This is a genomic window from Georgenia halophila, from assembly GCF_039541595.1.
Map to the genome: position 1 here is coordinate 115,344 of NZ_BAABGN010000006.1, position 56,092 is coordinate 171,435.

General features: G+C 69.8%; 55 protein-coding genes, 1 tRNA gene and 1 pseudogene (2 of these 57 only partly in view). 22 read left to right on the top strand and 35 right to left on the bottom strand.

Annotation, left to right across the window (positions count from 1 at the left end; genetic code table 11):
• The 3 genes from ABD907_RS07715 to ABD907_RS07725 form a co-directional block, all read left to right on the top strand.
• Positions 1-370, top strand: partial view of an ATP-binding cassette domain-containing protein gene (locus ABD907_RS07715; protein ID WP_345215667.1) — the 3' portion only. 1,871 nt of this gene lie to the left of the window's left edge; the window shows 370 of its 2,241 coding nt (coding positions 1,872-2,241); its start codon lies beyond the left edge, outside the window; its stop codon occupies positions 368-370.
• A gap of 132 nt (positions 371-502) precedes the next feature.
• Positions 503-1,714: a N(5)-(carboxyethyl)ornithine synthase gene (locus tag ABD907_RS07720; RefSeq protein ID WP_425555721.1), complete on the top strand. Its 1,212-nt coding sequence runs from the start codon at positions 503-505 to the stop codon at positions 1,712-1,714.
• Between the two features lie 107 nt (positions 1,715-1,821).
• A complete protein-coding gene (locus ABD907_RS07725; RefSeq protein ID WP_345215668.1) occupies positions 1,822-2,379 on the top strand; it encodes a dihydrofolate reductase family protein in 558 nt (185 codons plus the stop codon).
• Positions 2,380-2,545: 166 nt separating this feature from the next.
• On the opposite strand, the gene ABD907_RS07730 is transcribed toward ABD907_RS07725, so the two are convergent.
• The 4 genes from ABD907_RS07730 to ABD907_RS07745 all read right to left on the bottom strand — a co-directional run bounded on the left by ABD907_RS07730 (position 2,546) and on the right by ABD907_RS07745 (position 6,044).
• Positions 2,546-4,033: an ApeA N-terminal domain 1-containing protein gene (locus ABD907_RS07730; RefSeq protein ID WP_345215669.1), complete on the bottom strand. Its 1,488-nt coding sequence runs from the start codon at positions 4,031-4,033 to the stop codon at positions 2,546-2,548.
• 163 nt (positions 4,034-4,196) lie between these two features.
• Positions 4,197-5,474, bottom strand: coding sequence for an AlbA family DNA-binding domain-containing protein (locus tag ABD907_RS07735; protein WP_345215670.1), 1,278 nt, complete (start codon positions 5,472-5,474; stop codon positions 4,197-4,199).
• Positions 5,464-5,760, bottom strand: a complete 297-nt coding sequence (locus ABD907_RS07740) for a hypothetical protein (RefSeq protein ID WP_345215671.1) — start codon at positions 5,758-5,760, stop codon at positions 5,464-5,466. Before ABD907_RS07740 ends, ABD907_RS07735 begins: the two co-directional genes overlap by 11 nt.
• Positions 5,757-6,044, bottom strand: a complete 288-nt coding sequence (locus ABD907_RS07745) for a helix-turn-helix domain-containing protein (protein ID WP_345215672.1) — start codon at positions 6,042-6,044, stop codon at positions 5,757-5,759. Before ABD907_RS07745 ends, ABD907_RS07740 begins: the two co-directional genes overlap by 4 nt.
• A gap of 401 nt (positions 6,045-6,445) precedes the next feature.
• Between ABD907_RS07745 and ABD907_RS07750 the strand changes: the two genes are divergently transcribed.
• Positions 6,446-7,273, top strand: coding sequence for a serine/threonine-protein kinase (locus ABD907_RS07750; protein WP_345215673.1), 828 nt, complete (start codon positions 6,446-6,448; stop codon positions 7,271-7,273).
• Positions 7,270-8,433, top strand: a complete 1,164-nt coding sequence (locus tag ABD907_RS07755; protein ID WP_345215674.1) for a hypothetical protein — start codon at positions 7,270-7,272, stop codon at positions 8,431-8,433. The genes ABD907_RS07750 and ABD907_RS07755 overlap by 4 nt, the downstream gene beginning before the upstream one ends.
• Here the strand turns inward: ABD907_RS07755 and ABD907_RS07760 are convergent.
• The 3 genes from ABD907_RS07760 to ychF form a co-directional block, all read right to left on the bottom strand.
• Complete coding sequence (locus ABD907_RS07760) at positions 8,416-9,162, bottom strand: hypothetical protein (RefSeq protein ID WP_345215675.1); 747 nt, start codon at positions 9,160-9,162, stop codon at positions 8,416-8,418. The two genes, ABD907_RS07755 and ABD907_RS07760, sit on opposite strands and share 18 nt — an antisense overlap.
• A 211-nt stretch (positions 9,163-9,373) precedes the next feature.
• The gene (locus ABD907_RS07765; protein WP_345215676.1) at positions 9,374-10,177 is read right to left on the bottom strand and encodes a hypothetical protein; all 804 of its coding nucleotides are present in this window, start codon (positions 10,175-10,177) and stop codon (positions 9,374-9,376) included.
• Between the two features lie 47 nt (positions 10,178-10,224).
• Positions 10,225-11,328, bottom strand: coding sequence for a redox-regulated ATPase YchF (ychF, locus tag ABD907_RS07770; RefSeq protein ID WP_345215677.1), 1,104 nt, complete (start codon positions 11,326-11,328; stop codon positions 10,225-10,227).
• A gap of 199 nt (positions 11,329-11,527) precedes the next feature.
• Here ychF and ABD907_RS07775 point away from each other — a divergent pair, with 199 nt between their 5' ends.
• The 3 genes from ABD907_RS07775 to ABD907_RS07785 all read left to right on the top strand — a co-directional run bounded on the left by ABD907_RS07775 (position 11,528) and on the right by ABD907_RS07785 (position 14,828).
• Entirely contained in the window at positions 11,528-12,727 is a 1,200-nt protein-coding gene (locus ABD907_RS07775) for a DNA recombination protein RmuC (protein ID WP_345215678.1), read from the top strand.
• 141 nt (positions 12,728-12,868) lie between these two features.
• The gene (locus tag ABD907_RS07780) at positions 12,869-13,033 is read left to right on the top strand and encodes a hypothetical protein (protein WP_345215679.1); all 165 of its coding nucleotides are present in this window, start codon (positions 12,869-12,871) and stop codon (positions 13,031-13,033) included.
• A 103-nt stretch (positions 13,034-13,136) separates the two neighbouring features.
• Positions 13,137-14,828 carry a DUF885 domain-containing protein gene (locus ABD907_RS07785; RefSeq protein WP_345215680.1) on the top strand — a complete coding sequence of 564 codons (1,692 nt, stop codon included), beginning with the start codon at positions 13,137-13,139 and terminating at the stop codon, positions 14,826-14,828.
• A gap of 59 nt (positions 14,829-14,887) precedes the next feature.
• Here ABD907_RS07785 and ABD907_RS07790 read toward each other — a convergent pair whose 3' ends face one another.
• Entirely contained in the window at positions 14,888-15,985 is a 1,098-nt protein-coding gene (locus ABD907_RS07790) for a 4-hydroxy-3-methylbut-2-enyl diphosphate reductase (protein WP_425555723.1), read from the bottom strand.
• A 76-nt stretch (positions 15,986-16,061) separates the two neighbouring features.
• Here ABD907_RS07790 and ABD907_RS07795 point away from each other — a divergent pair, with 76 nt between their 5' ends.
• The 4 genes from ABD907_RS07795 (at position 16,062) to ABD907_RS07810 (ending at position 19,370) form a co-directional block, all read left to right on the top strand.
• A complete protein-coding gene (locus ABD907_RS07795) occupies positions 16,062-16,478 on the top strand; it encodes a DUF3151 domain-containing protein (protein WP_345215681.1) in 417 nt (138 codons plus the stop codon).
• 2 nt (positions 16,479-16,480) lie between these two features.
• The gene (gene xseA, locus ABD907_RS07800) at positions 16,481-17,737 is read left to right on the top strand and encodes an exodeoxyribonuclease VII large subunit (protein WP_345215682.1); all 1,257 of its coding nucleotides are present in this window, start codon (positions 16,481-16,483) and stop codon (positions 17,735-17,737) included.
• 206 nt (positions 17,738-17,943) lie between these two features.
• Positions 17,944-18,240, top strand: coding sequence for an exodeoxyribonuclease VII small subunit (locus tag ABD907_RS07805; RefSeq protein ID WP_425555724.1), 297 nt, complete (start codon positions 17,944-17,946; stop codon positions 18,238-18,240).
• On the top strand, positions 18,237-19,370 hold the full coding sequence (locus ABD907_RS07810) for a carbohydrate kinase family protein (protein WP_345215683.1): 1,134 nt from the start codon (positions 18,237-18,239) through the stop codon (positions 19,368-19,370). The genes ABD907_RS07805 and ABD907_RS07810 overlap by 4 nt, the downstream gene beginning before the upstream one ends.
• 84 nt (positions 19,371-19,454) lie before the next feature.
• Here ABD907_RS07810 and ABD907_RS07815 read toward each other — a convergent pair whose 3' ends face one another.
• From ABD907_RS07815 to ABD907_RS07830, 4 genes are read right to left on the bottom strand one after another with little or no spacing between them, the layout of a single operon-like run.
• Positions 19,455-20,720, bottom strand: coding sequence for an ABC transporter ATP-binding protein (locus ABD907_RS07815; protein WP_345215684.1), 1,266 nt, complete (start codon positions 20,718-20,720; stop codon positions 19,455-19,457).
• A gap of 27 nt (positions 20,721-20,747) precedes the next feature.
• On the bottom strand, positions 20,748-21,587 hold the full coding sequence (locus ABD907_RS07820; protein WP_425555726.1) for a carbohydrate ABC transporter permease: 840 nt from the start codon (positions 21,585-21,587) through the stop codon (positions 20,748-20,750).
• Between the two features lie 12 nt (positions 21,588-21,599).
• A complete protein-coding gene (locus tag ABD907_RS07825) occupies positions 21,600-22,568 on the bottom strand; it encodes a carbohydrate ABC transporter permease (RefSeq protein ID WP_345215686.1) in 969 nt (322 codons plus the stop codon).
• Positions 22,565-23,821, bottom strand: a complete 1,257-nt coding sequence (locus ABD907_RS07830; RefSeq protein ID WP_345215687.1) for an extracellular solute-binding protein — start codon at positions 23,819-23,821, stop codon at positions 22,565-22,567. The genes ABD907_RS07825 and ABD907_RS07830 overlap by 4 nt, the downstream gene beginning before the upstream one ends.
• Positions 23,822-23,972: 151 nt before the next feature.
• On the opposite strand from ABD907_RS07830, the gene ABD907_RS07835 reads away from it, so the two are divergent.
• On the top strand, positions 23,973-24,668 hold the full coding sequence (locus ABD907_RS07835) for a carbonic anhydrase (protein WP_345215736.1): 696 nt from the start codon (positions 23,973-23,975) through the stop codon (positions 24,666-24,668).
• A 25-nt stretch (positions 24,669-24,693) separates the two neighbouring features.
• On the opposite strand, the gene ABD907_RS07840 is transcribed toward ABD907_RS07835, so the two are convergent.
• From ABD907_RS07840 to ABD907_RS07850, 3 genes are all read right to left on the bottom strand, one after another.
• The gene (locus ABD907_RS07840; protein ID WP_345215688.1) at positions 24,694-25,488 is read right to left on the bottom strand and encodes a sulfite exporter TauE/SafE family protein; all 795 of its coding nucleotides are present in this window, start codon (positions 25,486-25,488) and stop codon (positions 24,694-24,696) included.
• A gap of 53 nt (positions 25,489-25,541) precedes the next feature.
• Positions 25,542-26,795, bottom strand: a complete 1,254-nt coding sequence (gene phoH2 / locus ABD907_RS07845; protein ID WP_425555727.1) for an RNA 5'-3' helicase PhoH2 — start codon at positions 26,793-26,795, stop codon at positions 25,542-25,544.
• A 472-nt stretch (positions 26,796-27,267) separates the two neighbouring features.
• Complete coding sequence (locus ABD907_RS07850; RefSeq protein WP_345215689.1) at positions 27,268-28,029, bottom strand: isoprenyl transferase; 762 nt, start codon at positions 28,027-28,029, stop codon at positions 27,268-27,270.
• 210 nt (positions 28,030-28,239) lie between these two features.
• Here ABD907_RS07850 and trhA point away from each other — a divergent pair, with 210 nt between their 5' ends.
• Positions 28,240-28,941 carry a PAQR family membrane homeostasis protein TrhA gene (gene trhA, locus ABD907_RS07855; protein ID WP_486334059.1) on the top strand — a complete coding sequence of 234 codons (702 nt, stop codon included), beginning with the start codon at positions 28,240-28,242 and terminating at the stop codon, positions 28,939-28,941.
• Between the two features lie 61 nt (positions 28,942-29,002).
• A pseudogene (locus ABD907_RS07860) lies at positions 29,003-29,860 on the top strand (PPK2 family polyphosphate kinase); the annotation flags it as partial.
• Between the two features lie 389 nt (positions 29,861-30,249).
• Here the strand turns inward: ABD907_RS07860 and ABD907_RS07865 are convergent.
• Both ABD907_RS07865 and mca read right to left on the bottom strand, forming a co-directional pair.
• Complete coding sequence (locus ABD907_RS07865; protein ID WP_345215691.1) at positions 30,250-30,597, bottom strand: hypothetical protein; 348 nt, start codon at positions 30,595-30,597, stop codon at positions 30,250-30,252.
• Positions 30,594-31,469 (bottom strand): mycothiol conjugate amidase Mca, encoded by an 876-nt coding sequence (gene mca, locus ABD907_RS07870; RefSeq protein WP_486334060.1) that lies wholly within the window; start codon positions 31,467-31,469, stop codon positions 30,594-30,596. The genes ABD907_RS07865 and mca overlap by 4 nt, the downstream gene beginning before the upstream one ends.
• 141 nt (positions 31,470-31,610) lie before the next feature.
• On the opposite strand from mca, the gene ABD907_RS07875 reads away from it, so the two are divergent.
• Both ABD907_RS07875 and greA read left to right on the top strand, forming a co-directional pair.
• Positions 31,611-32,102 carry a DUF4307 domain-containing protein gene (locus ABD907_RS07875; protein WP_345215693.1) on the top strand — a complete coding sequence of 164 codons (492 nt, stop codon included), beginning with the start codon at positions 31,611-31,613 and terminating at the stop codon, positions 32,100-32,102.
• A 137-nt stretch (positions 32,103-32,239) separates the two neighbouring features.
• A complete protein-coding gene (greA, locus tag ABD907_RS07880; protein WP_345215694.1) occupies positions 32,240-32,728 on the top strand; it encodes a transcription elongation factor GreA in 489 nt (162 codons plus the stop codon).
• Positions 32,729-32,812: 84 nt separating this feature from the next.
• On the opposite strand, the gene ilvA is transcribed toward greA, so the two are convergent.
• A complete protein-coding gene (gene ilvA / locus ABD907_RS07885) occupies positions 32,813-34,024 on the bottom strand; it encodes a threonine ammonia-lyase (RefSeq protein WP_345215695.1) in 1,212 nt (403 codons plus the stop codon).
• The gene (locus ABD907_RS07890; protein ID WP_345215696.1) at positions 34,021-35,418 is read right to left on the bottom strand and encodes an AI-2E family transporter; all 1,398 of its coding nucleotides are present in this window, start codon (positions 35,416-35,418) and stop codon (positions 34,021-34,023) included. Before ABD907_RS07890 ends, ilvA begins: the two co-directional genes overlap by 4 nt.
• 216 nt (positions 35,419-35,634) lie before the next feature.
• Between ABD907_RS07890 and msrA the strand changes: the two genes are divergently transcribed.
• Positions 35,635-36,336, top strand: coding sequence for a peptide-methionine (S)-S-oxide reductase MsrA (gene msrA / locus ABD907_RS07895; protein WP_345215697.1), 702 nt, complete (start codon positions 35,635-35,637; stop codon positions 36,334-36,336).
• A 142-nt stretch (positions 36,337-36,478) separates the two neighbouring features.
• On the opposite strand, the gene ABD907_RS07900 is transcribed toward msrA, so the two are convergent.
• A complete protein-coding gene (locus ABD907_RS07900; RefSeq protein WP_345215698.1) occupies positions 36,479-36,937 on the bottom strand; it encodes an SRPBCC family protein in 459 nt (152 codons plus the stop codon).
• A gap of 221 nt (positions 36,938-37,158) precedes the next feature.
• Between ABD907_RS07900 and ABD907_RS07905 the strand changes: the two genes are divergently transcribed.
• Positions 37,159-37,560, top strand: coding sequence for an FKBP-type peptidyl-prolyl cis-trans isomerase (locus ABD907_RS07905; protein ID WP_345215699.1), 402 nt, complete (start codon positions 37,159-37,161; stop codon positions 37,558-37,560).
• 200 nt (positions 37,561-37,760) lie between these two features.
• Here ABD907_RS07905 and ABD907_RS07910 read toward each other — a convergent pair whose 3' ends face one another.
• Positions 37,761-38,693 carry a Bax inhibitor-1/YccA family protein gene (locus tag ABD907_RS07910; protein ID WP_345215700.1) on the bottom strand — a complete coding sequence of 311 codons (933 nt, stop codon included), beginning with the start codon at positions 38,691-38,693 and terminating at the stop codon, positions 37,761-37,763.
• A 288-nt stretch (positions 38,694-38,981) separates the two neighbouring features.
• Here ABD907_RS07910 and ABD907_RS07915 point away from each other — a divergent pair, with 288 nt between their 5' ends.
• Together ABD907_RS07915 and ABD907_RS07920 are read left to right on the top strand one after the other, a co-directional pair.
• The gene (locus ABD907_RS07915; protein WP_345215701.1) at positions 38,982-39,914 is read left to right on the top strand and encodes an ABC transporter ATP-binding protein; all 933 of its coding nucleotides are present in this window, start codon (positions 38,982-38,984) and stop codon (positions 39,912-39,914) included.
• Positions 39,911-40,762, top strand: coding sequence for an ABC transporter permease subunit (locus ABD907_RS07920; protein WP_345215702.1), 852 nt, complete (start codon positions 39,911-39,913; stop codon positions 40,760-40,762). Before ABD907_RS07915 ends, ABD907_RS07920 begins: the two co-directional genes overlap by 4 nt.
• 115 nt (positions 40,763-40,877) lie before the next feature.
• Here the strand turns inward: ABD907_RS07920 and ABD907_RS07925 are convergent, their stop codons facing one another.
• From ABD907_RS07925 to ABD907_RS07940, 4 genes are all read right to left on the bottom strand, one after another.
• Entirely contained in the window at positions 40,878-42,479 is a 1,602-nt protein-coding gene (locus ABD907_RS07925; RefSeq protein WP_345215703.1) for an NAD(P)/FAD-dependent oxidoreductase, read from the bottom strand.
• Positions 42,480-42,584: 105 nt separating this feature from the next.
• Positions 42,585-43,100 carry a hypothetical protein gene (locus tag ABD907_RS07930; RefSeq protein WP_345215704.1) on the bottom strand — a complete coding sequence of 172 codons (516 nt, stop codon included), beginning with the start codon at positions 43,098-43,100 and terminating at the stop codon, positions 42,585-42,587.
• A gap of 135 nt (positions 43,101-43,235) precedes the next feature.
• A tRNA-Leu gene (locus ABD907_RS07935) sits at positions 43,236-43,309 on the bottom strand.
• Positions 43,310-43,342: 33 nt separating this feature from the next.
• Positions 43,343-44,338: a Ppx/GppA phosphatase family protein gene (locus ABD907_RS07940; RefSeq protein WP_345215705.1), complete on the bottom strand. Its 996-nt coding sequence runs from the start codon at positions 44,336-44,338 to the stop codon at positions 43,343-43,345.
• Between the two features lie 61 nt (positions 44,339-44,399).
• Between ABD907_RS07940 and ABD907_RS07945 the strand changes: the two genes are divergently transcribed.
• Complete coding sequence (locus tag ABD907_RS07945; RefSeq protein ID WP_345215706.1) at positions 44,400-44,861, top strand: aminoacyl-tRNA deacylase; 462 nt, start codon at positions 44,400-44,402, stop codon at positions 44,859-44,861.
• A gap of 55 nt (positions 44,862-44,916) precedes the next feature.
• Here ABD907_RS07945 and nhaA read toward each other — a convergent pair whose 3' ends face one another.
• The 10 genes from nhaA to mfd form a co-directional block, all read right to left on the bottom strand.
• Positions 44,917-46,233 carry a Na+/H+ antiporter NhaA gene (nhaA, locus tag ABD907_RS07950; protein WP_486334061.1) on the bottom strand — a complete coding sequence of 439 codons (1,317 nt, stop codon included), beginning with the start codon at positions 46,231-46,233 and terminating at the stop codon, positions 44,917-44,919.
• A gap of 137 nt (positions 46,234-46,370) precedes the next feature.
• The gene (locus tag ABD907_RS07955) at positions 46,371-46,850 is read right to left on the bottom strand and encodes a DUF501 domain-containing protein (RefSeq protein ID WP_345215739.1); all 480 of its coding nucleotides are present in this window, start codon (positions 46,848-46,850) and stop codon (positions 46,371-46,373) included.
• Between the two features lie 127 nt (positions 46,851-46,977).
• Entirely contained in the window at positions 46,978-47,718 is a 741-nt protein-coding gene (locus ABD907_RS07960) for an FtsB family cell division protein (protein ID WP_345215708.1), read from the bottom strand.
• Between the two features lie 145 nt (positions 47,719-47,863).
• Positions 47,864-49,150, bottom strand: a complete 1,287-nt coding sequence (gene eno, locus ABD907_RS07965; RefSeq protein WP_345215709.1) for a phosphopyruvate hydratase — start codon at positions 49,148-49,150, stop codon at positions 47,864-47,866.
• 148 nt (positions 49,151-49,298) lie between these two features.
• On the bottom strand, positions 49,299-49,853 hold the full coding sequence (locus tag ABD907_RS07970; protein WP_345215710.1) for a SurA N-terminal domain-containing protein: 555 nt from the start codon (positions 49,851-49,853) through the stop codon (positions 49,299-49,301).
• Between the two features lie 135 nt (positions 49,854-49,988).
• Positions 49,989-51,794 carry an ABC transporter ATP-binding protein gene (locus ABD907_RS07975; RefSeq protein WP_345215711.1) on the bottom strand — a complete coding sequence of 602 codons (1,806 nt, stop codon included), beginning with the start codon at positions 51,792-51,794 and terminating at the stop codon, positions 49,989-49,991.
• Positions 51,782-52,570: an energy-coupling factor transporter transmembrane component T gene (locus tag ABD907_RS07980; RefSeq protein WP_345215712.1), complete on the bottom strand. Its 789-nt coding sequence runs from the start codon at positions 52,568-52,570 to the stop codon at positions 51,782-51,784. Before ABD907_RS07980 ends, ABD907_RS07975 begins: the two co-directional genes overlap by 13 nt.
• Before the next feature lie 16 nt (positions 52,571-52,586).
• Positions 52,587-53,222 (bottom strand): hypothetical protein, encoded by a 636-nt coding sequence (locus ABD907_RS07985; protein WP_345215713.1) that lies wholly within the window; start codon positions 53,220-53,222, stop codon positions 52,587-52,589.
• 340 nt (positions 53,223-53,562) lie between these two features.
• On the bottom strand, positions 53,563-54,360 hold the full coding sequence (locus ABD907_RS07990; RefSeq protein ID WP_345215714.1) for a SurA N-terminal domain-containing protein: 798 nt from the start codon (positions 54,358-54,360) through the stop codon (positions 53,563-53,565).
• 389 nt (positions 54,361-54,749) lie between these two features.
• A protein-coding gene (gene mfd, locus ABD907_RS07995) for a transcription-repair coupling factor (protein WP_345215715.1) crosses the window boundary here: on the bottom strand, positions 54,750-56,092 show its 3' portion. Its footprint extends 2,296 nt past the window's final position; only the last 1,343 of its 3,639 coding nucleotides appear in the window; its start codon lies off the right edge, out of view; the stop codon is at positions 54,750-54,752.

Consider the following 56,092-nt stretch of genomic DNA (forward strand, 5'->3'; position numbering starts at 1 on the left):
GGGGCTCGGATATCTCCGCCTCGGGCAGCCTCTGAACACCCTCTCCGGTGGCGAAGCCCAGCGAGTGAAGATTGCCAAGGAGCTGCGAGACGCCGACGAGCCGAGCATCTACGTGCTCGACGAACCCACGACGGGGCTGCATCTGCGTGACATCGACACGCTCCTTGCTGTGATCGACGACCTCATCGACCACGGACACAGCGTCGTCGTGATCGAGCACAACCTCGACGTGATCCGACGCGCAGACTGGATCGTCGACATGGGCCCCGGTCCCGGTCGCCACGGCGGCATGATCCTCTACACCGGCCCCGTCGAGGAGCTCACGGCTACGACCGCGACGGGGAGAGCGCTCGCAACGATGCGGGAATGACCGCCGCGACCCATGTCAGGCACCGATCGAGCGGGAGGATGCGCGCAGCGACGAGGCCCTCGGTCATGTCTCGCGGGAGAGCAGCGTACAGTCGCGGCAGGAGCTGACCATGGTTCCCCGAAGGGAATCTGGATGTCCGACGCCACTCACATCACCGCTGCTGTCCCGACCGTGCCGCCGAACGGCTCCTTGCCGAGCGCCGATCTACTCTCCCTCGGGCTGCTTGCCGGCTCTTCGATGGAGAACGAACGGCGACTTCCGATACATCCTCGTCACCTGGATCGGATCGACCCCGATGTGCGCGCACGGATGATCATCGAGCGTGGTTATGGCCGTGACTTCCAGCTGGAACCTGGTTACCTCGAATCGCGCGTGGGTCGGGTCGCGGAACGCTCCGAGGTGCTCGAAGCCGCCGACGTGCTGCTGCTACCCAAGCCGCAGGCGGCTGACGTGGCAGCGATTCCCGAGGGCCGCGTGCTGTGGGGGTGGCCGCACTGCGTGCAGGACGCGGCAATGACGCAGACGGCGATCGACAGTCGGCTCACGCTGATCGCCTTCGAGGCGATGAACCACTGGACCCAGCGCGGAGACTTCAGCCTGCACGTGTTCCACAAGAACAACGAGCTGGCCGGCTACTCCTCCGTACTGCACGCATTGCGCCTGGTCGGCTCGACCGGTGACTACGGGCCACGACTCAGCGCGGTCGTCATCGGCTTCGGCGCGACGGCGCGGGGTGCCGTGACCGCCCTCAAGGCGCTCGGGATCCACGACATCCAGGTCCTCACGCAACGTGGTGTCGCGGCAGTCGGCTCGCCGATCCACACCGCACACATCACCCAGCTCGACACCGTCGAGGGCGCGGCCCACCTCAGCAAGGTCCCCACCCCGGCCGGCGACGTACTGCTCCCCGAGTTCCTGGCATCGCACGACATCGTCGTCAACTGCACGCTTCAGGACGTGGCCGCACCGTTGACTTACCTGCGGACCGAGGATCTGGACCGTTTCGCTCCCGGGAGCCTGATCATCGACGTCTCGTGCGACCAGGGGATGGGCTTCGAATGGGCGAGGCCCACCACGTTCGACGAGCCCATGTTCACGGTCGGTCAAGGGGTGGACTACTACGCCGTCGGCCACAGCCCGTCGTACCTGTGGAACTCGGCAACGTGGGAGATCAGCCAGGCACTCCTGCCGTTCCTGCGCACGGTCATGGAAGGACCGGCCGCGTGGGCGAAGGATCTCACCCTCTCCCGCGCGATCGAGATCGACGACGGCGTGATCCAGAACCAGAGCATTTTGAGCTTCCAAGACCGCGAGCCGGCCCATCCGCACGCGCGGACTGCCTGAGGCGTCGCCTGCTCGGTGCGGGCCTGCCCATCGAGGCCATCCGGGAACGTGCTGGAGCGTATGAGAAATCCTGATGCAGGACCTGCTCGGGACCGTACGCTCACCGTATGGGGCTCTTGACTTTTAGCATCAACCTCACCTTGGACGGCTGCGTCGATCACGAGGAGGGAATCGCCGATGATGAGACGCACGCTTCCTTCACCCGGCTCATAGACGCGTGCGGGGCGATGCTGTGGGGCCGTCTCACCTACGAGATGATGGAGAGTTACTGGCCCGCCGTTGCCAGCGGCGAGCAGGCCGCACCGCCGTCGATGCGCGAGTGGGCAACCAAGTTGGAGGTGAAGCCGAAGTACGTCGTGTCGTCCACGCGTAAGGACTTCCCGTGGACCAACAGTCACCATCTCGCGGGCGACCTACGCACCAGCGTGCAGCGCCTGAAGGACGCGACACCGGAAGGCGTGCTTCTCGGCAGCGGCAACCTCGCGGTTGAGCTGGATCGTCTGGACCTGATCGACGAATACAAGCTCCTGGTCCACCCGAGGATCGCCGGGCACGGCCCGACGCTGTACCAGAAGGGGTTGCCCAGCACGCGACGGCTCGAGCTGGTCTCCGCAGAACCGCTGAACAACGGCGCAGTCGCCATGCATTACCGGCGCGCACACTGATCCAGTGCGGCAGTGCCAGGCTGGTGATCTCTGGGATCACACATTGAATCTGAAATCCACCGTTTGCCCAGGTTGTCAGCATGTCAACAAGGTTTTCCTCGCGTTCGAGCGTTTCGGCAGGCCAGCGGTGAGTTCTTCGAAAGGTTGAACCGGAACTCGAGTACGCTCAAGGACCTATATCGGGGGCCACCAGCCACTCGTGGGCCGTCCGTGCCGTCGTTCTGAGCTGCGGGTGCTCCTGCACGATCTCTCGCTGCCGCTCAGCCGGCAGGCCGAGCTCGTGCAGCACGTTGAGGATCACGACTGCCGTGGTCACCTCGACGATGGCAATTAGCTCCTCGAAGGAATGGTTCGGTGTCCTGCCCTCGTGCGCAAGGTCGTTGCGGGCCTTCGTCGCCCTGCTCGCCCAGTGGCCCACGTTGGGCATGACCAGCGCGATCGCTTCCTGGTCGGGGCGCGCGGCGAGGGCGTGGAGGCGGTCTCGGAGCGTCGGGTCGTTGCGAATCTCCCTCTTGAAGCGGTCTCGGTGCTCCTCGGGGACTTGCGCGAGCATCGCTTCACGCATCGCCTTGAACTTCGCCTTGGGGAACGGCTTCGCGTCGATTCCAAGGCCGCGGTGCAGCACTTCGGCAGCGCCCACCGCCGTCAGCAGATTGTTCTCGACGAAGCGCGCCGGCGCGTAGCGCAGGCCGAGGATCATGTTGGTCGCTGCCTGCATGCGGTCGTGCGCCTCGCACCAACGGGGCACGACTTCCTCAAACGGTAGTGAGTCGCAGGTGAAGAACATGCGGTGGTGGTCGACGGCCTTCGCGTCGGGCTTGCCGCGCGCGGCGGGCGAGTAGAGCACGTCGGCGCGCCGGCGCGGCCGGGGTTGACCATTCGGCAGGAGCGACTCGGTTCCGGCCACCTCCAACCGGAGCCAGATCACGCCTGCCGCGCGGTGCGTCGCCAGTGCGATTAGGTCCTGCATCAGGCTCGCCGCCTTCAGCGCGGCGCTCAGAGCGAACGGTTCGGGCGGGGCGACTCGGATGGAGACCGTATCCCTCATGCGTCCAGCGGTCCCGCCCTTGCGGCGATCAAAGAACGGCAGCGTGTGCGTGTGCGCGAGGCGGTACTCGGTGCCATCGGCCACGACCGACTGCGCCTCGACCGGCTTCACCGAGATGTGCCCGGTCCCGTCGAACTTTCCGTCCTTAGCGCCGAGCAAGCCTTCGAACACGGAAGATGCCGCCCAGAACCCGAGGTCCTCGACCGAGACCTCGGCCGCGGAGAACGCCGCGTCCTCCTCCCCGCTGACGTGCGCGCCAATGATCGCGGTCGTCGCCGCCACGATCTGCTTGTCTGGGCTCTTCACCCGCGCACCGCGTGTCCTCTTGCTGCTTTTCGGGATGCAGCCGAGCAGAGTGATCTCGCGCCGCTCGGCTGCCCCATGGATCACATCCCATTCACGACTCCCCTCGTGGAACGCGGTCACGCCAGGCGCGGGGTGGGACGTGATGCGGTCTTCGAACGCGCCGATCAATGAGAGCGAGAGGCCACCCTCCGGGTCGTATCGGAGGACTCCCGGGACGTGCTCGTCAGGGTCATCCGGCAGCCACCACAGGCCAGCCCATTCGCCAACCTCATCGAGGATCAGCGGGTCATTCGTCACCATGCCTGCGCTCCTTCGTCCCGGTCTCACACAAGGATCCGGATCTTCCTGCCGCGCCCGACGAGCTTCCGGACGATCGTGATTCGCCCGGCGGACGCGAGGGGCTTGAACAGCGTCTCGTCGCGGCACGATACCCGTTGATCGAGGGCCACCCCTGGGTGGCTAGCTAGCTCCGGAATACGTCGTTCTGTACCCCATGGATGAGATCGGTTGTCACGCCCATCCAGCCGAACCGGAGAAGCAGATCGCGCGAGGCTTCCGCCGCTAGGTTCTTTATATCGTCGTCGATCAAGTCTGGCGCAAGCGCGATTTGCCGCGCCCACCTACGCCCACTCATCCGATAAGAGTCATGGAAGCCACTCCGCCGTTGATCCGCCACAACCAGCTCCCACCCCTGGGCTCCCTCGACGGCGAACTCCACCACGAGCGACTCGGTCCCCGTCGTGGCCTTCTGCAACCGAGCAGCGAACACCATCGCCTCAAGTATGAACATGACCGGGAACCACACGGGCAGGTACGGTCCTCCTGAATCCGTGTTTGCGAACCCGTCCCAATCGGGACCATAGCCACTCGGGAATGGGCGGATGTCGATGAACTGCCCCGACTGATACAGCCCCCACGCCTCGGCATGCGTTCCCGTCTGCGCCTCGCCCACCCAGCGATCACCGAACACCACTCTTTGAACGAACGGGAACGGCCAGCCCCGAAGCCGCACCGCGTTGCTCCCCACGAGACTAGGCAGACCTTCGTATTCCAATCGGTCGGCCTGATAGAACTCTGGATGAATCGCCACCAATATCCGAGGCTGGCCCGCGACGGCCGACGTGACGGGCTCTTGTAGGAAGGCCGTACGCTCAGCACTGAATTGGTCTTTGTCATTCTGTCCGAGGGCCTCCACCGCCAACCCTGCGTGGCGGGCGGTTCTGAGGAACGCCTGGAGCTGCTTTTCTGCGGCAATTGCTAGCACTTCGCGTAACTCGTTCTGGGTATTGCTGGCCGAGCTCTCCGGCTTCGCCATGGAACGCGTATAGAGCTGCCCGCGCACGATCTTGCCGCTGAAATCCTTGGCGCTCAGAATCGGGATCTCAGCGAACTCCGCAACCTCGATCACGACCGCTGGCAGTTCGTTCGGAAGGTGCCGTTGAGCGAGCTGAAGCTGAAGCGGCGGATCCGCGTACTTGTTCACCTTCGCGACCACAGTGTCGTGGTCTAGCCATTCAGCCACCTGAGCCGCGTTGAGCCCGCCCCGCGCTCCGCCGGGATCGTCGTCCACTACTCCGATGACAAGGTGACCACCATCCCGCTGGTTGGCCAGTGCTATGCACGCTCTGGCTACTAGCGCGACGAACTCGGACGAAGAAGTAGAGCCCGGGCCCTTGAACTCGATACTTCGCGACTCCACACCGACTTCGATGAGCGCGGCGAGCTCGTCGTCATTCAGCATGGGAACAGACTCCTATACCTTCTCCACGGCGAGACCTCTTCCCTACTTCTCGAACCGGCAAGAGGCTGATTTCCACCTCCCTCGCGAAGGCTCTGACGAGCCCAGGCTGGTGCTCCGAGCCGGACACCAGGAGAAGCACGGGGTCGATGCTCATGCCGCCATCGGCGAGGTAGCCAGGCTCGTAGAGGAACGTCGTGGAGATTTCGCTGCGCGTCCGGGTGAAGTGCGACTGACCGACCAGACGAGCAGAGCCCGCCTCGTCGACGAAGACCTCGACGGCGGTCATCGCGCGCGCTTTTTCGTGAGGCTGCCGGCACGCAACCTGCCGATGTCGCTGTTGAGCGGGTCGATCGCGTCGACGGTCTGGTCGAGCACGCCGAGTGCACGGAGCACCTGGGCGACGTTACGGAAGTTAACGCTCGGGGACCCGGTCTCGATCTTGCGCAGGGTGTCGCGCGTAATGTCGGCGCGCTCGGCCACCTGCTGCGCCGTCAAGCCAAGCACCATGCGCCAACCGCGCACGTGCTCGCCGAAGTCCGTGATCTGGCGATCGATCTTGTAGCCGGCCATCGCGCACCTCCTCGGCTCTGGCGATCAGCGTAGCCGCATTGCGCTGGTATGGCGTGTGGATTAGTCACAGGCTGGCGTGGCGAAACTTCCTCGCCCACATGCTTGGCGGCGGCACCTCTCCACAGACTCTCGCAGCCTCCAGAGCTCCCATCCAGTACGCAAGGGATATAGCGCAAACCTCTACTCCACGGTTTTGCCCAAGTGTCACATTACGGCCAAAGAACTCATCGGATACAGGCGTTACCGCAGGTCAGCAAGGAGTTCTACGAAAGGATGAACCGGAACTCCCGTTGATGAAGGGGCACAGCACTCATCCCCAGCGCATCCCGCCTGCAGCCCGTCGACGATGCACATTCACAGAGGTGCCTCGTAAACGAGGGAAACCGTGTCAAGGTTGCTACATGACCGACCTCCCGTATGAAGCCTGCGTTCGCCTCGGCGTCAAGCTCCTGCGCCCCCTCGTAGAGGGCGGACAGAAGCAGGTCCACGTCGTCACGCACCCAGACGGTGCCGAGAGCGTGCTCAAGCTCATCGACCTCGGCCTGGCCGCGGATCCAGCTGCGCTCGAACGGGCGCGCCGGGAAGTGGACCTACTTAAGAGCGTCGAGCACCCCAATGTCGTCTCGGTCAGCTCCGAGTTGGAGCTCTTGGGAGATCCGCCTGCGGCGGTATTCTGGCTCGAAGACTACCTCGACGGGCAGGACCTTCGGTACAGCACTTTCGGCTGGCCCCTCGAGCACCTGCTCGCGCTGGGGACCGACGTTGCCGCAGGACTGGGTGCTCTACACGCGCAAAAGGTCATCCACCGCGACCTCAGCCCTGGAAACGTCCAGCGACTCGCCTCCGGAAAGTTCGTCGTGATGGATCCCGGGTTCGCAAAGCACACCCTCCGGAGCGGCTTGACCATCGGCGGGCAGCCTGGCACGCCGGGATTCATGACCCCTGAGCACGTCCAGGCCTTCTCGGGCGCGCCCACGGCGGCCTCCGACGTATTCGGGTGCTGCGCGCTGGTCTACTTGGCGGCCACCGGGCAGCCACCTATACCCCACAAGGGCGACGACTTCGAGTACTTGAGGCGACTGCGCGCGGCAGAGCACGCCGCTCTGCAGGATGTCCGACCTGATCTCCCGGAGGGATTCGTCGCGGTGGTGGAGCGAGGCCTTCACCCGCAGCCAGCGCGGAGGTATCGCAATGGAAGCGCTCTTCAGCGCGCATTTGAGGGGGCATGATGGGCATCTTCGTGAACGACACGGCGCGCAACACACTGAGTAAGTGGACGAGTACAGCAATCCGGGATGGTTACGCGACTGGCGCGTACCTCTCCCCTTTCACGTCACCATTGCTCGGCAACGGATACAAGCGGTCCGCATTGGACACGTCCAAGCTTATCCGTGAGGCAGGTGGCGAGTTCTGGTTCGATCCGATGACCTATGCGCTCGACATGCCTCGTGCGGGAGACTTTCGCTACTACGACGCCTGGGGACTATGGGACAAGGAACGAGGACGCGGCGATCTCTCCACTCGTGAGGCGATGCGAGCCCATGTCGATCGCGTGTACGAGATCCAGACGAGTCTTTCGAGCCCGCTCCTTGCGCCGACGAAGCTCGTGTCAAACCCCGACTCGATGGCGAGCCAGAGAGCTCTCGAACTTAGCCAGGAGGCAGTCTCGGCGGACTCGTCGACGTGGCTCACGGTGGCGGGTGACCCGCAGTTCTGGAGTTCCGGAGCAGAACTGGACGCGCACATCGGCGCGCTGGACCAGCTCGAGCCCGCCGGCTGGCTCCTGGTCGTCACCCGCCAGGACAACTCGATGCCTCCTACATCGACGCCTGAGGAAGTAGCCGGACTCATGCGGACTACGTTCGCGCTCAGCCAGGACAAGCCTGTGCGAGTGGCATTCGGCGATCTGGCCGCGCTGCCCGCGGTGGCCGCCGGCGCCGAGGCGATCGGCACCGGTTGGGACATGCGTCAGCGGATTTGTGCGTATCAGGACTTCGAGGAGCGCGAAGACACCAGCGAGAACGATGGAGGCGGCTGGTACCAGCGCCCAACGCTCAGGGGTCTCTTGGGCGGGCTTACGCAGAAGCAGCACGGCGTGCTCGCGTCCGAGCGACAATCGCTGGCCTCTCGCCTCACGCCCGGGACTATCGGCTCCAAACCGGAGCATGCGTTCAGGCACCATGCAACGGTGCTGACGTCGCTGGTCACCGAATTGAACCTGCTGTCGGGTGAGGACCGTGTCAAAGTACTCAGAAAACACTATGTCGATGCGGCATCGGAGTGGCCGGAGGTCGCGCAGGTCACCGGAGTGAAGATCGGGCGGAAGCGCTGGATCCGACCTTTCCTTGAAGGGCTCGACCAGTTCGCCGCTTCAGAAGGCTGGCGCTGACGAAACAACGGCAGCAAACGCGTACTCGAAGCCACGAAGTCGTTTGGCCGGTGCTGGCCTGCGCGCGCGCGGGCGCACCACCCAGCCCGAAGCCGAGTAGAGGCCCGCCCCGTCGGAGACCACGCCTTCACGTGCGCGCTTAGCCGCAAGATCGCCCACTTGGCCGAGAATAACAACGTAGTTATTAGCCCAGGTGCGGTAGGCCCGCCCCTGGAGAATCGCCTTCTGCCAGTCCTTCACCTTCGCCTCTAGGGCGATGAGAGACCCGCTGGGAACCATCGCAGAATTAATCCGATGCGCCCCACGGGCGGTGGTCAGTACCGCGTCAACTTTCCCGAGGCGTGCGATCACCACATCGACCTCTGCGCACGTCCATCCGATCCGCTGTGCGATAGTCGCCGAGGAAAAGGGCCGAGCAGCATGCAGTGCGGCCAGCACCGTGCAGTCGGCTTCTGCGAGGATTGGCGGGATCCCCGTCTCGCGCCGTTCCCGCAACCAGGTCTGACCGCCCGCCAGTGCGACGAAGTCAGGTAGCCCGAGAGGACTCGGCATTTCGGGGATAAGGAGGACGTCCTCAGGAACACCGGGCAGCGTCGACGCGGCAAGCTCGGCGAGACCGTGCAGCGAGAGCTCGGCGCGCGGTTCGAATCGTTGACCGGCAAGTGAGGAAACCGGGGACAGAACGCGGACACTACGCACAGGTAGGTGCCGCTGATCTGATCCTGCCATGAGTGTCACTAGAGTCGAGGCCCTTCCGCTCCAACGGGCTCACATCACAAGTCAACTTGACGGCTCGGGGGGCGCGACTCGCCGCAACCTGGCCCCCTCTGCCAATAGCACCATGCTCCACCCGGCCCATACCTTCAACACGCGAACGAGCGATGATCACTTCTGCCGCCTGAGGTCAATTCGCTACGGAATTCGACGACGATGCAGTAGATCATCTGACAGCCTTCTCAATTCGGCCCTGCGCAGAGTCAGGCAACTGAACTCGCATGAACTCATTAAGTGCCGACGGCTCAGGCTCAACACGATCCGCCACAACGCGTTCGTCCCACGTTGCGTAGTCGGATGGTTCCGAAAACACGACTACGCCGATGCCGTGACGGCGCGCCTCATGGATCACCGCTTCAAGCGCAGCTGGTGGGCTCTCGCTGTCGGGAACGTGTAGAAGGACGTATGAATGGGTTGCAGCGCGACGATGGGCAAGCGCTTCGTACACAGCCGTCACGTCAATCATGTCAGCCGGCTTCACTTCGAACGTATGCACTGACAGCGTCTTCACTGGCAAGTAGGTGAACACCTGGACCTCGACGCCCACCAAATCCGGACGGGTCCATTTGCCACCCGTGTGGCGTCTGCCAGCGCGGGACGTGTCTTCAACAGCGAGATATTCGAAGCCTTTGTCGGACTGCCAGTCGCCGACGAGAACCTTGAGAAGCGGCTCGTAGAGGTCTTCTTCGGACTGCCGCCCGAGCTCCTGAGCGTTGTCCCCCGCCCCAGCCTCTGGCAGGTCGGAATCGTCGACAATGACTCTGCCAGTGGAGCCGCCCCGACCACGTCCTCGTACAGCCTTCCCGTCCTCTACGAGCCGGTCGCGTGCCTGCCAGAAGAGTTCCTTGCCTTCATCCCCGATCAGGTCGAGAGTAGCCATCAACTCTTGGTTCGGGCGGGTTTTGCCGTCGTTAGGAAGGAGGCTGAGTATTCTCTCTTCAAGGGGGGCGGGTGCTGTCTGATCGGTCAACGTAGTAGGGCCAACGGAGTCGCCGTCATCAAGAGGACCAAACTCACTCACTTCTTACCCCCTGCGGTTAATCCGCTACGGAACTCGACCACGTCGCCGTCGCGCATGACGTAGTCCTTGCCCTCCATGCGCATCTTGCCCTTGCCGCGGGCCTCCTGGATCGATCCCAGCTCGACCAGGTCGTCGAAGGAGATGATCTCCGCCTTGATGAAGCCCTTCTGGAAGTCCGTGTGGATCACGCCGGCGGCCTGCGGCGCCGTCCAGCCCTGACCGATGGTCCAGGCGCGGGCCTCCTTGGGGCCGGCGGTCAGGAAGGTCTGCAGCCCCAGGGTGCGGAACCCGACCGTGGCGAGCTGGTCGAGGCCGGACTCAGGCTGGCCGGACTCGGCGAGCATCTCGGCGGCCTCGTCCGGCTCGAGCTCGACGAGCTCGGACTCGAACTTCGCGTCGAGGAAGATCGCCTCGGCCGGCGCGACGAGCTCACGCAGCTCGGCCTGCATCGTCTCGTCCGCCAGCCCGGCGTCGTCGACGTTGAAGACGTAGATGAACGGCTTGGACGTCATGAGCTGGAAGGAGGCGACGATCTCCGGGTCGAGCCCGGCCTTCTTGGCTCCGACGGTCAGCAGTGTCCCCTGCTCGAGCACGGCGAGCGCGCCCTTGGCGGTCTCCAGGACCTGCGGCTCCGTCTTCTTGCCCCGCACCTCCTTCTCCAGGCGCGGGATGGCCTTCTCGAGCGTCTGGAGGTCGGCCAGCACGAGCTCGGTGGCGACCGTCTCGATGTCGTCCTTGGGGTCGACGGCGCCGTTGACGTGGACGACGTCGGGGTCGGCGAAGGCGCGCGTGACCTGGCAGATGGCGTCGGCCTCGCGGATGTTGGCGAGGAACTGGTTGCCCAGCCCCTCCCCCTCCGAGGCGCCCTTGACGATGCCGGCGATGTCGACGAACGAGACCGTTGCGGGGATGGTCTTCTCCGCGTCGAACATCTCGGTGAGCGTCCCCAGCCGGGGGTCCGGCAACGGCACGACGCCCACGTTGGGCTCGATCGTCGCGAACGGATAGTTCTCGGCGACGACGGTCGCGCGGGTCAGGGCGTTGAAGAGGGTGGACTTGCCGACGTTGGGCAGGCCGACGATCCCGATAGTAAGTGCCACGTGGGGGGAGTCTACGGCTGTCCGACGGCGAAGTCGGCCTCGCGCCGGCTGTCCGCCGGTCCGGTGAGCTCCATCGGGCGGCGGTGACGTCGCGCTGTGGTTGTTGCTCCCAGGACGCCGACGTGACGCCTCGGCCGACCTGCGGGGTCGTCGCCGTGTCGGAAGGGCGGTGTGGGTGGCCGCTGGCACGGTACGAGGCATGGAGACGACAACAGTCCTGGCCCTCGTGGTGGCCCTGCTCGTGGGGGCAACGCTGGGGTACACCGTCGCGCTCGTGCGCGGAGGCGCCGGCGCCGCCCGGCTGCGGGCGGACGTCGCTGGGGCGCAGGCCCGCGCCGAACGGCTCGCGGAGGAGGTGGACCAGCTCCAGGACCGCGCACGCCAGGACCAGGACGTCCTGCGCGCGCTCGCGCCGGTGCAGGCCGCGCTCAGCCAGGTGGGCGAGCACGTCGCGGAGCTGGAGAAGGAGCGCGGTCAGCAGTTCGCCGTCCTGACGGAGCAGCTCCATCACGCCCGCCGCACGGACGCGGAGCTCCAGCGGGCGACGACGCAGCTGGAGTCGGCGCTGCGGTCGACCTCCGCGAGGGGCCAGTGGGGCGAGGTCGAGCTCCGGCGCGTCCTGGAGGCGTCGGGGATGATGCGGCACATCGACTTCACGGAGCAGCGTTCGCTCGGTGCCGGCGGCTCTGGCGGCACCGGTGGCCGGCCCGACGTCGTCGTCCACCTTCCCGGCGAACGGTTCCTCGCGGTGGACGCGAAGGTGCCGATGGACGCCTACCTCGAGGCCGCCGCGCTCGGTGACCGGGCCGCCGGTGAGGACGCCGAACGTCGTGAGCGGCTGCTCGCCGCCCACGCGAAGGCGCTGCGCGGCCACGTGGACGCGCTCGCGAAACGCTCGTACCACGAGCAGCTGCCGGGCGCGCCGGAGCTCGTCATCATGTTCGTGCCTTCGGAAGGTCTGCTCTCCGCCGCGCTGGAGGCTGACCCGACGCTCCTCGAGCACGCCCTGCGCCAAGGGGTCGCGCCGACCGCGCCGGCCTCTCTGCTCGCGCTGCTGCGCACGGTCGCGTCGGTGTGGTCCACCGACCGGATCACTGCCGAGGCGGACGAGCTCCTCGAGCTCGGGCGCACCCTGCACGACCGGCTCGGCGTGGTCGCAGGCCACCTCGGTTCGCTCGGACGGTCCTTGCGGTCGAGCGTCCAGCATTACAACAAGACGGTGGCCTCGATGGAGCAGCGCCTTCTCGTGACCGCCCGCGATCTGGAGTCGCTCGGCGGGTCCGACATCGCCGTCGAGCCCGTGTCTTCTGACGACGCCCAAGTGCGCACCTTCACGGCGCCCGAGCTCGTCACCAGGGACGGCCCGTCGGACGGGTTGCTGCGCGAACGCGCGGGGTAGGCGGCCGTCACCGGGCCGGGGCCGGCGGCGCGAACGGCGGGTCATATGCCGCTGCGAGCGACCTTCGGGCACCCGTTCTGCGATCGGATGAAACACGCAGGGACCGATGGTCGTTGTCCTGTGTAGACGAAGGGTGGTGGCATGCCGGAGCACGACACGGCGACCTTGTGTGTCGTCGAGAACGAAGCAGTCGCAGACACAACCATGGCCGGGCACCGCACGGCGGAGCGGGCGGCGGCCCGTGAGCTCGTGGAGGCGGAGCGGAAGTACTGGGACCGGCTGGCACGCGCTGACACCGACAACTGAGAGCTGAGCGCAACGGACCGGTCGCGCCCAGCGGTCGCCGGCTGGTGAGTCCCACCGCGGACACCCACCCACAGACAGCGTCTTCCTGCGCGAGCATGGGTGTATGCCCCATGCCTCGACGCCCCGCCAGCTCGCCGACGCCTACGTCCACGACCTCGCCGACCTCGATCCCGGCATCGCCACCGCGCTCGGGCTTCGCCCGCACGACGACCGGATGCCGGACAACTCCCCCGTGGCGCAGCAGGCGCACGACGACCTCGCGCGCCGCGTCCTGACCGATCTCGACGGCCTCGAGGCGGCGGCCGGACCGCAGGGTCTCGACGAGACGGAGCGCCGGTGCGCAGCCCTGCTGCGGGATCGGCTCGGCATCGAGCTCGAGGCATCGGCGGCCGGGGAGCACCTGCGCGCCGTGCGGAACATCGGCTCCCCCGCGCACGGCGCCCGCTCACTGTTCCTCCTCATGCCTACCTCGACCCACGACGACTGGGCCTGCATCGCGCGCCGGATGGCCCGGTTCCCCGACGCGTACACCTCCTACGTCGACTCGCTCGAGGAGGGGCGACGGCGCAGCCTCTTCGCCGCGCCCCGCCAGGTGGAGACCCTCGTCGACCAGCTCGACGAGTGGGTCGACGCCGGAGCGGGCAGCACCTGGTTCCACGACTTCGTCAGCGCCGGTCCTGAGGACCTGCGGGCCGAGCTCACCGACGCCGCCGACACCGCCGCGAGCGCCGTCGCGGACCTTCGGGAGTATCTGCGCGCCACCTACCTGCCGGCCGCCGAGGGCACCCCGGAGGCGGTGGGTGCCGACCGCTACCTCCTCAACGCCCGACGCTGGATGGGTGCCTCGATCGATCCGGAAGAGATCTATGCCTGGGGCTGGGCCGAGTACCGCCGGATCGACGCCGAGATGCGTGGGCTCGCCGAGCAGCTGCTGCCCGGTGCCACCCCGGTCGAGGCGATGCGTCACCTCGACGAGTCGGGCCGTCGCGTCGAGGGCGTGGACGAGGTCCGAGCCTGGCTGCAGGACATGATGGACCGCGCCATCGGTGAGCTCGACGGCACGCATTTCGACATCGCCGAGCCGATCAAGACGGTCGAGGCCATGATCGCCCCACCGGGCAGCGCGGCCGCCCCGTACTACACCCGGCCCTCCATCGACTTCGCCCGGCCCGGCCGCACGTGGCTGCCCACGCTGGGGCGGACCACCTTCCCGGTCTACGACCTCGTCAGCACGTGGTACCACGAGGGTGTCCCGGGTCATCACCTCCAGCTGGCCCAGTGGGTGCACGTCGCCCCGCAGCTCTCGATCTACCAGACGACGATCGGCTCCTCCGCCGGCGCCACCGAGGGGTGGGCCCTGTATGCCGAGCGGTTCATGGACGAGCTCGGGTATCTCGACGCCGAGGAGCGGATGGGCTACCTGGACGGGCAGATGATGCGGGCCGTCCGGGTGGTGATCGATCTCGGCATGCACCTGGGCCTCAGCGTTCCGGACGACTCACCGCTGGCACCGGGCCAGACGTGGACCCCCGAGCTGGCCCTGGAGTTCTTTCGCGCGCATTCCGGGCGCCCACGGGACTTCCTCGAGTCGGAGATCGTGCGCTACCTCGGTTGGCCCGGTCAGGCGATCAGCTACAAGCTCGGCGAGCGGGCGTGGCTCGCCGGCCGCGCAGCGGCCAGGGCCGCGCACGAGGAACGGGGCGAGCCGTTCGACCTCAAGACCTGGCACATGGCCGCCCTGTCGCTGGGCGCGCTGGGGCTCGACGATCTGGAGACCGAGCTGTCCCGGCTCTGACGCCGGCGCCCGAGCTCGGTCCGGCAGACGAGGCTCAGGCCCTGGCGGCCAGCCGAGGCTCAGGCCCTGGCGGCGCGCTGACGACGCGGGTGGTCGACCTGCTGGCCCGCGGCCTTCAGGTCCGCGCGCAGGTTCTTCGGCAGCGAGAACAGGATGTCCTCCGTGGCGGTGCGGACCTCCTCGACGCCGGTGAAGCCGAGCTCTTTGAGCCGGTCGATCACCTCGCGGACCAGGATCTCCGGCACGGAGGCACCGGAGGTGAGACCCACGGTCGTCGCGCCCTCGAGCCAGGCGGGGTCGATCTCGTCGGACGTGTCCACGCGGTACGAGGCCCCGGCACCGGCGTCGAGCGCGACCTCGACCAGTCGGACGGAGTTCGAGGAGTTCGCCGACCCCACCACGATGACGACGTCGGAGTCCGGCGCGAACTCCTTGACGGCGACCTGACGGTTCTGGGTGGCGTAGCAGATGTCGTCGCTGGGCGGGTCCTGCAGGTTCGGGAACCGCTCGCGCAGCCGCCGCACGGTCTGCATGGTCTCGTCCACCGACAGGGTGGTCTGGGAGAGCCAGATGACCTTGTCGGGGTCACGGACCTCGACCTTGTCCACCTCGTGCGGGCCATTGACCACCTGGATGTGGTCCGGCGCCTCGCCGTGGGTGCCCTCGACCTCCTCGTGGCCGTCGTGCCCGATGAGGAGGATGTCGTACTCGTCGCCGGCGAAGCGGACCGCTTCCTTGTGGACCTTGGTGACCAGCGGGCAGGTCGCGTCGATGGTGGCGAGGTTCCGGGCGGCGGCCTGGGCGTGGACGGCCGGCGAGACGCCGTGGGCGGAGAACACGACCCGGGCCCCCTCGGGCACCTCGTCGGCCTCGGAGACGAAGATCGCGCCGCGCTTCGAGAGCGTCTCGACGACGAACTTGTTGTGGACGATCTCCTTGCGGACGTAGACCGGCGCCCCGTACAGCTCGAGCGCCTTCTCGACGGCGTCCACGGCCCGGTCCACGCCGGCGCAGTACCCGCGCGGCGCGGCCAGAAGGATCCGCTTGCCGTCCCGCGACGGCGTGGACTCCACCGCGTCCGGGAACGCGGAGGCGCCTGCCAGCGACACGGGTGCGGCAGCCGTCCCGGTCGTCTCGTTTGCCTGCGTCGATGTCACCCGGCAAGGGTACGTGCGGGCCGCGAACTGGTGCGAGGAGACGTGGCGCGTGGCACATGCGTGCGACGATGCCGACATGACGCGCAACCTGCTCGAGCCCGAACCGACCCTGCTGCCCGCGGAGCTGGACAGTCCCGCCCGCACCGCCCTCGACGACGGCGAGGACCCGCGGGCCGTCGCCGCCCGGAACCCCGCCACCTCGCTCGCGTGGGCCCGGCTCGCCCGCGAGGCGCTCGACGCCGGCGACGCCGTCGCGGCATACGCGTTCGCCCGCACCGGCTACCACCGCGGCCTGGACGCGTTGCGCAAGGCCGGGTGGCGCGGTGCCGGTCCCGTCCCCGCCTCGCACGTGCCCAACCAGGGCTTTCTGCTGTCGGTGCACGCCCTCGCCGAGGCCGCCGCCGCCATCGGCGAGGAGGAGGAGCACGCCCGCTGCCTGGCACTGCTCGACGACTCCGACCCGCAGGCCCGCGAGGTCCTCGGCCTGTCCTAGCCGTGGCGGAGACCCCTCAGCCTCGGCGCCTGGCCGAGCGCGCCCTGGACACGACGGCGGAGAACCCGTGGCCGCTGCGACTGCTGTCGTCGAAGATGAGCCAGTACATCGACCGGATGCCGCCGGTATGGGTCGAGGGCCAGGTCGTCCAGCTCAACCGCCGCCCCGGCGCCGGCCTGGCGTTCCTCACCCTGCGGGACACCGCCGCCGACATGTCGCTGTCGGTGACCGTCCACCCCCGCGTCCTCGCCGCGGTGACCGCGCCGCTCGACGACGGCGCGCACGTCGTCGTGCACGCCAAGCCGACGTTCTGGCCCAAGCGCGGGAGCCTGCAGCTGGAGGCCAACGAGCTGCGCGCGGTGGGTGTGGGCGAGCTGTTGGCCCGGATCGAGCACCTCAAGCGGGTCCTTGCCGCCGAGGGGCTCTTCGACGCCGACCGCAAGGTTCCCCTGCCGTTCCTGCCGGGCACCGTGGGCCTGGTGTGCGGGCGCGAGTCCAAGGCGGAGCACGACGTCGTCGTCAACGCCCGGGCACGCTGGCCGGGGCTGCAGTTCGAGACCCGTGAGGTCGCCGTCCAGGGAGCGCGCGCCGTCGAAGAGGTCAGCGCCGCCGTGTCCGAGCTCGACGCCGATCCCGCGGTCGAGGTCATCGTCGTCGCCCGCGGTGGCGGCGGCGTCGAGGACCTTCTGCCGTTCTCGAACGAGAGCCTCGTGCGGGCGGTGGCAGCGTGCCGCACCCCGCTGGTCTCCGCGATCGGTCACGAGACCGACACGCCCCTGTTCGACCTCGTCGCGGACTACCGAGCCTCCACCCCGACCGACGCGGCCCGGCGCATCGTGCCCGACGTCGCCGAGCAGCGGCGCGGGCTCGCGCAGTCGCGCGACCGCATCCGACAGGCCGTTCGAGCACGACTGCGGCGCGAGGAGGAGACGCTCGCGGCGCTGCGCTCCCGGCCGGTGCTGGCGGACCCGTACGCCGTCGTCTCCCGTCGTGAGGAGGACGTCGCGGCCGCACGGCTGGCCGCGACCCGAACCTTCTCGTGGCGGCTGGAGCGCGCCGCCGGCGACCTCGATGCCCTCCGCGGCCGGCTCCGGGCGCTCTCCCCCGCCGCTACGCTCGCGCGCGGCTACTCCGTGCTGCGGTCGCACGACGGCGACGTGATCCGCACGGCCGGTGACGTGGAGCCCGGGGACCAGCTAGAGGCGCTGCTCGCCGAGGGGCGACTGGTCGTCGAGGTCCAGGGCGACCCGGACGGCTGAGCCCGGCGTCGCACCTTCCCTAGGGGCCGACTGCGCACGGAAGAGGCCGGCTGCACACGGACGTGACGTCTCGCGGGCGTGTTGGTGAGTGGATGGGTGGTGAGCACAGGTGGAGCGGATGGAACACTGTGAGCGTGAGCCCAGACGTGAGCCCAGACGTGAGCCCAGACGTGAGCCCAGACGTGAGCCCAGACGTGAGCCCAGACGTGAGAGCCGACGTGGCAGACCTCAGCTACGAGCAGGCACGTGACGAGCTGATCGAGGTGGTGCGACGGCTGGAGGCCGGCTCCACGTCCCTCGAAGACGCGCTCGCCCTGTGGGAGCGCGGCGAGGCGCTCGCCACGCGCTGCCAGACGTGGCTGGACGGGGCTCGCTCGCGGCTCGACACCGCCCGCGCGGAGAAGACCGGCAGCGCCGAGGACCACCGTTCCGGCACGGCCCGCGAGGCCGCCCTCGACGATGCCGCCGCCGCCCTGGACCCGGAGGAGGACGACGCCCGATGAGCAACATGACGCCGGAAGGCCCGACGCCGCCCGACGGGGCGGAGCCCCCCATGGAGGCCGGCCAGGCACCGGGCGGCAGCGGCGAGCCGGTCGAGCGGTCCGAGAAGGCCCCCGCGGTTCACGACCCGGTGCGCCCGGAGCACGATCCAGAGCTCGACGAGGGGCCCAAGCCACTCACGACACCCGCGTACGGGCACGACGACGGGCCGGACCCCGACTCCGCACTGGTCATCGGAGAGGCGCTCATCGACATCGTCGAACGCGCCGGCGAGGACCCGGTCGAGCACCCGGGCGGCTCCCCCGCCAACGTGGCGCTCGGTCTCGCCCGCCTCGGCCGCGACGTCGAGCTCGTGACCTGGTTCGGCACGGACGCACACGGCGCCACGCTGCGCGGCCACCTCGAGCGCGAGAACATCCGGCTCTCCGCCGCGAGCTCCCGCGCACCGCGCACCTCGACCGCTCGCGCCAACCTCGACGCCTCCGGCGCCGCCACGTACGTTTTCGACCTCGACTGGTCACCACCGGTTCAGGAGCCGGACCGCACGCCGCTGGTGGTGCACACCGGATCGATCGCCGCCGTTCTCGAGCCGGGAGCCGAGGCGGTCACGGAGATGGTCGACCGGCACCGCGGTGGCGCGACGATCACCTACGACCCCAACATCCGGCCGCACATCATGACCGACCACCCGAGGACCTGCGGCGCGGTCGAGCGCCTCGTGGCGCGAGCGGACGTCGTGAAGGTCTCCGACGAGGACCTCGCTTGGCTCTACCCGGACGAGGACCCGCTCGCCACGGCACGGCGATGGGCGGACGACGGGCCCGCGCTCGTGTGCGTGACGCGCGGCGCCGAGGGCTCCTGGGCGCGCACCGCCCAGGGTCTCGAGCTCGTGGCACCGCCCCGGCCCGTCGAGGTCGCCGACACCGTGGGCGCAGGCGACTCGTACATGTCGGCCCTGCTGGACGGACTCTGGTCGGCGAAGCTGCTGGGCGCCAGCCGCCGGATCGCCCTCGCGGCCGCCGACGAGCCCGTCCTGCGGCGGGTGCTCGACCACGCCGCGCACGTCGCCGCGATCACGGTCGCCCGCGCGGGAGCCAACCCTCCGAACCGGGCCGAGCTGACGCTCGACTGAAGAACCCCGCCGGCGCCGCGCGGAAACGACGTCTCACCGCGGCGACGACCCTGTCACCGAGGCGGGTGAGCGGCACGCGAGTCCTCAGCTCTCGGCGGTGGCCGGCGCCTCCTCCCGCTCGGCCCGCTTGCGGGCGCGCTCCATGGCCCGGCGGCGCTGCTCGCGCGCGTCTTCGTCGAGCCGCGCCGCCCGCTCGGCGTCGTGGGTGAGGTTCTCGCCGGTGGCCGGGTCGAAGACGTACAGCGACGACCGCTCGAACGACAGCTCGGCCACCTCCCCCTCGCGCACCGGGGACAGGGCGTCGAGCGCGATGACGATCTGGGTGCGCATGCCCTCCCCGTCGAGCTCGCGGTCGAGCTCGTCGAGCTGCTCCTTGACGGCCTGGTGGGTCTGGAACGGGACGTAGGCGTAGAGCACCTCGCCCATCCACTCGGTGACGTCGACGTCGGCGTCGAAGCGCACCTCGCGCTCGCCGCCCGTCCCGGTCTCGGCGAAGGCGTCCGGGCGGATGCCGACGATGACGAGGTCCCGGTCGCCGACGGCGGCCCGCAGCCGGTCGTCGAGCGGTACGTCCACCATGGGCAGGGCGAGCACGTCGCCGCGGACCTCGCCGGGCACGAAGTTCATCGGCGGCGAGCCGATGAACCCGGCCACGAACAGGTTGACCGGCTGGTCGTAGAGGCCGCGCGGGCTGGCCACCTGCTGCAGCTCGCCCCGGCGCAGGACTGCCACCCGGTCCCCCAGGGTCATCGCCTCCGTCTGGTCGTGGGTGACGTACACGGTGGTCGTCGCGAGCGCACGCTGCAGCCGGGCGATCTCGGTGCGCATCTGGCCGCGGAGCTTCGCGTCGAGGTTGGACAGGGGCTCGTCGAACAGGAAGGCCTGGGCCTCGCGCACGATCGCCCGCCCCATCGCGACGCGCTGGCGCTGGCCGCCGGAGAGGTTCGCGGGCTTGCGCTCCAGGTGGTCGTCCAGCTCGAGCAGCCGCGAGGCCCTGCGCACCTTCGCGTCGATCTCCTCCTCCGAGAAGGCGCCGCGCTGCAGCCGCAGCGGGAAGGCGATGTTCTCGTAGACCGTCAGGTGCGGGTAGAGGGCGTAGTTCTGGAACACCATCGCCAGGTCGCGGTCGCGCGGCGCCTTGTCGTTGACGACCTCCTCGCCGATGCGCAGGTCGCCGTCGCTGATGTCCTCGAGGCCGACGATCATGCGCAGGATGGTGGACTTCCCGCAGCCGGACGGCCCGACGAGGATGACGAACTCACCGTCCGCGATGTCCAGGTCGACACCCTTCACGGCCGTGTACCCGTCCGGGTAGGTCTTGACGATGTTGTCCAGCGTGATCGACGCCATGGGGGCCTCCTGTCGTGCGAAAGCGGGTCAGCCCTTGACGGCGCCCTGGGTCAGGCCGGAGACGATCCGGCGTTGGAAGAGCATCACGACGACGACCACGGGGATCGTGACGACGACGGCTGCGGCGGAGATGGCGCCCGTCGGCTGCTCGAACTGGGATGCGCCGGTGAAGAAGGCGAGCGCGGCCGGGACCGGACGTGCCGCCGTCGTCGAGGTCAGCGAGATGCCGTAGACGAAGTCGTTCCAGGCGATGAAGAACGCGATGATCGCCGTGGTGAAGACGCCCGGCGCGGCGAGCGGCACGACCGCCTTGCGGAACGCCTGCCAGGTGGTGGCGCCGTCGACCTGGGCCGCCTGCTCGAGCTCCCACGGGATCTGCCGGAAGAACGCGGCCAGCGTCCAGATCGAGATCGGGAGCGTCAGCGACAGGTACGGGATGATCAGGCCGAGCCAGGTGTCGTACAGGCCGATCAGCCGCCACAGGTTGAACAGCGGCGTGACGATCGAGATCACCGGGAATACGGACACCGCGAGCGCAGTGGTCAGGATCAGCTTCTTGCCGGAGAAGTCCAGGCGGGCGATCGCGTAGGCGGCGAAGGTGGACAGCACCACGGCGATGACGGTCGCGATCAGGGTGATCCCGATCGAGTTGCGCAGCGCGGGCAGGAACAGGTCCTGGGCGCTGCCGCCCGGGGCGAGGATCGACGCGTAGTTCTCCCACGTCCACTCGGGCGGCAGGAACGTACCCGCGAAGAGGCCCGCCTGGGTTTTGAAGGACGTCATGAGGATCGAGGCCACGGGCAGCAGCGACCACACCAGCACGACGACGGTGATGGCCGCCCAGGCCAGCTTCTGCTTGCCGGTCATCCCGCGCATCGCTCAGTCTCCCCTCGTGCTGGCCAGATCGACCTTGAAACCCTTGATCGCGACGAAGCTGATGATCAGCACGCAGGCGAACAGGAGCACGGAGACCGTCGAGCCCAGGCCGATCTCGAGTCGGCTGATCGAGACGTCGTAGGCCAGCAAGGACAGCACCTCGGTGTTGTTGGCCCCGTTCGTCATGATGAAGACGTTGTCGAAGATCCGGAACGCCTCGAGCGCGCGGAAGAGGACGGCCACCATGATGGCCGCCTTCATGTTCGGCAGGATCACCTTGCGCAGCACCTGCCAGGGCGTGGCGCCGTCGACCCGCGCGGCCTCCTCGAGGTCGCCCGGCACCTGCGCCAGGCCGGAGAGCAGCAGCAACGAGATGAACGGCGTCGTCTTCCACACCTCGGAGGCGATGATGACGAACAACGAGGTGCCCTGGGAGGCGAACCAGTTCAGGTTCTCGGTGATGCCCGGCAGCCAGCTGAACCAGTTGTTGACGTAGCCGCCGGAGTTGATGTCGAAGGCGTAGAACCAGGCGAACGCCGAGACGACCGTGATGATCCCGTAGGGCACGAGGATCGCGGTGCGCAGCAGGCCCCGCAGCTTGGTGATGGCGCGGTGCATGACCATGGCGAGGCCGAACCCGAGGATGAGCTCGACGACGACGGTCACCACGGTGATGAACGCGGTCACCCCGAGCGACTGCCAGAAGACCGGGTCGGACAGCACGACGGCGTAGTTGCCCAGGCCGACCAGCTCACGCTCGCCCGGAGCGGTGAGGCGGTAGTTGAACAGCGAGTCGTAGACCGCCTGCAGGATCGGGTACAGGGTGACGGCCAGCATGATCACGAATGCCGGTCCGGCGAGCATCCAGCCGAGGCGTTGCTCGGAACGTGTGCGGGCGGATCCGCGCGAGCCGGACCGCCGAGCAGCGACGTGCCCGCCGCGGCCGGGACGTGGTGCCGTTGTCGTGCTCACAGCAGACTCTCCCCTCGCAGGACTGCGGTGATCAGCCGCTCCGCCTCGGCCGGGGTGTCCTGGTTGACGGCGCGCGGCGGGTGCCAGGTCTCTTGCAGCCCCAGCGAGACCTCGTTGTACCGCGGCGTCTTCGGCCGCGGCACGGCCTGCTCCAGCGAGTCCCGGATGGTGTCGGCCATCGGGTAGAGCTCCTGGACCTCCGCGTTGTCGTAGGCCTGCTCCGCCGACGGCGGGTTGCCGTTGGTGACGAAGTACCAGGCCTGGTGCTCGGGCCGGACGATGCAGGAGATCGCGTCGTAGGCGAGGTCGGGGTGCTCGCCGAACGCGCCGACGCCGAGGTTGATGCCACCGACCGGCGGTGCCGCCTCGGTGCCCTCGTCGACCCGAGGGTAGCTGGCCCACCCGATGTCCTGACGCAGGTCGGGGTCGGCCTCGCCGATGGCCGCCCAGACGAACGGCCAGTTGACCATGAAGGATCCGCGCTCGCCCTGGAACAGGTTCATCGAGGCGTTCTCGTTGGCGGTGGGCAGGCCCGGCCCGCCGAGCCCCTCGTCGCCGATGGTGCCGATGATCTGCGCAGCGGCACGGCCCGCGTCGCTGTCCAGCCCGAGCCGGATCTCGGCGGCGGGCGCCTCCGGATTCTCGATGATGTCGCCGCCGGCGGAGGCGACGAGCGCGTTGATCCACACGGTCAGGGACTCCGCCTTGGTGCCCTGAACACCGAGGTCCTTGTCCTGCTCCGCGGCCGCCGACATGATCTGCTCCCACGTCACCGTCCCGGTCATGTCCAGCCCGGCGGCCTCGGCCACCGACTTGCGGTACCAGAGCAGCTGAGTGTTCGCCCAGAACGGGACGGCGACGAGCTCGTCGTCCCACGTGGCGCTGTCGACCGCACCCTGCACGACTCCTTCGGTGCTCTGCAGGTCCTCCGGGACCGGAGCGAGGAAGCCCGGCTCGGCCAGCTCGGGGATGTAGGGCGGGTCGAGGCTCATGATGTCGATCGAGGAGTCGCCGGCCGCCAGCCGGCGCGCCAGCTGCTCGCGCTGGGACGCGGCGTCCCGCGGCAGCAGGGACGTCTCGATGCGGTACTCGCCGTCGGCTTCCTCGGAGCACCGACGTGCCAGCTCGGCCTGCCCGCCGGCGTCGGGGTTGATGTACCACGTGAGCACGGGCGGGCCCGAGTCCTGCGCGCAGGACGCCAGGCTCGCCCCCACGGCCAGCGCGAGCACGGTCGCCACCATCCGACGTCGCACGGGCCCTCCTTCGTCCAGCCCGCCCGCGAGGAGCGGGCGGCTCAAGGAAACACCCGTTCGCCGCACTTCGCATCCGCTCGTGCGCGGGCCGTCCGTTCGGCGGGCACCGCAGACGGTGGAGGCGAGCCGGTGCCAAGATGGAGCCGTGGATCTGACCAGCACGAGCACCGGCCCTACCCCGACCCAGGCGTGGCAGCGACTCCGGGAGGGCAACGCCCGGTTCGTCGCCGACGCGATGGAGCACCCGTCCCAGAGCGCCGACCGGCGCGCCGCCGTCGCCGGGCAGCAGCACCCGTGGGCCGTCATCCTCGGGTGCTCGGACTCGCGGGCGGCGGCCGAGATCATCTTCGACCAGGGTCTCGGCGACCTGTTCGTCGTGCGGACCGCCGGGCACGTGCTCGACTCCTCGGTCATCGGCTCGGTGGAGTACGGCGTCGACATCCTCGGGGCTCCCCTTGTCGTGGTCCTCGGCCACGACCGCTGCGGGGCCGTCACCGCGGCCGCGGACGCCCTGCTGACCGGCCGGATGCCGTCCGGGTTCGTGCGCACCGTCGTCGACCGGGTCATCCCGTCGCTGCTCACCCACGCCGAGCTGCGGCCGGAGGCTCCCGAGGCGGCCGCTACCGAGGACCGCAGCGGGCGCCGGCTGACCCTGCCCGACGACGACACGCTGCGACGCAATCACGTCCGCGCGACGGTGCAGATGCTTCGTGACTACTCCTCCGTCCTCGCCGATGGGGTGGCGGCCGGCCGGTGCGCCGTCGTCGGCGTGGAGTATGCCCTCGCGGACGGCACGGCCCACCTCGTCGACCACCTCGGAGAGCTGGGCGACCCGGCGGACCGCTGACGCTCGACGAGCCACCCTCCGCGACTCAGGCGACGACGAGGTAGCTCGCCGAGACGACGGTCAGTCCCATGACGAGCTTGTCGAAGAGCCGGAAGTCCAGGCGGCGTGCGATCACCCGCCCGGTCAGCGCACCGACGACGACGGCCGGCACGAGGAACAGGTCCAGCCGCAGCGTCGCGGTGTCGATCAGTCCGAGGGAGATCGAGAACGGCGTCTTCGCGAGGTTCACCGCGAAGAAGAACCACGCTGCGGTGCCGAGGAACCGGTTGACGGACGTGCTGGCGGTCAGGAAGTACAGCGACATCACCGGCCCGGCGGCGTTGGCCACCATCGTGGTGAAGCCGCCGAGCGTCCCGTAGCCGAGCGTGAGGGCTCTCCGGCGGCCCTTGCCGGTGCCGTGCGCCGGGTCGGCCGGTGCCGTGCCGTCCGTCGCACCCACGCGGTCACGACGACTCCGGCGCCAGCGCTGGACCAGGTTGAGCGCGATGAGTGACAGCAGCACGATGCCGATCGTGCGGCGCACGCCCTCGTTGTCGGCGACCGCCAGGAACGCCGTGCCGGCGAGCACGCCGACGATCACCGGTGGGGCGAGCCGACGCAGCATGGCGAGGTCGGCGTGCGCGCGGTAGATCCAGACCGCGAAGAGGTCGCCGACGATCAGCAGGACCAGCAGCGCGCCGGTCGAGGCCCGCGCCGGCAGGGCGGCGGCGAACAGGGCGACGGCGAGCGTCCCGCCGCCCGGGAGCGCCGTCTTGGCGAGCCCCACAAGCAACGCCCCGACGGTGAGGAGCGCCCACGTGGGGCCGGCGAGCTCGGGCACGGCCCGAGCCTCCCATCCTCGCCGCCGGGGCGGCCGGACGTGTCAGGACGCGGTCAGATCTCGATGCCCTCCAGCATGTGCGTCACCAGCGCCGAGATCGCCGATCGCTCGGACCGGGTGAGCGTCACGTGCGCGAAGAGGTCCTTGCCCTTGAGCGCCTCCACCACGGCGGCGACACCGTCGTGGCGGCCCACCCGCAGGTTGTCGCGCTGGGCGATGTCGTGGGTGAGAACCACCTTGGAGTTCTGACCGATCCGGGACAGCACGGTCAGCAGCACGTTGCGCTCGAGCGACTGCCCCTCGTCGACGATGACCCAGGCGTCGTGCAGGGATCGGCCACGGATGTGGGTCAGCGGCAGCACCTCGAGCATGCCGCGGCTCATGACCTCGTCGAGCACCTCCGGAGCCACCAGCGCACCGAGGGTGTCGTAGACGGCCTCGGTCCACGGGTTCATCTTCTCGTTCTGGTCGCCGGGCAGGTACCCGAGCTCCTGCCCGCCGACGGCGTACAGCGGCCGGAACACGATCACCTTGCGGTGCTCGCGACGCTCCATGACCGCCTCCAGGCCGGCGCACAGCGCCATCGCCGACTTGCCGGTTCCGGCGCTGCCGCCCAGCGAGACGATGCCGATGTCGGGGTTGGTGAGGTGGTCGAGGGCGATGCGCTGCTCGGCGCTGCGCCCGCGGAGGCCGAAGACCTCGCGATCTCCCTTGATGAGCTTGAGCGTGCCGTTCGCGGCAACGCGTCCGAGGGCCGAGCCTCCCGGGGAGTGCAGGACGGTCCCGGTGTTCAGGGGAGCGTCCTCGAGCTTCTCCGGCGTCGCCAGATCGCCGATCGTGAGCCTGCCGGCGTCCCACAGCCCACTCATCTCGGAGTCGGTGAGCTCTCCCGTCGTCATGCCGGTGTAGCCGGAGTCGACGACCTGCTGGGCGCGGTACTCCTCGGCATGCAGACCGACGGCGGAGGCCTTGACCCGCATGGGCAGGTCCTTGGAGACCACGGTGACGTCGTGGCCCTCGGCGGCCAGGTTCGCGGCGACGGCGAGGATGCGGGTGTCGTTGTCACCCAGACGAAGCCCCGAGGGCAGCACCTGGTCGCTGGAGTGGTTCAGCTCGACACGGACGGTACCGCCGTCGTCACCGACCGATACCGGCTGGTCGAGCTTGCCGTTGCGGACGCGCAGCTCGTCCAGGAGCCGGAGCGCGCTGCGGGCGAAGTAGCCCAGCTCGCTGTGGTGACGCTTCGCCTCCAGCTCGGTGATGACGACCACCGGCAGGACGACGTCGTGCTCCGCGAATCGGAGCATCGCCCGCGGATCCGACAGGAGCACGGAGGTGTCCAGCACATAGGTCCGCAGCGCGGTACCCGTGGGCTCGGCGACGCCGAAGTCCTCGGCGACGTCCGTACGGGGGGGTACGTCGAGGTTCTGGGGTGCGCTGACGATGGGGTCGATGCTCACGAGGGCTCCCTCCGGCGCGCGTGGCGCCGACTCAGCTGCGCCTGCTGGCCGCACGTGACGTGCGGCTGCCCGGGCACGGTGGTTGGGGCGGTGGTCCGGCCCTGGAGGGACCGGCGGCCCCTCCCGTCCGCAGCGGGCTGCTGCATGGGCTGACCTCCCGGAGGACGACCGGTGTGCCGTCCGTCACAGGTGACGCTACGACCGCGTGAGCGTCATCCGCCCGCGACACGCCCGACACGGTGGGCTCGGCGCACGATGCACGCTCACCGGAAACCCAACGTTCACACTCGGCCCTCCAGTCACACCGGACACGGCGTGGTCAGCGCCCGAGGCGACGCTCTCGCTGGGCGTAGTCACGCAGCGCGCGCAGGAAGTCCACGCGTCGGAAGTCGGGCCAGTAGGCCTCGCAGAAGTAGTACTCGCTGTGCACCGACTGCCACAGCAGGAACCCGCCGATGCGCTGCTCGCCCGAGGTGCGGATGACCAGGTCCGGATCGGGCTGACCCTTGGTGTAGAGGTGGTCGGCGATGTCGGCGACGGTCAGGCCGGCCGCGACCGACTCGAGCGACTCGTCCGCCCTGGCGCGCTCCCGCAGGAGCGAGCGCACGGCGTCGGCGATCTCGTCGCGTCCGCCGTAGCCGATCGCGACGTTGACCTGCATGCCGGACGCCTCCTGCGTGCGCCTCTCCGCGGCCCGGAGGCGGTCCGCGACCCCCTGGGGCAGCAGCTCGAAGGAGCCCACGTGCTTCAGGCGCCACTGACCGTCCGCCGCGACCGTCTCGACGGCGGTCGCGATGATGTCGAGGAGGTCGCTGACCTCGTCGGGGTCTCGCTTGAGGTTGTCGGTGGATAGCATCCACAGGGTGACGACCTCGACGCCGACCTCCGCGGACCACTCGAGCAGCTCGGTGATCTTGTCGGCGCCCCGACGGTGACCGTGCGCGGCCGGCATGCCGACGGCGCGTGCCCAGCGGCGGTTTCCGTCCAGCATGACGCCGACGTGGCGGGGAATCCGACGAGAATCAAGTGCAGCGAGCAACCGTCGCTCGTACAGCTTGTACAGCAGGTCGGGCTCTCGCATGCCGCCTGATCGCTCCCTTCACGGCGTGTGGCGACCCCGCGCCGCCACGGCTGCGCGGGCGCAGCGGCCCTCGCTGTGGCGAGGTTACAGCCGTGCACGTCAGGCTTGTGTGAGGGATTCGTGACCGGTGCTACCTACGTTAGCGTAGGTAGCGTGCCCGCGACGGGCACCCAGCCACGGGCAGGTCCGTGCCGTTCGAGCGGAGAGCCCATGACCACCACAGTGAGCGCCATGCACAGCGACGACGACGAAACCCGCGACCCCAGGACGTTCACGGGTGGCCTGAAGCCGGCCATGCGCGGCTGGATCCACCTGGGCACCACGCCGCTGGCGCTCGTGGCCGGGCTGGCCCTTGTGGCCCTCTCCCCCACCCGGGAGGCCCGGATCAGCACGGCGGTATTCGCACTCTCCGCCGTCGTGCTGTTCGGCACGTCCGCCGTCTACCACCGCGGGACCTGGTCCGCGCGCTGGTACGGCATCCTGCGCCGCGCGGACCACTCGAACATCTTCCTGCTCATCGCCGGTACGTACACGCCGCTGGCGGTGCTGCTCCTGGACAGCTCGACGGCGACGCTGCTGCTGGTCATCGCCTGGTCCGGCGCCCTGCTCGGGATCGCCGGTCGCCTGCTCTGGCTCGACGCGCCGCGCTGGCTGTACGTGCCGATCTACATGGCGCTGGGCTGGGTCTCGTTCTGGTTTCTGCCGACGTTCTGGCGCACCGGTGGTCCGCTCGTCGTGTCCTTGATCCTGCTCGGTGGGCTCGCCTACACGTTGGGCGCGCTGGCATACGGGATGAGGCGGCCGAACCCCAGCCCGCGCCGGTTCGGCTTCCACGAGATCTTCCACGTCGGGACCGTCGTCGGCTGGGCCTGCCACTTCACGGCAGTCTCCGTCGCGTCCTACCACGCCTGAGCGGTCGATAGGCTCGTCCACCAGGCGCTCCGGCGCGACACGTTCCACGCGAGGGGCAGGCATGGCGCACGACCGCACCGATCTCTGGACAACACCACCGGCCGAGCTGCTGCGGCCGGGCGGCGGTTTCGACCTCGCCGACATGGACCGCGGCGACGCACCCGGGTGGTCCGGCGGCAAGAAGGATTCGAAGGCGTTCCTCGCCGACCGCGCACCGCTGCTCTCGGAGCTCCAGGAGCGGTTGTTCGCCCACGGCCGCACGGGCGGGGACCGCTCCGTGCTGCTGGTGATCCAGGGGCTCGACACCGCGGGCAAGGGCGGCGTCGTCCGCCACGTCATCGGGATGGTCGACCCGCAGGGCGTGGCGCTGCGGGCCTTCGGTGTCCCGACGGCCCAGGAGCGCCGCCACCACTACCTGTGGCGCGTTCGCCGGGCCCTGCCGAAGCCGGGGATGATCGGCGTCTTCGACCGCTCGCACTACGAGGACGTGCTGGTCCCGCGCGTGCAGGGAGAGATCGACGAGGAGGTCTGGAAGAAGCGATACCGGGAGATCAACAGGTTCGAGGAGCGGGTCGCCGCGGCCGGCACGACGATCATCAAGGTGGCGCTCATGCCCTCCTACGAGGAGCAGGGCCTGCGCCTGATGGAACGGCTCGACCGCCCGGAGAAGCACTGGAAGTTCGACCCGGGCGACGTCGACACCCGCCTGAGGTGGGACGACTACCAGGCCGCCTACGCCGACGTCTTCGCGAACACGCACACCGACGCGGCGCCCTGGCACGTGATCCCGGCCGACCGGAAGTGGTACACGCGCCTGGTGGTCACCGAGCTGCTCACTCAGGCCCTGATCGACCTCGGCCTCGGGTGGCCGCGGCCGCGGTGGCGGGTGGCGACTCAGAAGCGCCGGCTGGCGGAGACGATGAGCGAGGAGTCGCTCGCCGAGGCGGCCGAGAAGGCCCGGAAGAAGGCGGCGCAGTTCCAGGTGGAGGAGGAGGCCTACGCGGCCACCGTCAACGAGGTCGACGACGACGGACCCGTACGAGCCGAGGAGTCCGCGGCGGACGACCACATGGACGAGCCCGCCACGTCACGGAGGTCGAAGCAGGCGCCGGCCGAGAAGAAGCACAAGAAGCACAACAACAAGGACAAGGACAAGAAGGGGAAGAAGAAGTCCTGACCCTCCGTCCCGCTGGAGCCAGCTCGGATAGCTCGCCGGAGCCGGGGGCACTCGGCCGTGGGGACGCGGCCGGCGTAGGTCGACCCGGGTAGCCAGGCGCGACATTCTCGACCCCGGTCCCGAGGTCAGGTTCACGCCCCCGGTGACGAGCCCGTCTGCTCGCGGTGACCGGCGCCGCCCGGGCTGGGTTCGCCGTCGTCCGGCTTCTCGCCGTCCCACCCGCCGTCCGACGTCTCGCCGCCGTCCGCCTGCTCCTGCTCCTCGGCGGCCGCTTCCTCCTCGAGGCGCCGGACCTCGGCGTTGTGCTCGACGCGGCGCATGTGCTTGACCATCGAGCGGAACAGCGGGATCACCGCGAGGGCCAGCAGGAAGAACCCGAAGACGAAGCCCATGAGCCCGGGGCTGGCCTCCCACGCCTGGAGCTCGCTCGGCTCGGGGCTGGGCGAGGGCGACTCGGCCAGGAGCACGGCCAGGATCATGGGGCGGCCTCGTCGAGGGCGAGCCCTTCCGGCACGACGCCGGCGAAGAGGTCGTCCTCCATCCCGTCCGCCACGGGCACCCGCGCCTTCGCCAGCTCGAACTGCTCGAACGGCCACACCTGAGCCTCGAGGTCGCGCGGGATCTGGAAGAAGAAGCCGTCAGGGTCGATCTGCGTCGCGTGGGCCCGCAGCGCGTCGTCCCGCTGCGGGAAGTAGTCCGAGCAGACGATCCGCGCCGTCGGGTTGCGCTGCGGCCAGTCGCCGCGCCGCTCGATCCACTCGGCGAACGGTGAGACGAGCTCTCGTCCCAGCATCGCCTCGTGGAGCGCCATGATCCGGTCGACGGAGAACGACACGTCGTAGTAGAGCTTCTGCACCGCCCACGGCTCGCCGGCCTCCGGGTACGCCTCCGGGTCCGCGGCGGCCTCGTACGCGGCGACGGCGATCCGGTGGGAGCGGATGTGGTCCGGGTGCGGGTACCCGCCGTTCTCGTCGTAGCAGGTCATCACGTGCGGCTTGAACGTGCGCACCTGGCGCACGAGGGCACCGACGGTGACCTCCATCGGCTCGGCCGCGAAGGAGCCCTCGGGCAGCGGCGGGAGCGGGTCGCCCTGGGGCAGGCCGGAGTCCACGAACCCGAGCCACACGTGCTCGATCCCCAGCGCGGCGGCCGCGGCGGCCATCTCCCGACGGCGGTACCCCGGCATGTCCCGCAGGATCTCCGGGTCGTCGGCAAGCTTGGGGTTGAGGATGTCGCCCCGCTCGCCGCCCGTGCAGGTCACCACCTGGACCCGGTGCCCCTCAGAGGCGTAGCGCGCCATCATGCCCGCACCCTTGCTCGACTCGTCATCGGGATGTGCGTGGACGGCCATCAGCCGCAACGCCTCGTCGGTCACTTTGTCCTCCACCTCGTCGGTCGCGCAGCAGCGTCGATCGAATCCAGGACACAATGGTCTCGCATCCGCGTGGATGGTTGCCACGCCGTTTCATCCCCGACCTCGAGGAGCCGCTCCGTGACCCACCCGGCAGGCGCCCCGGGACGCCGCGGTCCCGAGCCGGGCGCCGGCAGCGCGGACGCCACCGGCGGTGCGGCGAGCCGCGGCGCGAGCGGGGATCCCGCGATCATGGCGGCCCGGTACGGCCGGACACGGACGGGCCGGCGAGGCATCGTCGTCGCGGCGGTCGTCGCCGTCCTCCTCGTCGGGGGCGGCATCGGCGTCCAGGCGTCCAACCTCGGCCGCCCGTCCGTGATGACCGATTCCCTCGGCTTCACGGTCCAGGACGCGACCCGCACCACCGTGCGGTTCTCCGTACGGACGGACCCCGGGACGACCGTCCGCTGCTCCGTCGTCGCCCTGAACGAGACCTTCACGCAGGTCGGCTTCCGGGAGGTGGAGATCGGGCCGGTCGCGCAGCAGCGGACCGCGCACGAGGTCGACGTGACCACGACCGAGCTCGCCACCACGGGCGGCGTCGAGGAGTGCACCATCATCGACGCAGGTTGAGCACCCCGCTGATAGACTCGACGTTTTACACCGCCCGGGATCAGCGCACAGGTCGCGTGGAGCCGGGCGTCATCAGGTCTCATGCCTCGGCCGCACATGTGCTGGCCGGGGCATCGAACGTATGTGGAGGAGGAGCCGTGACACAGGCCAGCACGACCACCTGGCTCACCCAGGAAGCGTACAACCGACTCAAGTCGGAGCTCGAGCACCTGACGGGCCCCGGGCGCCAGGACATCGCGGAACGGATCGACGCCGCGCGCCAGGAGGGGGACCTGAAGGAGAACGGCGGCTACCACGCTGCTCGCGAGGAGCAGGCCAAGCAGGAGGCGCGGATCTACCACCTGACCGAGCTGCTGCGTAACGCCCACGTCGGTGAGGCGCCGCCGGACGACGGCGTCGTCGAGTCCGGCATGGTCGTCACCTGCACCATCGCCGGCAAGGACCGGACGTTCCTGCTCGGCTCGCGCGAGGGCGCGCCGGACCTCGAGATCGACGTGTACTCGGAGTCCTCCCCCCTCGGCTCCGCGCTGGTGGGCAAGAAGACCGGCGACACGGCCACCTACGAGACGCCGAGCGGCGCGCAGATCGACGTCAAGATCAAGGACGTCAAGCCCTTCAAGGGCTGACCTCTCCCACCTACCGGCCCGAGGCTCCACGGCCACGAACGAGGGCAGCCGCAGAACGATCTGCGGCTGCCTTCGTCGTTCGGTTCAGGGCCCCTGCACCCGGTACCCGCGTTCGCGAAGCCTGGCCAGCACGGCTTGGCAGTGCTCGGGGCCCTTGGTCTCCAGCTCGACCGAGATGTCGACCTCATCGACCGCCAGCCCCGCCGACGTGCGCGAGTGCGAGACGTCGAGCACGTTCGCCTCGACCTCCGCCAGCTCGGCCAGCAGGCGGGCGAGCGTGCCCGGTGCGTCCTTGACCATCACGTGCGTCTGGAGGTACCGCCCGACGGCCGCCATACCGTGCCGGATGATGCGCAGCAGCACCAACGGGTCCACGTTTCCGCCGGTCAGCACCACCACCACGGGCCCGGCGAAGGCGCTCGGGTCGGCCAGCACCGCGGCCACCCCCGCCGCGCCGGAGGGCTCCACCACCAGCTTGGAGCGCTCGACCATGTGGAGCACCGCTCGGGAGAGCAGGTCCTCGCTGACCGTGCGGACCTCGCGCACGTGCTCGGCAACGAGCGGGAACGGCACGTCACCCGGCAGGCCGACGGCGATACCGTCCGCCATCGTGCTCGGCTCCGACAGCAGCACGGGGTGCCCGGCAGCGAGCGAGCCCGGATAGGCCGCCGCTCCGGAGGCCTGCACGCCGACCACCTCGATCGTCGGATCGACGCTGTGCAGGGCGGCGGCGACACCGGCGATCAGCCCGCCGCCGCCGGTGGGCACCACGACGGTCCGCACGTCCGGGACCTGCTCGAGGATCTCCAGGCCGATCGTGCCCTGGCCGGCGACGATGTCCGGATGGTCGTAGGGATGGATGAGGACGCGCCCGCTCGACTCGGCCTCGGCACGGGCGGCGGCGAGCGCGGCGTGGACGTCGTCACCGGCGAGGACGATCTCGGCGCCGTACCGGCGGGTGGCCTCGACCTTGGGCAGCGCGGCGTCGGTCGGCATGACGATGCGCGCGGAGATACCCAGCAGCTTCGCGGCCAGTGCGACGCCCTGGGCGTGGTTGCCGGCAGACGCGGCGACGACGCCACGTACCTTCTCGTCGTCGTCCAACCTGCTCATACGAACGTAGGCGCCGCGCAGCTTGAACGAACCGGTGTGCTGGAGGTTCTCCGCCTTGAACATGACGGGTGCGCCGACCCGCTCGGCCAGGGCGGGGGAATGCTCGACCGGGGTGCGGTGCACGACGCCGTCGATCGTCGCCGCAGCGTCCCGGAAGGTCGCTTGGTCGAAGCCGTGCGTCACCGTCGCGTGCCGCCCCGTGCGTTCGAGCCGCCACCTCCGCCGTCCCGGCGCTGCCGGGTGCTGGTGTCACCACCTGTCCCGATCGGGGCGGCCACCGTGCCGGCGGGCACGTCGTCCGGCTCCGCACGCCCGGATCCCTCAGCCGGCCCGTCACCACGCGGCGGCACGGTCTCCGAACGCACGTAGGACCCCGGCGGACCGCCGGAGCGATCCGGGTCGTCGGCGAGCCGCGGATACTTGTCGTGGCCGTAGAGGTAGAGCAGCACCGTGTTGATCGTCGCGACGACGGGGACCGCGAACAGCGCACCGAGCAGGCCGGCGATACCGGTCCCGGCGGTCACGGCCAGCACGATCGCGAGCGGGTGCAGCGCGAGCGCGTTGCCCTGCAGCCACGGCTGCAGCACGTTGCCCTCGAGCTGCTGCACGAGCAGCACGATGCCGAGCATGATCAGCGCCGTCACCAGCCCCTGGTCGACCAGCGCGACGGCGACCGCCACGATGCCCGAGAGCACCGCACCGATGATCGGGATGAAGGAGAAGAGAAAGACCAGGATGCCGATCGGGATCGCCAACGGGACGCCCAGAATGGCCGCTCCGGTGGCGATCCCGACGGCATCGACGAACGCGACCAGGATCTGCGTGCGGGTGTACCCGCCGAGCGTCGTCCAGCCGCGGATCCCGGCCTCGTTCACCTTGTCGCGGGCCCCGACGGGCACGAGCCGGACGAACCAGTGCCAGATCTTCCTGCCGTCCTTGAGGAAGAAGAACAGGGAGAACACCATCAGGATGGCGCCGGTGACGACGGACGCCACCGAGCTCGTCGCGCCCATGACACCGCTGACCAGCGTGTCGGAGTTCGACCGGACCTGCTCCATGCCCTGGTCGAGCCACTGACGGACCTGGGCCTCATCGGCACCGAGCGGTCCGCTGGCGAGCCAGTTGATGCCTTCCTGGAAGGCCGCGCCGACGCGGTCGGCCAGGTCCGCGAACCCATCGATGATCGAATCGGCGGCGAGAGTGATGAGTCCGGCCACCAGAGCGAGCAGCAACAGGATCGACACACCCGCCGCGAGCGTCCTCGGGAAGTGGAGCACGCGCCGGAGCCAGCCGGCCACGGGCTCGAGGAGCACGGCGACCAGCAGCGCGATGAAGACCGACGCGACGATCGTCTTGAACGTGATGATCAGGTAGATCAACAGCGCGAGGGCGGCCGCGACGAGCAGCATGCGCCAGGACCAACCGGCCGCGATGACCAGCGTCCGAGGCACGCCGTTGACGACAGACGAGTTGGCCGCGGGGAGCGAGCCCGTCGACGTCGGCGGCCTGGCAGGAGACGCGGTGGGCTTGCGTGCGCGGCCCAGCAGGCCGCCGCGCTTTCCGCTGCTCTCGCTCATCTACCCCTGCCACCTGTGACGACGATCTGTCATGGACCCGGCGATCGGCCGTGCAACCTTCAGGTCCCCGCACAGCGTACGGCCTGCGCCGGGACCGCGAGCAGCGACGCCCCGGTGTACGACCAGGTGGACGGCCAGGAGCCGCGCGTGGAACATCCACCCCCGTCCACGCTGTTGAGGTATGTGGATCGAGGCGTAGTGAACCGAGGAGGAGCCATGTTCGGCCTGGAGCGCAAGACCACGATGGTGACGGCCGAGGAGGCACTGCCCGGTCGGGGTGTCAGCGCCTACCCGGTGCCCGAGACGCACGAGGTCCTCGGCACCCCGCTGCAGGGCCCGTGGCCGGAGGGGTCCGAGGTCATGTACGTCGCGATGGGCTGCTTCTGGGGGGCCGAGCGCATCTTCTGGCGTCAGCCGGGCGTGATCTCCACGGCCGCCGGCTACGTCGGTGGATTCACCACGTTCCCCACGTACGAGCAGGTGTGCACCGGCCAGACCGGCCACACCGAGGGGGTGCAGGTGGTCTACGACCCCGAGCAGACCTCCCCCGAGCTGCTCCTCAAGGCGTTCTGGGAGAACCACGACCCGACGACGGCGAACCGCCAGGGCAACGACATCGGCACCCAGTACCGGTCCGGGATCTACTGGACGACGCCGAGCCAGGAGGCGGCAGCGCGCTCCACCCGCGACGCGTTCCAGGAGGTGCTCACCGAGCACGGGCACGGCACCATCGCCACCGAGCTGCTGCCGTGGTCCGGCGAGTTCTACTACGCGGAGGACTACCACCAGCAGTACCTACAGAAGAACCCGGGCGGATACTGCAACCACGGCCCCAACGGTCTGACGTGCCCGGTCGGGCTGGTCCCGACGCAGGATCAGGCGCCGGCACAGATCGACGTCGCGCCGCCTCAGGACTAGGTGGCGGGGCGCGCGACCCGTGGCTACGCGCGGCGAAGCTGAGCCGTAGGGGGGTGCTAGCCTCCACCCCCCAGAGCCCCGGCTCCCCACGAGGGGCCGGGGCTCTTGCTGTGCGGGCGGCCGATTCACGACGGCCGCGGGATCACTCGCGCGGGACGTCACCGCGCCATGCGCCGGTCTCGACGCCACGCGACTCGATGAACTCCTTGAACCGCTGGGCATCGCCCTTGACCCGGCGCTCGTCGACGCCCACCGCGTCCCCGGCCTTCTCCACGACGCCCTGGGGCTCCCAGTCCATCTGGATGGTGACCCGGGTCGAGCTCGCGTCGAGCTTGTGGAACGTCACGACGCCGGACTGCTGGACCTCACCGCTGACCGTCGTCCAGGCGATGCGCTCCTCCGGGTGCTGCTCGGTGATCTTCGTGTCGAACTCGCGCGACACTCCCCCGGTGCTGACCTTCCAGTGGTTGTGCACGTCGTCGACCTGCGAGACCGAGTCCACGCCCTCCATGAACTCCGGAAAGGACTCGAACTGAGTCCACTGGTCGTACGCGGCGCGGATCGGCACGTTGACGTCGATGGACTCGCTCACCTGGCTCATGTGGGCTACCTCCCGTGTAGGACCTTGTGGTCGTTCCCCACACAAGCACGCGGGCCTACGGCTCGCACGTCCAACGGGCGTGGCCAGAGCCTCGATGGCGCTCCCGGCCGCACGGTCATCGGGCCGGCGGCTGCGCGTGACCGAGGACGGAGGGCCGGCCACCGCATAGGCTGGTACGCCCGTCCGCCACCGCGCCGGCTGCCCACGAACGAGAGGAACCCATGTCCCAGCTCCCCACCGCGACCGGCGGCTTCGGCGACAAGCCGGAGCTGACCTTCCCCGACACCGCCGCCCCCGAAGACCTTCAGGTCAAGGTGCTCGAGCAGGGCTCCGGCGACACGGTCCAGGCCGGCGACACCATCGTCGTCAACTACCTCGGCCAGACCTGGGGCGGCCAGGTCTTCGACAACTCCTACGACCGCGGCGACACGCTGAACTTCCCCGTCGGGACGGGCCAGGTCATCGGCGGCTTCGACGAGGGACTCACGGGTCAGCAGATCGGCTCCCGGGTCCTGCTCTCGGTTCCGCCGGAGCACGGCTACGGCCCGCGCGGTGTGCCGCAGGCCGGCATCAAGGGCACCGACACCCTGGTGTTCGTCGTCGACGTGGTCGGCGTGGAGTAGGCACTCCCCCCGCCGAGGGCAGCCGATAGAACCGAAAGCGGCTGTTCAAACAGCTGCTATTGGTGCAACTTGCCGCTCTCGGCGGCTGGCCAGTCAACTTGCCGCTCTCGGCGCCGACTCAGACAGGACGACGGCGGCCGCTCGGGTGAGCGCCGCCGTCGTCTGCGTTCGCGGTCCTGACGGTTGTGGTTCTCCGCGGGTTACTCGCCGCCGCGCAGGATCGCCAGCAGGCGCAGGAACTCGATGTAGAGCCACACCAGCGTCACGGCGAGGCCGAACGCCGCGGACCAGGCGTAGCGCGCCGGGGCACCACCCTCGACGCCACGCTTGATGGCGTCGAAGTCCATGATGAGGACCAGGGCGGCGAGCCCGATGGCGAAGATGCCGAGGACCACGCCGAGCGGGATGCCGCCGAAGATCGGGAGCTCGGCTCCTCGCATGCCCCACGGGTTGTCCGACACCCCGGTCCACATGACGACCAGGTTGACGAGCGAGAACGCCGCGTAGGAGATGACGGCGATCATCAGCCACTTGGTGAACTTCGGCGTCACTCGGACGGCGCCGGACTTGAACAGGAACAAGGAGACCGCGAACGTCACCATGGTGCCGATCACGGCCTGCAGCGCGATGCCTTCGTAGTTCGGCCCGAAGTTCTCGAACATCGCCGAGATGCCGCCGAGGAACAGACCCTCGGCGGCGGCGTAGGCCATGATCAGCGCCGGCGAGGGCTCGCGCTTGAAGGCGTTCACCAGTCCGAGCACGAGGCCGACGATGAGGCCGCCGAACGTCAGGATCATGTTCGCGTCGAAGAGCAGCCAGTTGGCCGCCGCGGCGAGCACGATGACGCCGAGGACCATGCCGGTCTTCATGATGACGTCGTCGTAGGTCATCCGGCCGGTGTCGGCCGGAGCGGCGGGCGGCCCCTGGTAGGCGCGCTCGATGTTCTCGAACTGCTGCTCGGGAGTCATGCCGGGCGCCTGCGTCTGGCCGTATGGCTGGCTGTACCCGTACTGCCCCTGGGGGGCGTAGGCGGTGGCCTGCCCGCCACGCTGACCGCCGGGCGCGTTGCCCCGGCGAGTCCGCTTCGACGGATCGCCGAACATCGGACTTCTCTCGAAGACGGGGTTGCTCACTGTGCCTCCTGCTCGCGGCGAACGGGTCCGTGCGGTACCCGGGGAAGTCGCTGGTCTTGTCCCCCATGATACGGGCCCGGGGGCCTGCGCCGGGGATACTTCTCCCCAGGTGAAACGCCAGGGCGCCGCGCAGAGTTCCGAGCGCCGGCCAGCTCCCCCTCCGCGCCTCCCTCCGGGGACGGAGACGCGGCTCGGCGCCGCCGAAGAATCATCCCTTCGGCCGATTCCTCACGCCGCGGTCCGCGCCTACGGTGGTCCCGCAGCACCAACCGACCCGGAGAGGCGAAGATGATCGAGGCGCAAGACCTCACCAAGCGATACGGCTCCAAGACGGCCGTCGACGCCGTCAGCTTCACCGTCGAGCCGGGCACCGTCACCGGCTTCCTCGGCCCCAACGGAGCCGGAAAGTCCACGACCATGCGCATGATCGTGGGCCTGGACCGGCCGACCGCAGGCAGTGTCAGCGTCAACGGCAAGCGGTACGCCAACCACCATTCCCCGCTCAACGAGGTCGGCGTCCTGCTGGACGCCAAGGCCGTGCACAGCGGCCGCACCGCCCGCTCGCACCTGCGGACCATGGCCGCCACCCACGGCATCCCCGCCAAGCGGGTCGACGAGGTCATCGACATGACCGGACTGTCCGGCGTCGCCCGCAAGCGGGTCGGTGGCTTCTCCCTCGGCATGGGGCAGCGCCTCGGCATCGCTTCGGCCATGCTCGGCGACCCGAAGACCCTGATCCTCGACGAGCCGGTCAACGGCCTCGACCCGGAGGGCGTGCAGTGGGTGCGCCAGCTCGTGAAGTACCTGGCCGGCGAGGGCCGCACGATCTTCCTGTCCTCGCACCTGATGAGCGAGATGGCGCTGACGGCGGACCGACTGCTGGTCATCGGCCGCGGCAGGATCATCACCTCCGGACCTGTCCAGGACGTCATCGACTCCGTGAGCCGCACCACCGTACGGGTCCGCTCGCCACAGGCGTCGGAGCTCGCCGAGCTGCTCCGCAGCAGCGGCGGCGCCACGATCACGCCGGGCGGTGACGGTGTGCTCGACGTCCACGACGTCACGGCGGAGCAGGTCGGCGAGACCGCGGCGGCCCGCGGCATCGTCCTGCACGAGCTCACGCCCCAGCGGGGCAGCCTCGAGGAGGCCTACATGACCCTGACCCAAGACGAGGTCGAGTTCCGGTCCGAGCCCACCGGCGACCAGGAGGCGAACCGATGAGCGCAACGAGCACAGTCACCTCCGGCCGGCACAGCGGAGCCGGTACGGCGGTCGACGCCCGGCTGACCTTTGCCGGCGTCATGAAGGGCGAGTGGATCAAGCTCGCCTCGCTGCGGTCCACATGGTGGACGCTGGGCATCACGGTCGTCGTGATGACACTCTTCAGCCTGCTGCAGGCCTCGTCCGTGCAGTTCATGACCGAGTCACCCGAGATGGCGGGAATGGTCGCGAACCTCCACGGCGCCGAGCTGGTGACCTCCGGCTACCAGTTCGGCATGGTGACGATCGCGGTCCTCGGGGCGCTGGCCATCACCGGCGAGTACTCGACCGGCATGATCCGCTCGACGTTCGCCGCCGTACCGAGCCGGCTGCCGGTGCTCGTGGCGAAAACCATCGCGCTCGTCGTGCTCAGCACGGTGACCGCGGCCGTCAGCCTCGTCGGGGCGCACCTCGTGGCCATCCCGATGCTCTCGTCCTACGACCTCGTCCCGGCGCTGGACGACCCGGACACCTGGCAGGTCTACGGTGGCATGGCGTTCTTCTTCGTCGCGTCGGCGCTCTTCGCACTCGGTATCGGCACGTTGATGCGCAGCACGGCCGGCACGATCACGACCGTGCTCGGCGTCCTGATGCTGCTGCCCATCGTCCTCGGCTTCGTGAACGTCGACTGGATCCAGGACGCGATGAAGTACCTCCCCTCGAACGCCGCCACGGGCTTCTTGTCGGTCAGTGGCACGTTCGCCGGCGGGGACAGGCTCGAGCCCTGGACCGGGGTCGCCGTCGTCGCGGCCTGGTCGGTGGCGGCGCTGGTAGCAGCGGCCGTCGTGCTCCGCCGTCGGGACGCCTGAGCCGGCACCGCGACCGGGCAGCGACAGCCAGCACCGACGACAACGGCCCCGCACGCCAGGCGGACTCCTGGCGTGCGGGGCCGTTCCTGTGCTGTCAGCAACAGCCGGCGCGTTGCTAGCCCTGCGTGCTTCCCGTGCTGCTCTTCGAAGACGAGTCCCTCTTCGCCGAGGCCTGAGAGTCCTCCGAGTCCTTCGAGGGCTCCGGCTCGGCGGGCTGGGGCGACCCGGTCGCGCCGGACTGCCCGGCCCCGGACGGCCCGCCCTTCGGCGGCGTCTGCCCGGTGACCCGCTCCCACGCGGCGCGCGGGTTCTGCAGCGCGCCGAGCGGCACGAGCTCGCGGTGGAAGAACAGTGCGGAGGTCCAGTCCAGGAGGATGCGGACCCTGCGCTCCATCGAGGGCATCGCCAGGACGTGGTAGCTGCGGTGCATGAACCAGGCCAGCGGGCCGCGGAACTTGTGGCCCATGATCTGGGCGACGCCCTTGTACAGGCCGAGGGAGGCCACGGTTCCCATGTTCTCGTGGCAGTAGTCCTCGAGGGGCTCGTCGGACAGCGCCCGGACGAGGTTCGCGCCCAGGTGCCGGCCCTGACGCACGGCGTGCTGCGCCGTCGGGGCGCAGGTGCCGTCCGGGGTGGGGTTGCCGGCGATGTCCGGGACGGCGGCGCAGTCGCCGGCCGCCCAGGCGTTCTTGACGACGTCGCCCTCGGCGGTGACCACCTGGAGCTTGGTGTTGGTGCGCACCCGTCCCCGGTCGTCGAGCGGCAGGTCCGTGTTGTCGAGGACGGGGTTGGCCTTGACGCCGGCGGTCCACACGATCGTGTCCGCCTCGAACGTCTCGCCCGAGGACAGCTCGATCTTGTTGTCGACGCAGGAGTTGAGGAACGTGTTGAGGTGGATCTCGACGCCACGCTCGCGCAGCTGCTCGATGGCGTAGCCGCCGAGCTCCTCGCCGACCTCCGGCAGGATCCGACCCATGCCCTCGACGACGACGAACCGCAGGTCGGAGGCCTCGATGGAGTCGTACTCGCGGGTGGCGGTGCGCGCCATGTCCTCGATCTCGCCGAGCGCCTCGATGCCGGCGAAGCCGCCGCCGACGAAGACGAAGGTGAGCATCCGCCGGCGCTTCTCCGGGTCCCAGGTGGAGGCGGCCTCGGCGAGCTTGCCCAGGACCTGGTTGCGCAGCGCCGTCGCCTCCTCGATGTGCTTGAAGCCGATGGCGTGCTCGGCGAGACCGGGGATGGGCAGCGCGCGGGCGACCGAGCCGAGGCCGACGACGAGGTGGTCGTAGGTGACCTCGTACGAGTCGTCACCGTTGCTCGGGGCGATCACGGCCGTCTGCTCGCCGTGCCGGATCTCGGCGATGGAGCCGGTCAGCACCGTGGCACCGCTCAGCTCGCGGCGCAGCGAGGTGACGACGTGGCGCGGCTCGATCGAGCCGGCCGCCGCCTCCGGCAGGAACGGCTGGTAGGTCATGTACGGGTGCGGATCGACGACGGCGATCTCCGCGTCCTGCCGCCCGATGCGTTTGCGCAGCGCCAGCGCCGTGTACAGGCCGATGTAGCCGCCGCCCGCGATGAGGATGCGCGGTGTGCGCCCCTCGACGGACAGGACGGGCCGCACGGCGTCTTCGCGTCGGGCCTGCGCGGCCTTCGCGGCGAGGAGGCCGGCGCCCGCCAGGGCGGCCGAGACAGCAAGTGCGCGCACGGTGGAAGCCATGGGGTCATCGTATGAGCGATCGCCCGACGTCGAATGTTGAGAGCCAAGTTTGGTTCCGTGATACCTGACACGTACCCACGTTTGACCCGAGGGTGACGAGGTTGCTCAGCTGCGACGGCGCGACTCGTCCGCGTTGCCACGGCCGCCTGGGGAGCGCCCGGTGAGCGCGCCGAGGACCCACGCGACGGCGCCGGCGATCGCGCCGACGAGGGTTCCCGTGACGAGGCTCGAGCCCACCGCAAAGGTGCGCAGGATCAGTGACTGCGCCTCCGGGTCGGTGCCGGCCAGGTTGCCTCCCAGCCGGGGCTGCTCGCCCCCGAAGGTCGCGTCCCACATCAGCTGGTGGCCGAGCGCCAGCAGGGCGCCGTAGCAGACGCCGACCACGAGGAGCGTGAGGAACGCGTTGGGCACCCGCTTCCAGAGCACGACGGCGACCCACACCAGGGGCGGGACGAGGACGAAGAGCGCGTTGAGCGTGGTGCCCTCCTCGATGGCGCCGAGATCATGGAGGACGACGCGCGGGAGCGCGAGCAGTGCCAGGCCGATCAGCCAGGTCAGGGGCAGGCCGAGGCGACGGCGCAGCGAACGGTCGGTCTGCGTGGGAGAGTGCGAGAAGGTCATGCTGACGACGCTAGGGACGCCGGCGATCCGTGACATCCGTCCGTGATCTCCTCGAGGGTCGACACCAGGCGACACCCCGGGTCGCCCCCGCTCGACGGGCGGCGAGGCGGCCGAGGGCGACCCGGCGGAGCAGCGTGCCCCCAACGGGACTCGAACCCGTACTGGACCGGGTTTAAGCCGGCTGCCTCTGCCAGTTGGGCTATGGGGGCGGTGCACTCATCCTGGCACCGGGTCCACCCGGCTCACGACAACGAGAGGGCGATCCCGTCCAGGATGTCGTGCTCGCTCGTCAGCACGCGTCCCAGCCCTGCGCCCCCTGAGCCGTCCTCGCCGGAGCCGCCGACGCCGCGGGGCCCCACGTCCGTCTCGACCCGGGAGACGATCTCCGACCAGATGAGTGCGCCGGCCCCGATGACGTCGATCCGGCCGGGGTGCATGAATCCCATGGCCGCACGCTCGGCGTGCGTGGCGGCCAGCAGCGACGCGCAGGAGCCGTGGACGACCTCGGGCTCGAGCGACGCGCCGTCGATGGCCGCCGGGTCGTACGTGGCCAGACCGAGGGCGTGCGCCGTGACGGTGGTGACCGTGCCCGCCACGCCCACCAGCGTGCGCACCCGCTCCAGCGGGACGACGGCGGCCGCCTCGTCGATCCGGGCACGCACCTCCACCCGGGCGGCGGCGATCTCGTCGTGCGTCGGCGGGTCACTGCGCAGGTGGCGCTCCGTCAGGCGGACGCAGCCGAGGTCGACCGAGCGGGAGGTGAGCTGCTCGCCGTCGCCGAGGACGAACTCCGTCGACCCGCCACCGATGTCGACCACGAGGTGCGGCGGTCCTGCGCCTTCGGCCCGGTCCAGGACGCTCAGGGCGCCGCGAAAGCTCAGTTCGGCCTCCTCGGTGCCGGTGATGACCTCCGGCACCACGCCGAGGGCGTCCCGTACCCCGTCGACGAAGTCCTGCCGGTTGTCGGCGTCGCGACTGGCCGAGGTGGCGACGAACCGCACTCTCTCCACGCCGTGGGCACGGCAGCGCTCGGCGTAGTCGCGTGCCGCGGCGATGGTGCGTTCCAGTGCCACCGGGTCGATGCGGCCGGTGCGATCGACGTCCTGGCCGAGCCGGACCACCTCCATCCGGCGTTCGACGTCGGTCAGCCGGGTGTCGCCGGAGCCGTCGCGGTGCAGGTCCGCCACGAGGAGGCGGATGGAGTTGGTGCCACAGTCGATGGCGGCTACGCGAGTCACGGGCCAACCTTGCCACGTCTCGACCACCTCGCCCGAGCTGAGAACTCTCTACGCTCTGGACATGACCGAGGAGCGCGGGGTCGCCGCCCTGGAGGAGTCCGGCATCGCCTACACCCTCACCCGGCACGGCCCGGTGGCCGGCCTGGAGGAGGCCGCCGCCGCCCGCGGTGTCGACCCGTCGGCGATCATCAAGACCTTGGTGGTGCGCCGAGCGGCCGAGGACTACCTGTTCGTGCTGGTCCCCGGCGGCCGGACGATCTCCTGGCCGAAGCTGCGCGCGCTGCTCGGCGTGAGCCGGATCTCGATGCCGGACGCGGCGACCGCCAGGGAGGTGACCGGGTACGAGCGCGGCACCATCACGCCCTTCGGCTCGACGACCACGTGGCCGGTGGTCGCCGACGCCACGGTCACCGGCACGGTCTCCATCGGCGCCGGCGCCCCCGGCGTCGCGGCGCTCGTGGACGCCGCGGAGCTGGTGGATCGGCTCGGTGCGCAGGTCGCCGACGTCACCGAGCCGGACTGACGCCCGCGTAGTCTCGTCGGCCCCGGAGCTGGCGGTCTGCGCTGGCCGCGAGGGCTCAGCGGCGCCGGTTGCCACCCCGGTCGGTGCCCGGCCGGTTCTGGCCCTTGCGGACGATGCTCCGGATGGTGCCGCGCCGGTCGGGCCGCTTGTCGGGCTCGAGCCAACGCACCCGGGAGCCGCGCCCGCGCACCCGGACCTTCGCCCGTGCCCGGAGCGTGAACGCGGCGAGCGCCGCCGAGATCACCGAGGCGAAGATCACGGCGAACCGGGCGTTCCCGGACTCCTCGGACGCGAAGGACAGCTCGGCGATCAGCAGCGAGACCGTGAACCCGATGCCGGCCAGCATGGCGACGCCGAGCAGGTCGGGAAGATCGACCCCGTGGCCGAGCCGCAGCCGCGTGGTGCGCACGAGGATCGCCACGCCGCCCCAGATGCCGAGCACCTTGCCGAGGACGAGCCCGGCGACGACGCCGAGGACCACGGGGTCCGTGACGAGCTCGGCCACGTCGGTGTCGATCACGGTGACGCCGGCGGCGAAGAACGCGAAGACCGGCAGGGCGAAACCGGCCGAGATCGGCTGGACCTTCTCGACGAAGTGGTGACTGACCTGGTGGTGGTCGCCGTGCCGCATCTTGGCCGGCACGGTCATGCCCAGCAGCACCCCGGCGACGGTGGCGTGCACGCCGGAGGCGTGCATGAGGCCCCACGCGAGGATCCCGAGCGGGACCAGCAGCCACCACTGCAGCATGCGGCGCTGGACGAGCACACCGAAGACCGCCACGATCGCGAGCGCACCGAGCAGGGGCAGGAACTGGATCTCCGCGGTGTAGAACATCGCGATCACGATGATAGCGAGCAGATCGTCGACGACGGCGAGCGTCAGCAGGAACACGCGCGCCGCCGGCGGCAGGCCCTTGCCGAAGATGCCGAGCAGGGCCACGGCGAAGGCGATGTCGGTGGCGGTCGGGATGGCCCAGCCGTGCAGCGCACCGGAGCCGCTGGCCAGCTGGATGACGGTGTAGAACACCGCCGGTGTCACCATGCCCAGCACCGCCGCGATCATGGGCAGCAGGGCCTCGTTGATCCGCCTGAGCGACCCGGTGACGAACTCGGTCTTGAGCTCGAGACCGACGACGAAGAAGAAGATCGCGAGCAGGCCGTCCGCCGCCCAGGTGTGGAGGGCGAGATCGAGGTGCAGCGACTCCGGCCCCACGTGGAAGTCGGCGAGCGAGTGGTACGCGTCCCGCCACGGGGAGTTGGCCCAGAGCAGTGCGAGCACCGCACCGGCGAGCAGCAGGGAGCCGGCGAAGGTCTCGTCCTCCAGGCTCATCCGGATGCGCTTCCTGCGGCTCCGGTTGCTCTCCGTCGGCATGTGATGGTGCACGTGCGGCTCGCGGTGCGGCATGGGCCACCTTTCGTTGGGTCAAATGACGACTCAGACCGCCGACCAGACTTCCCGGCACACCGGCTCACACCTTACGGGAGTCGTCACGGGCGCTCCGAGGCGGATCAGCAGGTGCAGCGGGTGGGGCTCCACACGCCCTCGAGGAGGTCCAGCGTCTCGTCGCCGAAGGGATTCACGCCCGGCCCGACGGCGAGCGTGTGAGCCAGCAGGGCGTGCAGGCACTTCACCCGCGTGGGCATGCCACCGGCGGAGGTGCCGGTGATCTCGGGAACCTCACCGAGCTCGTCCCGCCGGCGCAGGTAGTCGGCGTGGGCCTCGCGATACCGGGCGGCCAGGTCGGGGTCCTCGGCGAGGCGCGCGTTCATGCCCTCCATGACGTGCTCGGCCTCGAGGGTGCTGACGGCCTTCACCGCCGGCGGACACGTGAGGTAGTACGTCGTCGGGAACGGTGTGCCGTCCTCCAGGCGGGACGCGGTGCGCACCACCAGCGGCCGGCCGCACACGCACCTGGCGGCGACGGCGACGAGACCGCGCGGGACCCGTCCCAGCTGCGCGGTGAGGACGGCGACGTCGGCGTCGGTCACGGCCGACGGGTCGGCGGGTTCGGGCTCGTCGGCCGGATCGGGGCCGGCGTGCTGGGGCTCGGTGCGTTGAGGCTCGGTCACCGCGCCATTGTCTACGGAACTGACCCGGCCTGCCGAGGCGGACGGTCTACGGCGTCTGCTCCTCGGTCGGCACGGTCAGGCCGGAGGGATCCTCCTCGCCGACCACGGACTCGCCGGCCACCTGCACCGACTGCCACGTCTGCACGTACCAGGGCGTCGCCGCGGCGCGTTCCGCCTCCCGTTCCGCGGCCCGCGCCTCGGCCTCGTTCTGCCCGCCGGTGACCGTCTCGGGATCGACGACGACGTAGGGCCGCTCCCCCGGCATCACATACCCGAGCCGGTCCCGGGCCTGGGCCTTGACGTACGCGGGGTCCTGCCAGCGCTCGAGCTGGTCGCGCAGCTCGGCGGTGCGCTGCTCGGCCTCGGCCACGTCCGCGTTGAGCTCCCGCAGCTCCTCCTGCTGTGCCACGGCGTAGCGCAGGGTGGGCGCCACGACGGCGAAGGCCACGAGGACCACGATGAACAGCGCAAGGGCTCGCAGGCTGACCGTCGGGCGGGGTCCGCCGTGCGGGGTCCCGAAGGTCAGGGCCCGGCGCCCCGCCTCCTCTCGGCCAATCCGCTTGCCCGACCTGGCGCTGCGGTCCTTGTTGCTGCCCGTGTCGCTGCCCGCCGTGGCGGTGGGCCTCCGCTCGGCCGTGCCGGCGACCCGGGACGTCTTCTTGCGGCCGGTCGTCTTGGCTCCGCCGGCGGGCGGACGGGTGTGCGTGGAGGTCTGGCGGGCGGCGCGGGTGCGTGACGCCGTCGTGCGCGCGCCGGCCCGGCGGGGCGTGGACGGACGGGACGTCATGACGTCATGGTCTCCCACGCGAGCCACGATTCTGCGGAGCCACGGCACGTGAGTCGCGGCAGGAGCGCGGCGCGGCCGCCGGCAGCCCGGTACGCCGCAGGCCCGCCCCGAGACGGGAGCGGGCCTGCGGCGGTCGGGTCGGCAGTCAGCGCCGTTTGGCAGCCCTCGGGAAGGCGCTGCGGCCGGCGTAGAGGGACGCGTCGTCGAGCTCCTCCTCGATGCGGAGCAGCTGGTTGTACTTGTTGATGCGTTCGCCGCGGGCCGGTGCGCCGGTCTTGATCTGCCCGGCGTTCACCGCGACGGACAGGTCCGCGATCGTGGTGTCCTCGGTCTCGCCGGAACGGTGCGAGACCATCGCGGTGTAACCGTTGCGCTGGGCCAGTGCCACGGCGTCGAGGGTCTCGGTCAGCGAACCGATCTGGTTGAGCTTGACCAGCAGCGAGTTCGCCGCGCCCTCCTCGATGCCACGGGTCAGGCGCTCGGGGTTGGTGACGAAGAGGTCGTCGCCGACGATCTGGGTGCGGTCGCCGATCCGGCCGACCAGCTGCGACCAGGAGTCCCACTCGTCCTCGCTCAGCGGGTCCTCGAGGGACACCAGCGGGTAGTCCGCGACGAGCTGCTCGTAGTACGCGACCATCTCCTCGGGCGTCTTGGACTGGCCCTCGAAGTTGTAGCTGCCGCCGGAGAAGAACTCCGTGGCGGCGACGTCGAGAGCCAGGGCGATGTCCTCACCGGCCTTGTATCCGGCCTTGTCGATGGCCTCGAGGATGAGGTCGAGCGCCTCCCGGTTGGAACCGAGGTTCGGTGCGAAGCCGCCCTCGTCGCCCAGGCCGGTGGCCAGGCCGCGGGACTTGAGCACCGACTTCAGGGCGTGGTAGGTCTCGGTCCCCCAGCGCAGCGCCTCCTTGAAGGTCGGTGCGCCGAGCGGGACGATCATGAACTCCTGGATGTCCACGTTGGAGTCCGCGTGGGAGCCGCCGTTGAGGATGTTCATCATCGGCACCGGCAGCAGGTAGGCGTTCGGCCCGCCGACGTAGCGGAAGAGCGGCAGGCCGGCCGACTCGGCGGCGCCCTTGGCCACGGCGAGCGAGACGCCGAGGATGGCGTTCGCGCCGAGCTTGGCCTTGTTGGTGGAGCCGTCGAGGTCGATCAGCGTCTGGTCGATGATGCGCTGCTCGGTGGCGTCGATGCCGAGCACCTCGGGAGCGATGGTGTCGATGACGGAGTCGACGGCGTCCTGGACGCCCTTGCCCTGGTAGCGGTCCTCGTCGCCGTCGCGGCGTTCGACGGCCTCGAAGGCGCCGGTGGAGGCGCCGGAGGGGACGGCCGCGCGAGCGACGGTGCCGTCCTCGAGCGCGACCTCGACCTCCACGGTGGGGTTGCCGCGCGAGTCGAGGATCTCGCGGGCGCCGACGGCCTCGATGCTGGCCACAGGGACTCCTTACGTCAGGGGATGTTCGGGCGGAAGAGACGGTCCCACCGTAGTACGGCAGGCGCCCCTCGAACGCGGCCGTCCCGTGTCCTGGAGGTGCTGCGGCGAGGCGGTCGTCCGGCAGGTCGCGGGCAGCGCGCGGCGCGTCTCAGCCCGCGGGCGCAGGCGTGGGCTGCTGCTCCTGGTGGATCCACTCGTAGGTCGTCTGCACGATCTGTCCGGAGTCGTTCCGGGTGCCGTAGCGCGGGTTGACCTCGATATCGGCCTCGGCGGTCGCCTCATCCAGCTGGCTGAGGAGCTCCCCGGCGTTCTGGGCCTCGGTGACATCGCCCTGCTGCAGGACGAACCGCGCGAGGTCGACGGCGGGCTCGGAGATCTCCTCGGGCGCGGGCTGGCCCTGTGCGGCGGCGGCGTCCTTGAGGAGCTGCTCGACCTGCTGGTCGGAGTAGCCGAACCCGCCCTCGGTGGCAATGGGCTCGAACAGCTCGGCCTGGACGAGGATGTGGGCGACCTGGCCGGGGGTGACCTGCTGGCCGCTGATCTCGATCCACTGCGCCGTGGCGGAGGCGACCTCGTTCTCGGTGATCCTGGTGTCGTTGACGGTCGCGGCCGTGCCGGGCTGGGCGGAGCATCCCGCCACTGCAGCGCCGGCGGCCAAGAGGGCGGCGGTGGAGCGGACCAGCGTACGGCGGGGTGGGGCCACCGGTGAACCTCCGTGTCTTTCCGGGTACAGCGTCTCCGGCAGAGCGCAGACCTGCGCTCGCGGTGCTGCCCTTCGTGCGTGCGAACCGCAACCCATCGTACGGGTTGGAGCCTGCGCTCCGTGGACGCGCCCGGCCTACGGCCGCCCGGCTCGTCGCCGGAGGGCAGCGACGAACGTGCCCAGGTCGGCGGCGTGCCCCAGCCCCAGCCGGCCGGCGAGCTCGACGATCGCCGGCGGCGCGAGCCGGGCGGCCGACATCGCCTCGTCGTCGGTGAAGATGTCCGACGCCTGGCCGTCGGCGACGATCCGCCCGCGTGCCATCACCACGACCCGGTCGACGTGCTCGGCGACGAACTCCATGTCGTGGGTGATCGTGACGACCGTGCGGCCGCGTTCGGCCAGGTGCGCGAGGAGGTCCGCGAGCCGGTCCAGGCCGGCGCGGTCCTGCCCGGCCGTCGGCTCGTCGAGCACGACGGCGTCCGGGTCGGCGGCGAGCACGCAGGCGATGGTGACGAACTTGCGGACCGACAGGGGCAGGTCGTGCGGGTTCTCCTCCAGCGCGTCGGCGAGGCCGGTGAGCTCGGCCGCCTCCTGCACACGGCGCGCGCGCTCCTCCTCCGGCAGCTTCATCCGCTTCAGCCCGTAGTCGACCTCGGCGCGCACGGTGGTGTGGAAGATCTGGTCGTCCGGGTTCTGGAAGACGTACCCGATCCGGCGGGAGACCTGCGCCGTGGTGCTGCCCGCGGTGTCGACGCCCGCGATCCGCACGGACCCCGAGGTCGGCCGCACGAGCGCGTTCATCGTCTTCACGGTGGTGGTCTTGCCGGCACCGTTCAGCCCGACGATGGCCACGGACTCTCCGGCGCCGACGGCGAGGGAGACACCGTCGACCGCGCGGGTGCCGCTCGGGTAGGTGTAGGAGACGTCGTCGAGCTCGATGAGCGGTTCGCCGGCCCCACGAGCGTCCGGGGCCCCGGGTACCGGCGGGAGGGGGCCCTCCGGCGGGCCGGCATGTTCGGGTCGGTCGTCGTGGTCGCGCGGGTCGGGATCGCGGCCGACGGCGGCGCGCAGCGCGTCCGCGAGCGCTTCGACGCTCAGGTGCGTGCCGACGTCGAACCCGCGGGCCCGTAACCCCGCTGCCAGGCGGGCGGCCGGCGGCAGGTCCGCCCCGTGCGCCGTCGTGCGGGCGTCGCCGAAGACCGCCGCGGGGGGCCCGTCGACGACGACCTCGCCGCCGTCTAGGACGACCACCTGGTCGGCGTGCTCCGCCACCAGACCGAGCTTGTGCTCGACCAGCACGACGGTGCGACCGGCGTCGCGTGCCCTCGCGATGATGTCGAAGACCTCTTCGGTGGAGCGGGGGTCGAGCTGGCTGGTGGGCTCGTCGATGACGAGGACGGGCTGGTCCATGATCAGCACGGAGGCGAGCGCGACGCGTTGCTGCTGCCCGCCGGAGAGGTGGAACGGGTTCCGGACGGCCAGGTCGGTCAGCCCGGCCTCGTCCAGCCGTTCGGACACCCGGCTGCGAATCTCGGGCGCCGGGACTCCGAGGTTGGCGAGCCCGAAGGCCAGCTCGTCGAAGACCGTGTCGGTGATCCCGCTCATCTGCGTGAACGGGTTCTCGAACAGGTAACCGACGTGCCGGGCGAGGCTGTTCTCGTCGGCGTCCGCGATGTCGATGTCGCCGACCCGCACCGTGCCGGTCAGCTCACCCTTGTAGAACTGCGGGACGAAACCACGGATGGCGTGGCACAGGGTGGTCTTGCCCGCGCCGTTAGGGCCGATGATCGCGCACAGCGAGCCGGGCTCGACGCGCAGGTCCACTCGCCTGAGGGCCGGAGCGTCACCGACGGGGTAGGCGTACGTCAGGCCGGTGATCTCCACGGCGGCGCCGTCGGCGGCCGGTTCGGCGGCGTTCTCGGCCGGGTTCACCACGCCCACAGCAGGATCCTTCCGGCGACGACAAGCACGAGCAGGACGAGCAGTGCCGCGCGAAGCACCCGGTCGGTCCTGGTGTCGGCGACCGCGTACAGCGCGGTCTTCTTCCCCGTGACCATGAAGCCACGGGACTGCAGCGCGAGCGCCTTCTCCTCGACGGACAGCACGGAGGTCAGGATCAGGGGGATGAGCGTGGGCACGAACGCGCGGACCCGGACGAACCAGTTCGCGTCGGTCTCGACGCCGCGGGCGCGCTGCGCGTCGAGGATGGTGCTCAGCTGCTTGCCCATCTCCGGGATGAGGTTCAGCGCCGCGACGACGACGTAGGTCGCCTTGGGCGGGAGCCGGCGCCGCTCGAGCTCGATCATGACACGGCGACGGCTGCTCACCTGGGTCGCCAGGACGATCGGCGTCGCGACCCCCATGATTCGCTGCGCGAAGGTGACGCCCCGCTCGAAGCCCTCGAGCGTGGCGTCGAGGATCCAGACCCGGACGAGGATTGTCTCCCCGGGGATGAACAGGGTCTGCAGCGTGACGATCACCGCGCTCAGCAGCAGGACTGTCGGGGCCCAAGCCTTGACGAAGCGTCGGAGCCGGCCCGCGGCGACAGCGACGACGAAGCAGGCGAGGAGCACCGCGCCCACCGACCACAGCCCGAAGAGCTGGGAGACGACGGCGAGCACGAACGCACCGACACCGACCGTCGTCGGGTTGAGGTTGCGGACGGGGTTCGGCTCGGTGACCAGCTCGACGCCCGCCGGCCGCGTCGCCGCGGTCACCGGAGCACCGGCGCGCTCACCTGGCAGACGCCCCGCGGCGAGCCTTCTTGCGGGCGTCGACGTAGATCTGGCCGTGCGGGAAGCGGAGGATCTGGCGGTCGGAGATCGACTTCACGACGAGCACCGCGATCCCGACCGACAGGAACTTGTCCACGAGCTCCGCAGGGACGTGGGACGCGACGACCGCGAGGAAGAGGGGCAGATCGCCGTAGTCCACCATGACGCCGGTCAGGACGGAGACCCCGGACGTGTTGAAACCACCGAAGAGGAAGTAGCTGAGCAGGACCGACACGGCCACCGAGCAGATGGTGACGAGCGCAGCCGTGATGGCTGCCTTGCCCCAGGTGGTCGTGTATCCCTTGCGCGCGAGCCAACCGACGAGGAAACCCATCGCGGCGGCGAGGATCGACCACGGCGCCAAGGTGGGGTCCTGCGTCACCGACAGGAGCAGGATGCTCAACGCGCCGGTGACCAGGCCGATCCACGGACCCGCGAGCATCGCGATCAGGAACGTGCCGATCGAGTCGAGGAAGATCCACAGGTTCAGCGCCTTCACGAGGCCGCCGACGGCCACGTTGATCGCGATGGCCACCGGGATGAGCAGGATCGCCATGAGGGTGAAGTCACGCCTGATCGAAGCACCGAGGCCCATGTCTGCTCCTTCGTCCGGTACCGGGCCGCCGTGGCCCGATTCCCTGAGAGTGCCCGAGTTTTCCGCGACGGTCCGGGGATGTCCAACGCTCGGTTCCGCCCCTCGCCGGCACGTCCGCCGTCGTGGGCCGAGACGCCGCCACAGTACCCTCGCGGCGTCCTCGCACGTCCCTCACCCGCGGGGCGTGCCGGACGGATAATCTCCCTGGTTCCTCGTCGCTGCGAAGACCGTTCCCGTCGGCCAGCTCACCGCACCTGCGTTGCGGGCCGTGGTGATGGCGGGGCTGTCGGTAATTCCGTGACCGCCTGGGCGCCGGCGGAGGACTGAGCGGACCGACCGATCAGAGGTTGACCGTGACGTCGCCGCTCTCGCGGAGCTCCGTCACCAGCGCGCGCGCCGCCTCGGACTCCTTCTGGGACTGGATCTGCTGTTCGAGCTGCGGCTTCGCCTCCTCGAAGCTCGGCATCTGCTGACCCTGACCCTGGCCGCTGCTCTGCTGCTGGGCTGCCATCTGGTCGTACAGCTGCCGCATCTCCTGCTCGCTGGGAGCGGTGTCACCAGCCTCTTCGCCGACCAGTCGGTCGACCTCGACCTGGGTCTCGAGCTGGGACATCACCTCGTCCTCGCCCATGCCCTGCTCCTCCATCGCCTTCATGAGCTCGTCCGGGGAGCCGAGCCCGCTGGCCTGCACGACCTCGTTCAGGGCCTGGTCCAGCTGCTGCTGCGTGACCTCGTAGCCGCGGTTGTCCGCCTCCTGGGTCAGGAGCTCGGTGCCGACCATGCTCTCCACGGTCTGCTGCTTGAGCTGCTGCTGGTCGACGGGCTGACCCGACTGCTGCGCCTGCATGGCCGCCTGCTGGAACCGGGCCTGGTAGCTGGCGACGAAGTCTTCCTTGGTGATCTGCTCACCGTTGACCTCGGCGACGGTCTGCGGGATGCCGTCGAGGTTGGGCTGGGGCATCTGGCCCTGGTCGCCCTGGGCTGCGGTGCCCTGCTCGGACGGTGCGCCGGTGCCCTGCTCCGTCGAGGGCGAGGTAGACGGCGACGCAGCGCCGTCGTTGCCCTGGTCCCCGCCGCACGCGGCGAGGCCGAACGCGGCGAGGGCGGCGCCGATGGTCAGCGCGATCCTTCTTCTCATGGTCATACTCCTTCGAGTCCTGCGGCTGCTGGGTCGGGGTGAGCTGTCAGCAGCTCAGGCGGGCGGCGCGCCGGCATACGGCTTCAAGGCATGCGGGCTGCGCCGGTAGTCAGGGAACGTGTCAGGCGAACCTGAACGCCAGCCGTGCTCGGGAACGGCGTGCACGGGTGGGGCCAGCCGGTCTCGGCTGGCCGCGCAGAGGAGTGAGCGCTGCCCGTGGCAGGCGCCAGGCACCGGTTCGACGCCGGTTACCGCTCGACGGGGAGTCGCGTGGACCGCGGGGCGCGGACCAGGGCCGACGAAATGTCACTCATCGCTCTCCACGGTACCTGCTGGTCGGCAATCGCCGTGGACCGCACGCTCAGTGGTCCGCGCCCTTGACCCCCTGGTCACCCACCTGCCCGACCCGGCTGCTCGTTGCCCGCGCCGACCTTCTCCCCCACGGCCGCCGCCGCCGAGACCGAGGACGTCAGCACGGCGTCGATGAGCTCGTTCACCCATTCGAGGAGCGCGGCGTCGTTCAGCGGCTTGCCGCCGAGCCTCGCCGTCATGGGGAACGGCACGAGGACCGCGCGCACCGCCGGCTTGAGCACCGTCGAGGGGTAGAGCCGCTTGAGCCGCAGCTGCGCGGACTCGGGCAGGTCCACCGGGGCGAACCGCACGTACTTGCCCTGCCCGGTGATCTCGGTGAGACCGACCGCACGGGCCTTCGCCCGGAGGGCGGAGACCGCGAAGAGTCGCTCCACGGGCTCGGGCACCGGGCCGTACCGGTCGACCAGCTCCTCGCGCAGGGCCTTCACGGACGCGTCGTCGCCGGCGGCGGCGATCTTGGCGTAGGCCTCGAGGCGCAGCCGCTCGTGGGAGATGTAGTCGTGCGGCACGTGCGCGTCGATCGGCAGCTCGACCCGGACGTCCGCCTTCTCCTCCTCCTTCTCTCCGCGGAACTCGGCGACGGCGTCGGAGACCATTCGCACGTACAGGTCGAAACCGACGCCTGCGATCTGGCCCGACTGCTCGCCGCCGAGGAGGTTGCCGGCACCACGGATCTCGAGGTCCTTCATGGCCACCTGGATACCGGCGCCGAGGTCGGTGTGCGCGGCGATCGTGGCGAGACGGTCGTGGGCGGTCTCGGTCAGCGGCCGCTCGGGCGGGTAGAAGAAGTACGCGTACGCGCGCTCGCGACCGCGTCCGACCCGGCCGCGCAGCTGGTGCGCCTGCGACAGGCCGAGCTGGTCGCCGCGCTCCACGATGAGCGTGTTGGCGTTGGACATGTCCAGTCCCGTCTCGACGATCGTGGTGCAGACCAGGACGTCGAACTCCTTGTTCCAGAAGTCCTGGATGACCTTCTCCAGCTGGTGCTCGTTCATCCGGCCGTGCGCGACGCCGATTCGCGCCTCGGGCACCAGCTCCTGCAGGTGCGAGGCGGCCTTGCTGATCGAGGAGACCCGGTTGTGGACGTAGAAGACCTGGCCCTCGCGGAGCAGCTCCCGGCGGATGGCGGCGGCGACCTGCTTCTCCTCGTAGGCCCCGACGTAGGTCAGCACGGGGTGTCGCTCCTCCGGCGGGGTGGCGAGCGTGGACATCTCGCGGATGCCGGTGATCGCCATCTCCAGGGTGCGCGGGATCGGCGTCGCGGACATCGCGAGGACGTCGACTTCTGCGCGCATCTGCTTGAGCGTCTCCTTGTGCTCGACGCCGAAGCGCTGCTCCTCGTCGACGATCACGAGCCCGA

What these genes read in the sequence shown, in the direction of transcription:
- mca (WP_486334060.1), bottom strand. Translation starts at nt 31,469, where the DNA reads ATGGCCGTCCACGCACATCCCGATGACGAGTCGAGCAAGGGTGCGGGC.
- msrA (WP_345215697.1), top strand. Translation starts at nt 35,635, where the DNA reads ATGTTCGGCCTGGAGCGCAAGACCACGATGGTGACGGCCGAGGAGGCA.
- ABD907_RS07820 (WP_425555726.1), bottom strand. Translation starts at nt 21,587, where the DNA reads ATGACCGGCAAGCAGAAGCTGGCCTGGGCGGCCATCACCGTCGTCGTG.
- ABD907_RS07780 (WP_345215679.1), top strand. Translation starts at nt 12,869, where the DNA reads ATGCCGGAGCACGACACGGCGACCTTGTGTGTCGTCGAGAACGAAGCA.
- ABD907_RS07785 (WP_345215680.1), top strand. Translation starts at nt 13,137, where the DNA reads ATGCCCCATGCCTCGACGCCCCGCCAGCTCGCCGACGCCTACGTCCAC.
- ABD907_RS07915 (WP_345215701.1), top strand. Translation starts at nt 38,982, where the DNA reads ATGATCGAGGCGCAAGACCTCACCAAGCGATACGGCTCCAAGACGGCC.
- ABD907_RS07735 (WP_345215670.1), bottom strand. Translation starts at nt 5,474, where the DNA reads ATGCTGAATGACGACGAGCTCGCCGCGCTCATCGAAGTCGGTGTGGAG.
- ABD907_RS07815 (WP_345215684.1), bottom strand. Translation starts at nt 20,720, where the DNA reads ATGGCGTCGATCACGCTGGACAACATCGTCAAGACCTACCCGGACGGG.
- ABD907_RS07745 (WP_345215672.1), bottom strand. Translation starts at nt 6,044, where the DNA reads ATGGCCGGCTACAAGATCGATCGCCAGATCACGGACTTCGGCGAGCAC.
- ABD907_RS07890 (WP_345215696.1), bottom strand. Translation starts at nt 35,418, where the DNA reads ATGAGCGAGAGCAGCGGAAAGCGCGGCGGCCTGCTGGGCCGCGCACGC.
- ABD907_RS07810 (WP_345215683.1), top strand. Translation starts at nt 18,237, where the DNA reads ATGAGCAACATGACGCCGGAAGGCCCGACGCCGCCCGACGGGGCGGAG.
- ABD907_RS07960 (WP_345215708.1), bottom strand. Translation starts at nt 47,718, where the DNA reads ATGACGTCCCGTCCGTCCACGCCCCGCCGGGCCGGCGCGCGCACGACG.
- ABD907_RS07945 (WP_345215706.1), top strand. Translation starts at nt 44,400, where the DNA reads ATGACCGAGGAGCGCGGGGTCGCCGCCCTGGAGGAGTCCGGCATCGCC.
- ABD907_RS07775 (WP_345215678.1), top strand. Translation starts at nt 11,528, where the DNA reads ATGGAGACGACAACAGTCCTGGCCCTCGTGGTGGCCCTGCTCGTGGGG.
- ABD907_RS07760 (WP_345215675.1), bottom strand. Translation starts at nt 9,162, where the DNA reads ATGGCAGGATCAGATCAGCGGCACCTACCTGTGCGTAGTGTCCGCGTT.
- nhaA (WP_486334061.1), bottom strand. Translation starts at nt 46,233, where the DNA reads ATGCCGACGGAGAGCAACCGGAGCCGCAGGAAGCGCATCCGGATGAGC.
- ABD907_RS07900 (WP_345215698.1), bottom strand. Translation starts at nt 36,937, where the DNA reads ATGAGCCAGGTGAGCGAGTCCATCGACGTCAACGTGCCGATCCGCGCC.
- ABD907_RS07865 (WP_345215691.1), bottom strand. Translation starts at nt 30,597, where the DNA reads ATGATCCTGGCCGTGCTCCTGGCCGAGTCGCCCTCGCCCAGCCCCGAG.
- ABD907_RS07985 (WP_345215713.1), bottom strand. Translation starts at nt 53,222, where the DNA reads ATGGGCCTCGGTGCTTCGATCAGGCGTGACTTCACCCTCATGGCGATC.
- ABD907_RS07755 (WP_345215674.1), top strand. Translation starts at nt 7,270, where the DNA reads ATGATGGGCATCTTCGTGAACGACACGGCGCGCAACACACTGAGTAAG.
- ABD907_RS07905 (WP_345215699.1), top strand. Translation starts at nt 37,159, where the DNA reads ATGTCCCAGCTCCCCACCGCGACCGGCGGCTTCGGCGACAAGCCGGAG.
- ABD907_RS07795 (WP_345215681.1), top strand. Translation starts at nt 16,062, where the DNA reads ATGACGCGCAACCTGCTCGAGCCCGAACCGACCCTGCTGCCCGCGGAG.
- trhA (WP_486334059.1), top strand. Translation starts at nt 28,240, where the DNA reads ATGACCACCACAGTGAGCGCCATGCACAGCGACGACGACGAAACCCGC.
- ABD907_RS07725 (WP_345215668.1), top strand. Translation starts at nt 1,822, where the DNA reads ATGGGGCTCTTGACTTTTAGCATCAACCTCACCTTGGACGGCTGCGTC.
- ABD907_RS07730 (WP_345215669.1), bottom strand. Translation starts at nt 4,033, where the DNA reads ATGGTGACGAATGACCCGCTGATCCTCGATGAGGTTGGCGAATGGGCT.
- ABD907_RS07990 (WP_345215714.1), bottom strand. Translation starts at nt 54,360, where the DNA reads ATGAGAAGAAGGATCGCGCTGACCATCGGCGCCGCCCTCGCCGCGTTC.
- phoH2 (WP_425555727.1), bottom strand. Translation starts at nt 26,795, where the DNA reads ATGCTCCGATTCGCGGAGCACGACGTCGTCCTGCCGGTGGTCGTCATC.
- ABD907_RS07930 (WP_345215704.1), bottom strand. Translation starts at nt 43,100, where the DNA reads ATGACCTTCTCGCACTCTCCCACGCAGACCGACCGTTCGCTGCGCCGT.
- ABD907_RS07740 (WP_345215671.1), bottom strand. Translation starts at nt 5,760, where the DNA reads ATGACCGCCGTCGAGGTCTTCGTCGACGAGGCGGGCTCTGCTCGTCTG.
- ABD907_RS07750 (WP_345215673.1), top strand. Translation starts at nt 6,446, where the DNA reads ATGACCGACCTCCCGTATGAAGCCTGCGTTCGCCTCGGCGTCAAGCTC.
- ABD907_RS07850 (WP_345215689.1), bottom strand. Translation starts at nt 28,029, where the DNA reads ATGCGAGAGCCCGACCTGCTGTACAAGCTGTACGAGCGACGGTTGCTC.
- ABD907_RS07720 (WP_425555721.1), top strand. Translation starts at nt 503, where the DNA reads ATGTCCGACGCCACTCACATCACCGCTGCTGTCCCGACCGTGCCGCCG.
- ABD907_RS07925 (WP_345215703.1), bottom strand. Translation starts at nt 42,479, where the DNA reads ATGGCTTCCACCGTGCGCGCACTTGCTGTCTCGGCCGCCCTGGCGGGC.
- ABD907_RS07920 (WP_345215702.1), top strand. Translation starts at nt 39,911, where the DNA reads ATGAGCGCAACGAGCACAGTCACCTCCGGCCGGCACAGCGGAGCCGGT.